This window comes from Chryseobacterium sp. KLBC 52 (genome assembly GCF_003347605.1).
Lineage (GTDB): Bacteria > Bacteroidota > Bacteroidia > Flavobacteriales > Weeksellaceae > Chryseobacterium.
The window spans coordinates 1-57,671 of sequence record NZ_QDFZ01000024.1; the positions used below are offsets into that span (position 1 = coordinate 1).

The 57,671-nt window shown below is 35.1% G+C and carries 57 protein-coding genes and 1 pseudogene; 26 read left to right on the top strand and 32 right to left on the bottom strand.

Annotated elements, in window-relative coordinates:
• Positions 1-164: 164 nt before the first annotated feature.
• From DDF69_RS20330 to DDF69_RS20360, 7 genes are all read left to right on the top strand, one after another.
• Positions 165-776 carry an L-threonylcarbamoyladenylate synthase gene (locus tag DDF69_RS20330; protein ID WP_114822386.1) on the top strand — a complete coding sequence of 204 codons (612 nt, stop codon included), beginning with the start codon at positions 165-167 and terminating at the stop codon, positions 774-776.
• Positions 777-812: 36 nt separating this feature from the next.
• A complete protein-coding gene (locus DDF69_RS20335; protein WP_114822387.1) occupies positions 813-1,514 on the top strand; it encodes a CPBP family intramembrane glutamic endopeptidase in 702 nt (233 codons plus the stop codon).
• Between the two features lie 4 nt (positions 1,515-1,518).
• The gene (yaaA, locus tag DDF69_RS20340; protein WP_114822388.1) at positions 1,519-2,277 is read left to right on the top strand and encodes a peroxide stress protein YaaA; all 759 of its coding nucleotides are present in this window, start codon (positions 1,519-1,521) and stop codon (positions 2,275-2,277) included.
• Positions 2,278-3,126, top strand: coding sequence for a peptide chain release factor N(5)-glutamine methyltransferase (prmC, locus tag DDF69_RS20345; protein WP_114822389.1), 849 nt, complete (start codon positions 2,278-2,280; stop codon positions 3,124-3,126). It begins immediately after the preceding gene.
• Between the two features lie 15 nt (positions 3,127-3,141).
• Positions 3,142-3,501, top strand: coding sequence for a DUF4180 domain-containing protein (locus DDF69_RS20350; protein WP_114822390.1), 360 nt, complete (start codon positions 3,142-3,144; stop codon positions 3,499-3,501).
• A 532-nt stretch (positions 3,502-4,033) separates the two neighbouring features.
• Complete coding sequence (locus tag DDF69_RS20355) at positions 4,034-4,606, top strand: hypothetical protein (protein WP_114822391.1); 573 nt, start codon at positions 4,034-4,036, stop codon at positions 4,604-4,606.
• A 7-nt stretch (positions 4,607-4,613) separates the two neighbouring features.
• Positions 4,614-6,155: a lectin-like domain-containing protein gene (locus DDF69_RS20360; protein ID WP_114822392.1), complete on the top strand. Its 1,542-nt coding sequence runs from the start codon at positions 4,614-4,616 to the stop codon at positions 6,153-6,155.
• A gap of 17 nt (positions 6,156-6,172) precedes the next feature.
• Here the strand turns inward: DDF69_RS20360 and DDF69_RS20365 are convergent, their stop codons facing one another.
• From DDF69_RS20365 to DDF69_RS20400, 8 genes are all read right to left on the bottom strand, one after another.
• Positions 6,173-7,162, bottom strand: coding sequence for an NAD-dependent epimerase/dehydratase family protein (locus DDF69_RS20365; protein ID WP_114822393.1), 990 nt, complete (start codon positions 7,160-7,162; stop codon positions 6,173-6,175).
• Complete coding sequence (locus tag DDF69_RS20370) at positions 7,159-7,944, bottom strand: SDR family NAD(P)-dependent oxidoreductase (protein ID WP_114822394.1); 786 nt, start codon at positions 7,942-7,944, stop codon at positions 7,159-7,161. The genes DDF69_RS20365 and DDF69_RS20370 overlap by 4 nt, the downstream gene beginning before the upstream one ends.
• A 159-nt stretch (positions 7,945-8,103) precedes the next feature.
• Entirely contained in the window at positions 8,104-9,192 is a 1,089-nt protein-coding gene (locus tag DDF69_RS20375) for a helix-turn-helix domain-containing protein (RefSeq protein ID WP_114822395.1), read from the bottom strand.
• Positions 9,193-9,224: 32 nt separating this feature from the next.
• Positions 9,225-9,866: a rhomboid family intramembrane serine protease gene (locus DDF69_RS20380; protein ID WP_034696498.1), complete on the bottom strand. Its 642-nt coding sequence runs from the start codon at positions 9,864-9,866 to the stop codon at positions 9,225-9,227.
• A gap of 45 nt (positions 9,867-9,911) precedes the next feature.
• The gene (locus DDF69_RS20385) at positions 9,912-12,503 is read right to left on the bottom strand and encodes a DNA gyrase/topoisomerase IV subunit A (RefSeq protein WP_114822396.1); all 2,592 of its coding nucleotides are present in this window, start codon (positions 12,501-12,503) and stop codon (positions 9,912-9,914) included.
• Positions 12,478-12,984 (bottom strand): hypothetical protein, encoded by a 507-nt coding sequence (locus DDF69_RS20390; RefSeq protein ID WP_114822397.1) that lies wholly within the window; start codon positions 12,982-12,984, stop codon positions 12,478-12,480. Before DDF69_RS20390 ends, DDF69_RS20385 begins: the two co-directional genes overlap by 26 nt.
• A 110-nt stretch (positions 12,985-13,094) precedes the next feature.
• Complete coding sequence (locus DDF69_RS20395; RefSeq protein WP_062675146.1) at positions 13,095-14,981, bottom strand: DNA topoisomerase IV subunit B; 1,887 nt, start codon at positions 14,979-14,981, stop codon at positions 13,095-13,097.
• A 317-nt stretch (positions 14,982-15,298) separates the two neighbouring features.
• Complete coding sequence (locus tag DDF69_RS20400) at positions 15,299-15,850, bottom strand: DUF2867 domain-containing protein (RefSeq protein WP_114822442.1); 552 nt, start codon at positions 15,848-15,850, stop codon at positions 15,299-15,301.
• A 471-nt stretch (positions 15,851-16,321) separates the two neighbouring features.
• Between DDF69_RS20400 and DDF69_RS22545 the strand changes: the two genes are divergently transcribed.
• The 5 genes and pseudogenes from DDF69_RS22545 (at position 16,322) to DDF69_RS20430 (ending at position 20,873) form a co-directional block, all read left to right on the top strand.
• Entirely contained in the window at positions 16,322-17,494 is a 1,173-nt protein-coding gene (locus DDF69_RS22545; RefSeq protein WP_114822398.1) for an RHS repeat-associated core domain-containing protein, read from the top strand.
• 9 nt (positions 17,495-17,503) lie between these two features.
• On the top strand, positions 17,504-17,929 hold the full coding sequence (locus DDF69_RS20410; RefSeq protein ID WP_114822399.1) for a hypothetical protein: 426 nt from the start codon (positions 17,504-17,506) through the stop codon (positions 17,927-17,929).
• 562 nt (positions 17,930-18,491) lie between these two features.
• Positions 18,492-18,701, top strand: a pseudogene (locus tag DDF69_RS20420) (RHS repeat-associated core domain-containing protein); the annotation flags it as partial.
• Between the two features lie 128 nt (positions 18,702-18,829).
• Positions 18,830-19,540, top strand: a complete 711-nt coding sequence (locus DDF69_RS20425) for an IS1 family transposase (RefSeq protein ID WP_228412063.1) — start codon at positions 18,830-18,832, stop codon at positions 19,538-19,540.
• 184 nt (positions 19,541-19,724) lie between these two features.
• Positions 19,725-20,873: a methionine aminotransferase gene (locus DDF69_RS20430; RefSeq protein WP_114822402.1), complete on the top strand. Its 1,149-nt coding sequence runs from the start codon at positions 19,725-19,727 to the stop codon at positions 20,871-20,873.
• A gap of 92 nt (positions 20,874-20,965) precedes the next feature.
• On the opposite strand, the gene cls is transcribed toward DDF69_RS20430, so the two are convergent.
• The 3 genes from cls to DDF69_RS20445 form a co-directional block, all read right to left on the bottom strand.
• Positions 20,966-22,432: a cardiolipin synthase gene (cls, locus tag DDF69_RS20435; RefSeq protein ID WP_162800974.1), complete on the bottom strand. Its 1,467-nt coding sequence runs from the start codon at positions 22,430-22,432 to the stop codon at positions 20,966-20,968.
• Positions 22,433-22,511: 79 nt separating this feature from the next.
• Positions 22,512-23,276 (bottom strand): SDR family NAD(P)-dependent oxidoreductase, encoded by a 765-nt coding sequence (locus tag DDF69_RS20440; protein ID WP_114822404.1) that lies wholly within the window; start codon positions 23,274-23,276, stop codon positions 22,512-22,514.
• Between the two features lie 89 nt (positions 23,277-23,365).
• Positions 23,366-24,304, bottom strand: a complete 939-nt coding sequence (locus DDF69_RS20445) for a helix-turn-helix domain-containing protein (protein WP_114822405.1) — start codon at positions 24,302-24,304, stop codon at positions 23,366-23,368.
• Between the two features lie 275 nt (positions 24,305-24,579).
• Here DDF69_RS20445 and DDF69_RS22230 point away from each other — a divergent pair, with 275 nt between their 5' ends.
• Both DDF69_RS22230 and DDF69_RS20450 read left to right on the top strand, forming a co-directional pair.
• Positions 24,580-24,738 (top strand): hypothetical protein, encoded by a 159-nt coding sequence (locus DDF69_RS22230; protein WP_185144379.1) that lies wholly within the window; start codon positions 24,580-24,582, stop codon positions 24,736-24,738.
• 34 nt (positions 24,739-24,772) lie between these two features.
• Entirely contained in the window at positions 24,773-25,018 is a 246-nt protein-coding gene (locus DDF69_RS20450; RefSeq protein ID WP_114822406.1) for a bacteriocin, read from the top strand.
• Between the two features lie 159 nt (positions 25,019-25,177).
• Here the strand turns inward: DDF69_RS20450 and ychF are convergent, their stop codons facing one another.
• From ychF to DDF69_RS20480, 6 genes are all read right to left on the bottom strand, one after another.
• Positions 25,178-26,269, bottom strand: coding sequence for a redox-regulated ATPase YchF (gene ychF / locus DDF69_RS20455; RefSeq protein WP_062675159.1), 1,092 nt, complete (start codon positions 26,267-26,269; stop codon positions 25,178-25,180).
• Between the two features lie 179 nt (positions 26,270-26,448).
• Positions 26,449-27,000 carry a ferritin gene (locus DDF69_RS20460; protein ID WP_114822407.1) on the bottom strand — a complete coding sequence of 184 codons (552 nt, stop codon included), beginning with the start codon at positions 26,998-27,000 and terminating at the stop codon, positions 26,449-26,451.
• Between the two features lie 241 nt (positions 27,001-27,241).
• Positions 27,242-28,858, bottom strand: coding sequence for a glycoside hydrolase family 10 protein (locus DDF69_RS20465; protein WP_114822408.1), 1,617 nt, complete (start codon positions 28,856-28,858; stop codon positions 27,242-27,244).
• Positions 28,859-28,988: 130 nt separating this feature from the next.
• Positions 28,989-30,794 carry a translational GTPase TypA gene (gene typA / locus DDF69_RS20470; protein WP_114822409.1) on the bottom strand — a complete coding sequence of 602 codons (1,806 nt, stop codon included), beginning with the start codon at positions 30,792-30,794 and terminating at the stop codon, positions 28,989-28,991.
• 136 nt (positions 30,795-30,930) lie between these two features.
• Positions 30,931-31,137 (bottom strand): bacteriocin-like protein, encoded by a 207-nt coding sequence (locus tag DDF69_RS20475; protein WP_114822410.1) that lies wholly within the window; start codon positions 31,135-31,137, stop codon positions 30,931-30,933.
• An 88-nt stretch (positions 31,138-31,225) separates the two neighbouring features.
• Positions 31,226-31,480: a DUF1294 domain-containing protein gene (locus DDF69_RS20480; RefSeq protein WP_114822411.1), complete on the bottom strand. Its 255-nt coding sequence runs from the start codon at positions 31,478-31,480 to the stop codon at positions 31,226-31,228.
• Positions 31,481-31,613: 133 nt separating this feature from the next.
• Here DDF69_RS20480 and DDF69_RS20485 point away from each other — a divergent pair, with 133 nt between their 5' ends.
• Positions 31,614-31,970 (top strand): hypothetical protein, encoded by a 357-nt coding sequence (locus DDF69_RS20485; protein ID WP_114822412.1) that lies wholly within the window; start codon positions 31,614-31,616, stop codon positions 31,968-31,970.
• 90 nt (positions 31,971-32,060) lie between these two features.
• Here DDF69_RS20485 and DDF69_RS20490 read toward each other — a convergent pair whose 3' ends face one another.
• On the bottom strand, positions 32,061-32,738 hold the full coding sequence (locus DDF69_RS20490; protein ID WP_114822413.1) for a YceI family protein: 678 nt from the start codon (positions 32,736-32,738) through the stop codon (positions 32,061-32,063).
• A 112-nt stretch (positions 32,739-32,850) separates the two neighbouring features.
• Positions 32,851-33,162, bottom strand: a complete 312-nt coding sequence (locus tag DDF69_RS20495; RefSeq protein ID WP_162800975.1) for a hypothetical protein — start codon at positions 33,160-33,162, stop codon at positions 32,851-32,853.
• 241 nt (positions 33,163-33,403) lie between these two features.
• Here DDF69_RS20495 and DDF69_RS20500 point away from each other — a divergent pair, with 241 nt between their 5' ends.
• Positions 33,404-35,527, top strand: a complete 2,124-nt coding sequence (locus DDF69_RS20500; protein ID WP_114822415.1) for a Tex family protein — start codon at positions 33,404-33,406, stop codon at positions 35,525-35,527.
• Positions 35,528-35,569: 42 nt separating this feature from the next.
• Complete coding sequence (locus DDF69_RS20505) at positions 35,570-36,205, top strand: HAD family hydrolase (protein ID WP_162800976.1); 636 nt, start codon at positions 35,570-35,572, stop codon at positions 36,203-36,205.
• Between the two features lie 87 nt (positions 36,206-36,292).
• Here DDF69_RS20505 and DDF69_RS20510 read toward each other — a convergent pair whose 3' ends face one another.
• Complete coding sequence (locus tag DDF69_RS20510) at positions 36,293-37,747, bottom strand: LuxR C-terminal-related transcriptional regulator (RefSeq protein ID WP_162800977.1); 1,455 nt, start codon at positions 37,745-37,747, stop codon at positions 36,293-36,295.
• A gap of 867 nt (positions 37,748-38,614) precedes the next feature.
• Between DDF69_RS20510 and DDF69_RS20515 the strand changes: the two genes are divergently transcribed.
• Complete coding sequence (locus DDF69_RS20515) at positions 38,615-39,052, top strand: transposase (RefSeq protein ID WP_114822418.1); 438 nt, start codon at positions 38,615-38,617, stop codon at positions 39,050-39,052.
• 181 nt (positions 39,053-39,233) lie between these two features.
• On the opposite strand, the gene DDF69_RS20520 is transcribed toward DDF69_RS20515, so the two are convergent.
• The 4 genes from DDF69_RS20520 to DDF69_RS20535 all read right to left on the bottom strand — a co-directional run bounded on the left by DDF69_RS20520 (position 39,234) and on the right by DDF69_RS20535 (position 42,613).
• Entirely contained in the window at positions 39,234-40,010 is a 777-nt protein-coding gene (locus tag DDF69_RS20520; protein ID WP_114822419.1) for a hypothetical protein, read from the bottom strand.
• Between the two features lie 175 nt (positions 40,011-40,185).
• Positions 40,186-41,628 carry a LuxR C-terminal-related transcriptional regulator gene (locus DDF69_RS20525; RefSeq protein WP_114822420.1) on the bottom strand — a complete coding sequence of 481 codons (1,443 nt, stop codon included), beginning with the start codon at positions 41,626-41,628 and terminating at the stop codon, positions 40,186-40,188.
• 67 nt (positions 41,629-41,695) lie between these two features.
• A complete protein-coding gene (locus DDF69_RS20530) occupies positions 41,696-42,136 on the bottom strand; it encodes a hypothetical protein (RefSeq protein ID WP_114822421.1) in 441 nt (146 codons plus the stop codon).
• A 216-nt stretch (positions 42,137-42,352) separates the two neighbouring features.
• The gene (locus tag DDF69_RS20535; RefSeq protein WP_114822422.1) at positions 42,353-42,613 is read right to left on the bottom strand and encodes a hypothetical protein; all 261 of its coding nucleotides are present in this window, start codon (positions 42,611-42,613) and stop codon (positions 42,353-42,355) included.
• A gap of 505 nt (positions 42,614-43,118) precedes the next feature.
• Between DDF69_RS20535 and DDF69_RS20540 the strand changes: the two genes are divergently transcribed.
• Positions 43,119-43,457 (top strand): helix-turn-helix domain-containing protein, encoded by a 339-nt coding sequence (locus DDF69_RS20540; RefSeq protein WP_114822423.1) that lies wholly within the window; start codon positions 43,119-43,121, stop codon positions 43,455-43,457.
• Between the two features lie 290 nt (positions 43,458-43,747).
• Here DDF69_RS20540 and DDF69_RS20545 read toward each other — a convergent pair whose 3' ends face one another.
• From DDF69_RS20545 to DDF69_RS20560, 4 genes are all read right to left on the bottom strand, one after another.
• Entirely contained in the window at positions 43,748-45,319 is a 1,572-nt protein-coding gene (locus tag DDF69_RS20545) for a M28 family peptidase (protein ID WP_114822424.1), read from the bottom strand.
• Positions 45,320-45,508: 189 nt separating this feature from the next.
• Complete coding sequence (locus tag DDF69_RS20550; protein WP_114822425.1) at positions 45,509-46,657, bottom strand: carboxypeptidase-like regulatory domain-containing protein; 1,149 nt, start codon at positions 46,655-46,657, stop codon at positions 45,509-45,511.
• Between the two features lie 206 nt (positions 46,658-46,863).
• A complete protein-coding gene (locus DDF69_RS20555) occupies positions 46,864-47,040 on the bottom strand; it encodes a histone H1 (RefSeq protein ID WP_002978882.1) in 177 nt (58 codons plus the stop codon).
• 306 nt (positions 47,041-47,346) lie between these two features.
• The gene (locus tag DDF69_RS20560; RefSeq protein WP_114822426.1) at positions 47,347-48,762 is read right to left on the bottom strand and encodes a PLP-dependent aminotransferase family protein; all 1,416 of its coding nucleotides are present in this window, start codon (positions 48,760-48,762) and stop codon (positions 47,347-47,349) included.
• Between the two features lie 115 nt (positions 48,763-48,877).
• On the opposite strand from DDF69_RS20560, the gene DDF69_RS20565 reads away from it, so the two are divergent.
• The 3 genes from DDF69_RS20565 (at position 48,878) to DDF69_RS20575 (ending at position 51,780) form a co-directional block, all read left to right on the top strand.
• The gene (locus tag DDF69_RS20565) at positions 48,878-49,393 is read left to right on the top strand and encodes a hypothetical protein (RefSeq protein WP_114822427.1); all 516 of its coding nucleotides are present in this window, start codon (positions 48,878-48,880) and stop codon (positions 49,391-49,393) included.
• A gap of 178 nt (positions 49,394-49,571) precedes the next feature.
• Complete coding sequence (locus tag DDF69_RS20570; protein ID WP_114822428.1) at positions 49,572-50,486, top strand: helix-turn-helix domain-containing protein; 915 nt, start codon at positions 49,572-49,574, stop codon at positions 50,484-50,486.
• 88 nt (positions 50,487-50,574) lie between these two features.
• Positions 50,575-51,780, top strand: coding sequence for an MFS transporter (locus DDF69_RS20575; RefSeq protein ID WP_114822429.1), 1,206 nt, complete (start codon positions 50,575-50,577; stop codon positions 51,778-51,780).
• Positions 51,781-51,792: 12 nt separating this feature from the next.
• On the opposite strand, the gene DDF69_RS22550 is transcribed toward DDF69_RS20575, so the two are convergent.
• Positions 51,793-51,984 (bottom strand): DUF488 family protein, encoded by a 192-nt coding sequence (locus DDF69_RS22550; protein WP_114822430.1) that lies wholly within the window; start codon positions 51,982-51,984, stop codon positions 51,793-51,795.
• A gap of 226 nt (positions 51,985-52,210) precedes the next feature.
• Between DDF69_RS22550 and DDF69_RS20585 the strand changes: the two genes are divergently transcribed.
• Together DDF69_RS20585 and DDF69_RS20590 are read left to right on the top strand one after the other, a co-directional pair.
• Positions 52,211-52,687, top strand: coding sequence for a MarR family winged helix-turn-helix transcriptional regulator (locus DDF69_RS20585; RefSeq protein WP_114822431.1), 477 nt, complete (start codon positions 52,211-52,213; stop codon positions 52,685-52,687).
• Complete coding sequence (locus DDF69_RS20590; protein ID WP_114822432.1) at positions 52,684-53,526, top strand: universal stress protein; 843 nt, start codon at positions 52,684-52,686, stop codon at positions 53,524-53,526. The genes DDF69_RS20585 and DDF69_RS20590 overlap by 4 nt, the downstream gene beginning before the upstream one ends.
• A 210-nt stretch (positions 53,527-53,736) precedes the next feature.
• Here DDF69_RS20590 and DDF69_RS20595 read toward each other — a convergent pair whose 3' ends face one another.
• Both DDF69_RS20595 and DDF69_RS20600 read right to left on the bottom strand, forming a co-directional pair.
• Positions 53,737-54,333 carry a Crp/Fnr family transcriptional regulator gene (locus DDF69_RS20595; protein ID WP_114822433.1) on the bottom strand — a complete coding sequence of 199 codons (597 nt, stop codon included), beginning with the start codon at positions 54,331-54,333 and terminating at the stop codon, positions 53,737-53,739.
• Between the two features lie 113 nt (positions 54,334-54,446).
• Positions 54,447-54,803 carry a winged helix-turn-helix transcriptional regulator gene (locus DDF69_RS20600; RefSeq protein ID WP_114822434.1) on the bottom strand — a complete coding sequence of 119 codons (357 nt, stop codon included), beginning with the start codon at positions 54,801-54,803 and terminating at the stop codon, positions 54,447-54,449.
• Positions 54,804-54,920: 117 nt separating this feature from the next.
• On the opposite strand from DDF69_RS20600, the gene DDF69_RS20605 reads away from it, so the two are divergent.
• Both DDF69_RS20605 and DDF69_RS20610 read left to right on the top strand, forming a co-directional pair.
• On the top strand, positions 54,921-55,523 hold the full coding sequence (locus DDF69_RS20605) for an FMN-dependent NADH-azoreductase (RefSeq protein WP_114822435.1): 603 nt from the start codon (positions 54,921-54,923) through the stop codon (positions 55,521-55,523).
• Positions 55,524-55,683: 160 nt separating this feature from the next.
• Entirely contained in the window at positions 55,684-56,100 is a 417-nt protein-coding gene (locus DDF69_RS20610; RefSeq protein WP_114822436.1) for a RidA family protein, read from the top strand.
• On the opposite strand, the gene DDF69_RS20615 is transcribed toward DDF69_RS20610, so the two are convergent.
• The gene (locus DDF69_RS20615; protein ID WP_114822437.1) at positions 56,097-57,413 is read right to left on the bottom strand and encodes a M20 family metallopeptidase; all 1,317 of its coding nucleotides are present in this window, start codon (positions 57,411-57,413) and stop codon (positions 56,097-56,099) included. The genes DDF69_RS20610 and DDF69_RS20615 overlap by 4 nt on opposite strands.
• Between the last annotated feature and the right edge of the window lie 258 nt (positions 57,414-57,671).

Sequence of the window (57,671 nt, forward strand, 5' to 3'; positions counted from 1 at the left end):
CGGACTCGAACCGATGACCTTCGGGTTATGAGCCCGACGAGCTACCTACTGCTCCATCCCGCGATATTGGATTGCAAAGGTACGAATATTTTTTACAAATCCTAATTTTTCTTTTAAATAAAGGACTTTTATGAAAACTATTTTATTATTTGTATCTTTGTTTTATGGCAAAAATATTAAAAATTTATCCGGACAACCCACAGGAAAATCTTGTGAATGAGGTTATTAAAACTTTAAACAACGGCGGGCTGATTATCTATCCTTCTGATACGATTTATGCTTTAGGCTGTAATATTTTTGATATAAAAGCCATGGAAAAGCTGGCTCAGCTCAAAAAAATGAAGCTTGAGAAGTCAAAATTCTCAATTATCTGTAATGATCTCAGCCATCTTTCAGACTTTACAAGACCTATCGATACCTCCGTTTTCAGATTTCTGAAAAGTCATCTTCCCGGACCGTTTACTTTCATTCTCGAAGCCAATAAAAGTTTACCTTTAGCTTATAAAGGGCATAAAACTATTGGTATCCGTGTTCCTGACCATCCAATTCCACAACTTATTGTTGAAAAACTGGGTCACCCGATTGCATCTACTTCTATTAAAGATGATGATGAAATTATCGAATATTCTACCGATCCTGAACTTATTGCAGAAAAATATGATCACCTGGTAGATATTGTGATTGATTCAGGATATGGGGATAATGTGGCTTCCACCATTGTAGACCTTACTTCAGGAGAACCGGAGATTATCCGCCAGGGAAAAGGAATCGTTTAATTCAAAGTTTAAAGTTCAAGGTTTAGGTATTGGATTATGAGTCTTACCGGGAAATATGCTGTAGGAATTTTACTCACTTTTGTTATTTTAGCTGCAGCGATGCTGTACTCTTTTCCTGCTGTTACCGCATTAACAGGAGTAAAAGGAATCACAGTAACCAATTTTTTCCTCAGTAGAATTATACTATGGATCATTCTTATCATTGTATTTCTATACAGTTTCTGTATTGAGAAAAGCGTTTTTTTCTTAAAAGAAGAGAAAAAATATTCAGCTGCATTTTATATCAAAGCTGTACTGAGCTTATATTTTATCTGTTTGATTGGCGGAGGGATTCTGAATGCTGTCATCCTGTTTTTTATAGAGGAAAAAATAAGCACTAAACTTCTCAACCTTGTCCCCATTTTTAGAAATAACTATTTTTTAGTTATTTTTACATGCCTTACAGCTGCTATTGTAGAGGAATTCCTGATGCGGGGCTATGTACAGTCCAGGCTTGAAAAAATCTACAACAACCCCACCGTTGCAATTGTTATTTCATCGGTCTTATTTGGAATTTTGCATAGTACTTACGGTACCATAAGCCAGGTTCTCGGACCTTTCTTTATCGGAATCGTATTTGCTGTATTTTATAAACGTTATTCAAATATTAAAGTTCTGATCATCTGTCATTTTATGATTGATTTTATTGCCATGATGATGATGAATTTTATTGATATTAAACACTTATCTGTATTTTAACATTATGAAAATTATAACATCTCCTGCCAAATTAATGAACGTGGAAAATTCAACAGATCTGTTGAAATCTTCTACTCCAAGATTCATTGAAGAAGCAGCATTGATACAATCTTATTTAAAAGAAAAATCGCCAAAATATCTTTCCGAGCTGATGGAAATATCCCCTAAGCTTGCTGATGAAAACTGGGAAAGAAATCAAAAATGGAAATCCAAACCTACAGCGAAAGAATCTGCTCCCGCAATGTTTGCCTTTACAGGAGAGGTTTACAGAGGACTGGATGCCAAAACACTGGATAAAAATGCTGTAGATTACCTGCAGAAAAACTACAGAATGCTTTCAGGACTTTACGGTTTACTGAAACCCTCTGATAAAGTGATGCTTTACAGGCTGGAAATGGGTCGTCCTTTTGAATTTGAGCAATACAAAAACCTGTATGAATTCTGGAGAGAAAAGATTACGGAGCAATTGAATTCTGAGATGAAAAAAGGAGAAATCCTGCTTCACCTTGCCAGCAATGAGTATGGGAAAGTAATTGACAGAAAGAAACTGAACCATACCGTAATTGATTTTGATTTCTATGAATTAAAAGACGGAAAACTGAAGACTATTGTTGTGTATACCAAACATGCCAGAGGCCTTGTGGTGAGATTCTGTGCAGAAACCAACGCTAAAACCCTGGAGGATGTAAAAGCATTCAACTATGAAGGATACAGAATTGATGAAGAGAAGTCTACGGATACAAAACTGGTTTTTACAAGATAAATGACAATTTCAGCATTTAAAAAATATTTCAGGACAGAGCTTTCCGACCTTTATACAGAGTCGGAAAGTATGTTTTTATCGTCTTTATTCATTCAGCAGATCGTAGGTTTTGATCCGTTTCAGCAGAGAAGGTTCTCTGAGCAGGAACTTCTGATTGATGATGAAGAAAAACTTGATCATCTTGTTTCGGAACTTAAAACCGGACGGCCTTATCAGCAGATATTGGGTGAAACAGAATTTTACGGAATGAAATTCTTTGTGGATGAAAATGTTCTGATTCCCCGCCCAGAAACGGAAGAACTGCTGGAGATGGCCATCAGGGAGATTAAAGATTCAAAGTTTAATGTTCAAGGTTTAAAGATTTTGGATATAGGAACCGGAAGCGGGATTATTCCTCTGGTTTTAAAGAAACATTTCCCGGAAGCGGAAGTTTCATCCATTGATTTTTCCGAAAAAGCTTTGAAAACAGCCAAAAAAAATGCAGAATATCATCAATTGAAGATCCAATTCATCCATGCTGATTATCTCAATATTGAACTGGCTGAAAACTATGATATCATCATTTCAAATCCGCCTTACATAGGAATTGAAGAAGAGATTGAAATTGCAGATTCCGTGAAAGAATTTGAACCTAAAATGGCTCTCTTCTCTCCTACTTCAGATGCCTTAATCTTTTACAGAAAAATTGCGGAAGATGCCAAAAAGAATCTGAAAGAAGGAGGACTGCTGTTTTTAGAAATCAATCAGAAACTGGGTCCTGAAACGCTGGAATTATATCTGGATTTTTCTAACGCTCAATTATTAAAGGATTTATCTGAAAACGATAGATTCATTTATGGAAAGAAATAAATAATTACCCATACCATGTTCATCAAATCACACGAAATCAACACTATAAAAATTGCAGAAATTATTTCTGAAGACATCATTATCCGGTCTGCACAGGACGGACTGGATCTTATGGGGAATATCTATTATGAAGGGTTTGATAAAGTTATTCTTCATGAAAAAAACATCACCTCTGAATTCTTTGATTTAAAAACAAAAATGGCCGGAGAGATTCTTCAAAAGTTCTCAAACTATCGTATAGGATTAGCTATTGTAGGTGATTTCAGTAAATATGAAAGTAAGAGCATGAAGGATTTTATTTTTGAAAGCAATAAAACAAAACATGTCAATTTTGTAGGCACTCTGAATGATGCATTGAATAATTTTTCAAAATAGTCTCTTTTTCAACCCTTTATATTAAAAAGAATAATATTTTCTTTTATTTTAAAATTTCTACACGTCAACAGCATCTTTTTTTTAAGATTTCTTAATAGAATGGAAAGATTTGCATAATAAAAACAATCTTACTGATTTATAAATTATGTAAAAATTTAAACCAAAATATGTTAATTATTAACAAAAGTTTAGAATTAATTCTATAAACACAAACACCTGAATATTTCTTTGTATATTTGCAAAAAACACGAGGGAATATGAATCTTACTTATTTAAGAGCTTATACGGCTACATAATCAATTTATTTTTTCGACCGACTGCCCAGGTAGGCATAAGATATTTCTTTATAAATATCCTGGCTGTATCTGTTGATGAGCTTTTGAACAAAAGGTCTCATTGGGCTATTATTTGAACACAACAATTCATTGTTTTAATGAATTTGTCAGTGGTAACTATTGCCTTTGTAGAATTAAGCCTGCAACCATTCTTTTCTAAAAAAACATACACACAGATAAAAAATTATTAAGACATCATGATTAAAAAATTATTTCTACCAATCGTTTTAGCTAGCTCGTTTACTTTCGCTCAAGTTGGGATTAACATATCCACACCTGATCAAAGTGCGATTCTGGATGTTTACAGCCCCAATAAAGGAATGCTTATACCCAGGTTGACCACAGCCAAAAGAGATGCAATTGCGAATCCGGCCAACTCACTTCTGATCTATGATACCGACAAAAAATGTCTGAGTCAGAATATCGGAACTCCTACCAAACCTGATTGGCTTTGTATTAGCAATAATGCAGTAAAAATGTTTTATATGCCTAGTGTTTCTTTTGACACTTCCACCACAGCCACTGGACGAACCAAAGATTTATATACTTTGTATAAAACCCAATTTGGCTCTCCAAAAGCAAAGAGTACCAGTGCTCCCGCTTCAATTCCTTTTTTCCCGTCCAGTAAAGATCTTTACTATTATGTAACGGATGCTGATCCTAATGTATTCAGTAATATTTCTATTTCTGATGACGGGGTAATGACTTATGATGTAAAAGCTGCAGCAACGGACTGTTCTTTTATCAATATTGTTTTCGTTGTTAAATAATTGAGTGATGATAAAAAGCAGCTCAATTTTACGATATAAAAGATTACTGTTTGCATTTCCCTTGTTTATTTTTTCTCAAAGCATTCATGCACAGAACGAACAGGGAACCGGATATCCGTATTTTGTAAACTTTACTCAGGGATTGCAGCCCCAGGAAGCTTATAAGGTAGCTACCAGCGGTGTTCAGAACGATGCAACCTTTACCACAGATGGACTAAGGCTGACCCGAAGTGTCAATAATATTTCAGGAGGAGTAATACTTGCCGATAAAATTTTCAAAAGTGACCAGGGAATCAAGTTCGAGTTTGAATTCGCGATTTATGGTGGAAATACTAACGGAGGAGACGGAATTTCTATATTCCTGGTTGATGGATCTATCCCTAAAAACCAGCTTAATCTCGGATATTTTGGTGGAGGATTAGGATATAGCTTTGTACGCGGAGGAGAATCTACGGAAGGACTGAGAGGAGCCTATCTGGGAATAGGTCTGGATGAATTCGGAAATTTTAAAACAAGTTTTAACCAGGGTGAAAGGGTTAGAAATGGGATATTTGGAGTAGGCCTAGCCGATGGGCGAAGCAATGTTTCTTTAAGAGGAAAGCGTGGAAACCAATATCTGTCTTCAGCTGAGCCTGCAGGATATAATGGCTATCCATTGCTTTACAGCATAGCGACCAATGCATCACCTTCCAGCAGTAACAGATCTGCTTATCTGGATGCGGCAACAGGAAAGTATATTGGCATTAAAAATACGACTCTTCAGCAATTCAGCATTGAAAGTGGCGGAACAACAATTCCTCAAAATGAAAATGATGCAAGGTTCCGTAAAGCATACATTACATTAGTTCCCAATCCTGCCGGCGGTTACAATATAACCCTGGAAATACAGCACGGAACGGTAAAAGAAAAAGTGATTGATAATTATTACTATCCTACTTCTCTGAAATATACAGAGACTACCATCTCCAACAGTACGGTAAGAACTCTGGATACATCAGCACCTTCTACTTTCAGAATTGGATTTGCCGCTTCTACCGGAGCTGCCAAAAATATCCATTTATTGAAAAACTTAGGGGTTACAAGACCTTATGCTGCTGAAGTAACGGATGATTTGTTTGCAGGCTGCCCGGGGATAAAGTCAATCTACTACCCTTTGCTTAATGATGCGGCTTATTCGTCAGCAAGTGGACAAAACCCGCCAACACTTTCGTATAACAACCTTGATTTTAATTCGTTCCGTTTTCTGGATAACAACGGAGCTGTGATTCCGAATATCACAGGAGGTGTTTATACCAACAGCCAGGGAACATGGACCTATTTTCCCGCTACCGGGGCGCTTTCTTTCAAACCTGCAATGGGATTCACAGGAGTAGCCCAGGTTCAGTATGATATTAAAGGAGGCGGAAGCAATGGTACTGAAGCGCCTTACAACAAGGAAGAATACAGATCATTGCCGGCATTGGTACAGGTTAATATTTCAAGTACTAATAACTGTAGCAAAACCTGCGTTATTTCCAATAAAAATGTAACTCAGAAAATCACAAGATAATTTGATAAAACCAGCTTTTAGGAGCTGGTTTTTTTATTCCCAACAGGATTTTCAATAAAATACTGAACAGCCTCTTCGATCGCTTTATCAATCGGCTGGTATTGAGCTCCCAACTCCTCTATTGATTTCTGATGAGAATAATAATTATTAATCTGAAGGGCTTTCATATTGGCAGAACTCAGATCCGTTTTAATTTTTAATTTTCTTAAACCATCACCTATTAATCCAAGGAAACTCAAAAGTTTGTTGGGAATAGGGATCATAATTGGGTTTTGCCTGGTAATCCGGTTTACTTTCTTAAAAAACTCTATGTAGCTTAAGTTTTCATTCGCTAGAAGATATTTTTCTCCATTCTTTCCTTTTTCAACAACCTTTGCTATTCCTTTGGCTGCATCTTCCACATGTACAAAATTCTTCCCTCCTTTCGGATAGAAAACCAGTTTCTTTTTCCAGGCCCAGAAGATGATTTTTCCGGAACTTGGCTTGCTGTCATATGCTCCGATCATAAAGGTGGGATTAACAATGATAACGTCCGTATTCTTACCGTTTTTTAAAAGATAGTCTTCAGCGGCCAGCTTACTTTGCGCATAGAATGAATGGGTGAAAGGATAAAGCTGTGGTGCTTTTTCACTTCCCCAAAAGGCTGTAGTTCCAAATCCTAAGGTATTGGCTGTACTTACAAATAAAAACTTCTTTACACCCATCAATTCTGCCTGGGTAAACAGATTCACAACTACTTCGTAATTCACTTTTCTGTATTCATCATAACGGATGAGATTCTGGCGTGTTTCCGCAGCAATATGAATGATACAGTCAATATTGATAAGATGTACTGAGATATCGGATGAAAGGTCTGCTTCCACAAGCTTCAGATTTTTGTTTTCTTCGCCCAGCCAGCTGCTTTTCTGGCGCACCAGAGCAATAACAGAATAATCATTTTGTAATAATTTAAGGATAACATTAGTTCCCAGAAGCCCTGTTGCTCCGGTTACACACACTTTTTTCATGCTTCGATTTCTCTTTTTATAGCCTGGGTCATTAAGGGCAGTTTAATCCATATGGGTACAATTTTCATCACCAGCCAGCTGATTGGGTTCACCATAATAACGGAATCTTTTTTAAACAATTGCCGGATGCAGTAGGAAGCCACTTTGTCAGGATTTAAAAGGGTTAATCTTCCCATAAAACCTTGTTTTTCTATTCTTTCACAAACATCCTTATTGGTTTTCATGGCTCCCGGATTCACAACACTTACAAAAACATTGGTATCTTTCAGTTCTTCATACAGTCCTCTTGAAAATGAATGAATAAAGCTTTTAGAAGCTGGATATACCGTTTTAAAACCGATGGGTGAAAAGGCTGCCATACTTGAAACATTCAGGATATAGGCTTTGGGTTGTTTCAAAAGGTTGGGAAGCAACTGATGGGTAATCAGTGAAGTGGCTGCGACATTCACCTGTAAAATGGTGTTGATATAATCCGAAGAAGCTTCCGTAAATTTCTTTGTTCCGCCAAGTCCTGCATTATTAATCAGAATATGAATATTAAAAGAACTGTTGAGCCATTCTGTAAGTTTCATTACATTTTCATGCACTGAAAGATCTGTTTCGTAGTAATGAACTTTTACTTCATACACCCTTTTGAGATATTCAGAAAATTCTTTGAGATTCTGGTCAGGAAGGCTTATAAGGATGACATTGATTTTTTGTTTCGCCAGATGTTCAGCGAATGATTTTCCGAGTCCCTGACTGGCTCCCGTGACAACAGCATATGATTCTTGGGTATCCATAAGTTTACATTTTAGGGTACAAAACTATGGTGAAAGGTAAGCTTAAATGTTCCGGATTATCTGACCGAACCGATTTTAACTCACAAAATCAAAAACAATCAAGCAACTACAAATCAATCGATTAGAAACATAAAAAAGTAAAAGTTTATAAACCGGAACTTATTTTTTGAACTCAGAAGGAGTTTGTCCGGTCACTTTTTTAAAGGTTGTATTAAAAGAAGTTTTAGAATTGAACCCTGATTCGTAAGCAATCCCCAAAATTGATAATTTGCTGTTGGGTTCTTTCAGAAGTCTTTTGGCGTAGTTTACTCTGTATTCATTCACATATTGGAAGAAATTTTTTCCAAAGCCTGTATTAATGACGTAAGACAAATGATGGGTAGAAACGGACAGCATTTCGGCAAGTTTGATAAGGTTAAGTTCGCTGTCAAGATAAGGCTTTTGAAGTTCCATAATCCCTTCCAGTGATGTTTTAATCTTTGCTAATTCTTCATCAGAGATCAGTTTTCTTTTAACTTCTTCCGGATCGGAATCTTCATCCATAGAGATCAGTTCCTGTCTCTGCTTTTCTTCTAAAGGATAAATCTCCTTCTGTTTCATAGAATAATATCCTACCCAGTAAATAACGGATAAAAAGACGGCATTGATAAAGAAATTCAGTGATTTCGGATCATAGAACAGATTATAAATCACGTAGATGATATTCACAATAAGGAGCACCAGAATAATATATTCCAGCCAGTTCAGATTGATTCCTTCGGTATTGGAAGAAAATTGCTGAATCTTTTTCTGATGTTTCCTGATGGTAATATAGGAAAGTGCCGTATAGAAGAGAGCCTGAATCAGGATCAGAATAATACTGATATATTCAAATGGTTTTGCATATCCTAATTTGGTCAATACAAGACAAACCAGAAAAGCTACAGGAAGGATTAAAAACTTAACATCTGTAGGTTTAAAAGTAAAGGAAGGATTGGTGTAAAAAAGTACACTAAAGTAAAAAACGATAGGGGTAAAAAACTGAATAAATCTTACCCAAAACAGGGAATGAAATTCCACTATTGAACCGGTGATGAGAAACAGCACTTCATCCAGCCAAAAGGTAGACCACAGAAAGAGAAATATTCCGAACCAGAAATTGGCTTTATGATTTACCCGTAAAGGATTGGCCAGCTTCAGCAGAGAAAGTAAAACCAATGAACCATAGATAAGTATCACGATGAAACTGTTTAACTCTGATGTGTTCATTGGTTTTGATATTTTGATTAAAAAATAGTCTTTTATCCTATTCGCTTCCTTACAAAAATTTCATATCCTAAATAAATTAACGGAAGTGACATGATTCCTAAGAAAAGAATATTGCTCATGGCAAGCTGCGGATGCATTACAATAGAGTAAACCAATCCGAAAAATGCTCCTCCAAGGTGAGCAGCATGCCCCAGATTATCCCATTGCTTAGGATTCAGCATCATATATACTGAGTACCCAAAATACAGTGTTCCAAATAACCATCCTGGTAAGAAGTTGACACTGATTTCATTCGGAGCCATGGCTATGGAAGCAAAAATGATTCCCGAAACCGCACCTGACGCACCAATTGCCGAATACCAAGGTTGGTTTTTATAAATCTGTAAACTGAATAAATTCCCCAGAATCATTGATCCAAAATATAGAATCAGAAATCCTATTTCTCCAAAGAAACTAATAACTACTCCCTGGAAAAAATACAGGGAAAGCATATTAAAAAATAAGTGCATAAAGTCTGCATGCAAAAACGCAGAACTAATGAGTCTTACATATTCTTTACGATTCGCGATCGCTCCGACATTGAATTTATATTTTTCAAATAATGCTGTATTGTTAAACCCCATGTAACTAAAAATACATGTGGCTGCAATGATAATGATAACAACTATATCCATTGTGTTCTTTTTATGTTATATCTGAACAGACATGTTTAGTTTAGTCTATTCATTTTCATTATTTACGTCATCCCGGAACAAATCCCCAATCATTCCTCCGTCTTCATCCGTTTCGCCTGTTGGTTCCGGATCTTCGTATACTTCAGGTTCTTCTTCTACAGGCTCAGGAATGGTAATATTGATAGCTTTTACTTTGAATTTCGTAAACTGGTTTCCAATAGCTTTTATACCTTTTACTGCTATGAATTCATCAATATTAATAGTTTCCGGATCGCGTTCTTTTCCTTTATCTTTTGCAAAAATAATTTCTGCAGTAACATCGTTGGCAACAATTACATTTTCGATGAATGATTTCGGGTGTTCAGAAGGCATGAAAGTCTGTACATTCACTGTGTTTTCCAGTAAGAATCTCTTAATGAAATAAATATCTTTTTCTCCGTCGTAATAAATACAGGTAATCGGCTGCGCAGGTCTCCATTTCTCCAACACCAGGTATTCATCATCAAAACGGTTACCCAAGTCAAAAGACACCAGTTTTACTTCACCGTTTGTATTGATGGTCAGGATTTTATCATCTCCCTTGAAACTTCCCAGTAATGTACCTCTTACATCAGCATTCAGTCTTCTTACCGTATCATCAAACCAGATTTTTCTAGGAGCGAGCGTAGAAACGCCTTCTTCCTTCATATCTACTTTCTTTACAGCATACTTGGTCACCAGATTTCCTTTGGAATCACGCCCTTTAATGGCAAGATCGGAGAAATTGATCTCCATTTTGTTCTTTCTGATTCTTGGATTTGGCTTTAACAATACAGTAACTGTTTCTGCCTCACCATTAGGATTGGCTGAGAAATATAATGTTTCAGATCCTTTTTTATCTGAAGCTAACGGATAATCTGTATTTCGGGTTACTCCGGTTACAGAGAAACGTTTCATATAGTATGGTCCTTCCCTTCCTTCGCGATAGATCATATTATACACGGTTCTCTTGTCGTTTTTCTTCCAAACGGCAACATGAAGAATATCTTTACCAATGAAAGTTTTTGCTTCCACTTTTACCACCTTCATACTTCCGTCTTTTCTGAATGTGATGATATCATCAATGTCAGAACAGTCGAACAAATACTGGTCTTTCTTCAGAGATGTTCCGATGAAACCTTCTTCGAAATTCGCATAGAATTTTTCATTGGCTACGGCTACTTTTGTTGCATCAATCGTATCAAAGATTCTAAGCTCAGTTTTTCTTTGTTTGTCTTTACCGTATTTTTTCTGAATATTTAAATAGTAATCGATAGCATAAGCAATCAGGTTAGACAGATTGTATTTTACCTGTTCTATTTTACCTTCCAGCGAAGCAATATTTTCTTTAAATTTATCTAAGTCGAATCTTGAAATCCTCTTGATTCTGATCTCTGTCAGTTTTAAGATATCTTCTTCTGTAACGGCTCTTAAAAGATGTTTGGTATGCGGTTTTAATCCTGCATCAATGGTTTTCAATACATCTTCCCAGGTTTTTACTTCTTCAATATCGTGGTAAATTCTGTTCTCTATGAAAATTCTTTCCAGTGAAGAGAAATGCCAGCTTTCCTGAAGCTCATGGAGTTCAATTTCCAATTCTTTCTTCAGTAATGAAACGGTATGATCTGTATTCGTTTTTAAAATATCGGATACCGTAAGAAACATTGGCTTATCACCTACAATCACACAGGCATTCGGAGAAATGGTCACCTGACAGTCTGTAAATGCATACAGCGCGTCAATGGTCTTATCCGGTGAAACATCATTATGAATATGAATCAGGATTTCTACTTTATCTGAAGTATTGTCCTCAATTTTTTTGATTTTGATCTTTCCTTTCTCATTGGCTTTTAGAATAGAGTCAATAAGATCCGTTGTTGTTTTGGAGTAAGGAAGTTCAGAAATTACTAATGTATGCTTATCCGTTTGGGTAATTTTGGCTCTTGCTCTTACTTTTCCTCCTCTGTGCCCGTCGTTGTATTCGGAAACGTCAAGATAACCGGCTGTTAAAAAGTCCGGATACAGTTCAAATTTCTTACCTTTTAAGTAGGCTACAGATGCGTTAATAAGTTCATTAAAGTTATGAGGAAGGATTTTTGTGGAAAGTCCTACTCCAATACCTTCTACTCCCTGTGCAAGAAGCAAGGGAAATTTTACCGGCAAATCAATAGGTTCATTGTTTCTTCCGTCATAAGACTTTGTCCAGTCTGTAGTTTTAGGATTAAAGACTACTTCAAGGGCAAAAGGGGTCAGTCTTGCTTCAATATATCTCGCAGCAGCTGCAGAGTCACCTGTATAAATATTTCCCCAGTTTCCCTGAGTATCTATTAGCAGCTCTTTCTGCCCGATTTGTACCATGGCATCTGTAATGGAAGCATCACCGTGTGGGTGGTATTTCATGGTATTCCCCACGATATTGGCCACCTTATTATAACGGCCGTCTTCCAGCTCCCTCATGGAATGCATAATTCTTCGTTGAACGGGTTTTAAACCATCATATATTGAAGGGATCGCTCTATCCAGAATTACATAGGAAGCATAATCAAGAAACCAGTCTTTATACAGCCCGGAAACTTTTTTTAAGCTTTCACCCTCATGCGAATATTCTTCTGTCGTCATCTATTTTATCTTTTTTCTCTTTATTAGTTTTCACAACTTTATTCAGAGAGAGTTTTAAATCGTTTATTTCTTTGTTACCCAAATAAGATATCTGGTATTTGAGTATGGTAGATCCATTATTTTTACTGGAAACGGTAATGTATAACCTTTTGAAAAAGAGAATACTGACCACATCATATTTTATCAGTTTATATTTTGGAAATTCGTCGTGAAGAGGTTTGTTTAAAAAGGGAATAATATTCCTGTTTTTAAAATTCAAAGCTTCCCCGTCACTGTCGTATTCAAAAATCTGTCTTCCACTGATATAAAAGATAATCAGCAGCAAAACAGGAACAATAATTAATAAATAACTTTCTTTCCCCATTGCATGAAACCTGTATTCATTAGCAGCGAATACAGTTATACCAAACACTGCTGTCATCAAAAGCAGTGTACTCAGAGAGTTATAAATTGATGTTTTATTACGGTTACTTAGTCTCATTTTATTTTTTTGGCTGTGTAAGTATTATAATTTCCTACTTCATCCAAAATTGTGCTTTTTTTCAGTCTGCAATGGCCCTTACAACCAGTCTTTTAAGTTATACGTTTTTTTTAATTTTCTACTTCATTCAGTATTTCTTTTTTATCAATATCAGTATCATCTTCTACTACCAGGTTTTCTAAGATAAAGGTTTGTCTGTCCGGTGTATTTTTCCCCATGTAGAATTCCAGAAGTTGATCAATCGTCTGGTCTTTTCCCACTACTACAGGTTCTAAACGGATATCTTTACCAATGAAATGCTTAAATTCGTCCGGAGAAATTTCTCCCAATCCTTTAAATCGTGTGATTTCAGGATTTTTCCCCAGTTCGTTTAATGCTTTTATTCTTTCTGTTTCTGTATAGCAATATCTTGTTTCTTTTTTATTCCTTACTCTGAATAACGGAGTCTGAAGGATATACAGATGTCCGTTTTTAATCAGATCCGGGAAGAACTGCAGGAAGAAAGTAATCATCAGCAAGCGGATGTGCATTCCATCCACATCGGCATCAGTAGCAATAATTACCTGATTGTATCTCAGGTCTTCCAGACTTTCTTCAATATTTAAAGCGGCCTGAAGAAGGTTAAATTCTTCGTTTTCATATACCACTTTTTTGGTAAGACCATAACAGTTCAGCGGTTTTCCTTTCAGTGAAAATACAGCCTGAGTTTCTACATCTCTGGATTTTGTGATAGATCCGGATGCAGAATCTCCTTCGGTAATGAAGATCTGCGTATCTCCTTTCCTTTCGGCTTTCTGATCGTTATAATGCTGCCTGCAGTCACGAAGTTTTTTATTGTGAAGAGATACTTTTTTTGCTCTTTCCCTGGCCAGTTTCTGAATTCCTGAAAGCTCTTTTCTTTCTCTTTCGGAAATTAATATTTTTCTTTGAATTGCTTCTGCTATTTCCGGATTTTTGTGCAGGAAATTATCCAGTTTACTCTTCAGGAAATCAATAATGAATGTTCTTACGGTAGGTCCGTTCGGTCCCATGTCATTAGATCCTAATTTTGTTTTGGTCTGAGATTCGAAAACCGGTTCTTCTACATTGATCGAAATGGCTGCAATGATAGACTTTCTGATATCGGAAGCATCAAAACTTTTATTGAAAAATTCACGAATTGTTTTCACATACGCTTCACGGAATGCATTAAGGTGTGTTCCTCCCTGCGTGGTATTCTGTCCGTTCACGAATGAGAAATAGGTTTCTGTCTGTGATTTGTCAGAATGGGTAATGGCTACCTCAATATCATCATCCTTTAAATGGACGATCGGATAAAGGATATCGCTTTCCAGCTCTTCTTCCAACAAATCTTTAAGACCGTTTTCAGAATAATAGGTTTCTCCGTTGAAAAGAATTTTAAGTCCCGGATTCAGGTAAGCATAGTTTCGGAGCATTCTTTCGATATACTCTTTTCTGTACTTGAAGTGCAGGAAGATTTCTCCGTCAGGAATAAAAGAAATTTCAGTACCGTTTCTGTCTGAAGTTTCTTTCTCATCAAAGTTTTCTGTGATCATCCCACGGGAGAATTCAGCAACTTTCATTTTTCCGTCGCGGAAAGAACGAACTCTGAAGTAATCTGAAAGGGCATTTACCGCTTTGGTACCGACCCCGTTCAAACCTACCGATTTTTTAAACGCTTTACTGTCGTACTTACCTCCGGTATTCATTTTTGAGACGGCATCTACAACTTTCCCCAGCGGAATACCACGTCCAAAGTCACGAATGGTAACTTTGCCATCGTCCAGTTTTATTTCAATTCTTTTCCCTGATCTCATCCTGAACTCATCAATAGAGTTATCAAGGATTTCTTTTAACAGGATATAAATACCGTCATCGGCGGAAGAACCGTCACCGAGCTTCCCGATGTACATACCGGGGCGCAAACGGATGTGTTCCTGCCAATCGAGGGTTCTGATATTATCTTCGGAGTAGGTTGGATTTATTTCTTGTGACATATATGATTTCAGCAAACATACAAAAGTACAAAATTGTCCAAAATTATCCGAATTTTTTCATCTTGTTTTTTTTCAATATTGTACTATAAATATTGTATTATTCTTAATCAAATTATATATTTACGAAATTATCATTATCATGTGAAAAATTTATTTAGTTTCCTCACATTATCTATAATTTTATTCTTTTCAACCTGTTTTTATCACAGATCTCAGGGATCATAAATTAAACAACCGGGATATTGAGTTATTATTAAATTTTATCCCTTAAAAACAATGACCATCCTGTGATGAGGATGGTCATTTTATATCAATATTTACACGGTACGCAATTTCTTCTTTTGCAGCTGCCGGATCATATTTTTCAGCATAGCCGGAACAATCAGCTTATGGAAAGGTCGTACAGGTAGAAAATAAAGCACACCCAGCCAGTTATGATACTTTACGGTAGTAGAAATGGTAAGTGAATTTTCATCAGAATGCACCTTACTCTTTTCAACTAAAAGAGATACTCTGAAATCCAGGTGCTTATCATCTTCTCCCAGAACAATTTCGTTGCTGGTTTTATCAAACACCTTAAAAAGCCCCACACGTTCTCCTACTTCACATTTAAAATCCTTTTCCTTTTGCCTTGTTTCAGCTTCAGATCCGGTCTTCAGCCCGAATATTCCCACTGCTTTATTCCTGAAAGCAAACATTTTCTTTCCCCATTTTGGCCCGCTTGTAAAGAATGCTCTTCCTACTTCTGAGATATCAATATTCCGGCCACCATCCGCAAATTCTCCTTCAAAACTATCGATATAATTGAAATCTTTTTTTTCCGGAGATAAAATAGATTTTTCAGGAAATTCTGTCTTCTTAATCTTCATTGTCATTGTTTTTATGGTTGTTGTCTAACAAATGTAAGTATCTTTCCATTAACTTAAAAGAAAAATTTAAACAAATGTTTAAATTTATTTTATACTATGAAACTGACTATTGAGGATTAATTAAAGGGATAAGTCAATAATTATATTCCTGAAGCTATTACATCAGCTTCATAAAATCAACTTGTTGATTCTTTCTTTGCTTCCTGTAATCAAAAGAACAGCAATAATATCTTTGCGTCAAAAAACAGAATACATTTTAAACCGGTAATGTTCCAAACGTGTTGGTAATAAATTAGAGTATTGGTTTTCAATACTCTAATTTTAAAAACATTAGTAAAAATATAAAGTTGAGATAATATTGTGAATAGCCAGAACGGAAGAAAAGAGAAAATAGGCTATCTAAAATATTGAAGATCATACTTGGTGTTTCAGATATGTTGGTAAAAAACAGATCACTTAGGAAATGTACGGATAAGCTACTCCAGATCCTCAGCTGGCAGCGCAGAAGTTCTTGAAGAAAACAATTATTATCCTTTTGGTTTAAAGCATCGGGGCTATAACTTTTTAACTGGAAATCCTGCCTACAATTATCAGTATAACGGGAAAGAACTGCAAAAGGAAACCGGCTGGAGTGACTACGGTGCCAGGATGTATATGTCAGATATTGGAAGATGGGGTGTTATAGACCCATTGGCAGAGACATCAAGAAGATTCTCACCATATACATATGCTTTGAATAACCCAATAAGCTTTATAGACCCGGATGGAAGAAGAGCCATGTCGCCGGCAGAAAAAGATCCCGGCTCTATGGGTTTTGGAAATGGGATGTTATCCTATTATGCCAGTGGCGGAAAAGGAACCCGGGCAAACATCATGGCATTTTCAGGACAGCAAGATTATTCCTTTGGAGGAGTATATAATGATACACATTGGACAGGAGGAGGTGGCTCAATGGATTATTCCTTATTAGATGGAATTCGAAATGAATGGGCTAAAAGAGGAATCTATACAACTATTTCCAAAAACGGCTATATGAGCTGGTGGACAGGAGGTGCTGAAGGGGATGCCAATACAGCTCAGGAAATGGTGGGACATATGATGAAACTAGGAGAGAGTGCATCAAATAATTGGTATAGCCTTGCAGGAAAAGGAAACTGGTTTTTTGGAACTGCAGGAGTTTTGAGTGGAACTGCAGGAGTTATTGACTCTCATAACATGTATTCACAAGGTATAAGGAGAGGAATTGCTGGAAATTATCAGTTAACAGGCAGAAACTTAAGCCAATTTGGTAAGATGCCGATGACTGATGCAACAATACCTGTTTCTAAAATAGCAAGGGTCGCTAAAACAGTAGGTCATGCTTCTTTTGCTTTAGGTTTTACTGTTGATCTTATTGGGGTCACAACTGGGGAAATTTCTCCAGGAAAATTTTTATTAAATACAGGATTTGGTGCCGCAGGTAACTGGGGCGGATCAATTGGAGCTTCTCTTAGTACAGTGTATTTCGGCGTAGATGGTTTTTACCCGGGAGGCTGGCCTGGTATTTTTAATGATGGTAATATTATGCAAACAAAATTAGATGAAGGGTTTAATCAGGCAGGACCTTATAGAATAAATGTTTTTGGAGCTCATGAACCAAAATAAACAAAAATTATGAAGAAAATAAAAAAAGCGTATTATTATATTTTTTATAAAATATATAAATCAATAATATATACTTCTGAAATGGTTGGTGGTGAGTTTTGGACTGATTTTAAAGCCGGGATAGCACTACTGGCTCTTGAGCTTTTGTTTTTAGGATCATTTTTGAATTATTACTCTATCATAATTAATGAAAAACTTGATATATCTATTACAAGCCCTATAATACTAATTCCGCTAATCATATTGTTTGTAATCAATTATTTTAGTTTCATCCATACAGATATGTGGAAAGAATATAACAAACAATTTGATAAGTTACCTGAGGAAAAAAATAGAAAAGGTACTATAGTAGTTTGGATAATAGCTATTTTTATACTAATTAATTTTTTTGGATCAGCTTATTATTTACAAAAATATATTCTTAAAATGTATTAATAAATATAATAGAGTATTGAATTTCAATACTCTATATAATTACGGAAAAAATAAAAAAAGCATATTATTATATCTTTTATAAGATTTATAAATCAATAATATATACTTCTGACAAAGTTGGGGGTGAGTTTTGGAGTGATTTTAAAGCAGGAATAGCATTACTAGCCCTTGAACTTTGGTTTTTTGGAACAATTTTAAACTATTATGCTATTATAACTCATACAAAATTTAGTACTAATACTATATTTATAATTTTATTGATTCCTTTAGTATTTCTTTCTATACTACATTATTTTGCATTTATTCATACAGATATTTGGAAAGAATATAGTAAACAATTTGATAAATTATCTGAAGAAAAGAATAAAAAAGGTACTATAATAGTTTGCATAATAGCTGTTTTTATAGCTAGTAATTTTTTGGGATCTATCTTTCTATTACAAAAGTTTATATTTTGATATATAAAATCACGAATAAAATAGAAAAAATAGGTAATGTTCCAAACATGTTGGTAATAAATTAGAGTATTGGTTTTCAATACTCTAATTTTTGAATACTACTTGAAAATGCCAGTGGCAGCGCAGAAGCTCTTGAAGAAAATAACTACTACCCTTTTGGATTAAAGCATTTAGAATATAATAATGTAGGCGGCAACCCACCTTACAATTACCAGTACAACGGTAAAGAACTACAAAAGGAAACCGGCTGGAATGATTATGGTGCCAGGATGTATATGTCAGATATTGGAAGATGGGGTGTTGTAGATCCGTTGGTAATGTTCCAAATATGTTGGTTTCCAATATTAATGGACTCTGACCAAGATAATTATAAATAAAATAATTTAAAAGCAGGTAATCTATAGGATTGCCTGTTTTATTTTTGCCAATAAAAAGCACTTCAATGATGATTAAAACTTATGAATGTTCCAAATGTGTTGGTGAGAACTCCGGATTTATAAAATATGGGAAAACAAGTCGGGGGAAACAACGATATCAGTGTAAATCCTGTAAAACAATTAACATTCTGAATTATACGTATAACGCTTATGAAAAAAATACCAATCAAAAAATTATTCTCCTGACAAAAGAAGGTTTAGGAATTCGCAGTACTGCAAGAATACTGAAAATTTCTGCAACCACACTACTAAAAAGAATTCTGACCATTGCAAACAAAATTATTCGGCCAACAATAAAATTTTACCAAACCTATGAATTGGATGAGATGAGAATTTTTGTCAGAAAGAAAGCTAATACGATCTGGCTGGTGTATGCCATTAATAAACAAAGTAAAGAGGTCGCCGGATTTTATATTGGAAAAAGAAATAACAAAACATTGAATTCAGTTGTCAAAACTTTAATCAGCGCTAAACCTGAAAAAATCTTCACGGATAAACTAAGAAATTATAAATACCTTATTCCAAAAGAAATCCATAGCATCCAAAAGTATGGAACGAATGGCATAGAGAGAAAAAACCTGAATCTCAGAACTCATTTAAAAAGATTGAATAGAAAAACGATTTGTTTTAGTAAAAATATTTTAGTTTTAACCTCTGTTCTGAAAATATACTTTTGGAGTAAAGCAGAATCTGAATATGATGAAGCTATTTTGTAAAAGCAGCATAATTTTCAAAATACAATTTAAACAAATGTTTAGGTTTATTTTATATTCTGAAACTGGCTGTTTTATTTTACAATTTTCCATCATTCTCAATAAACCTGCAATTTTCTAATTTTTATCTCCCTAAGTTCAGACTGTTTTAATTATTTCCTTAAATTCGATCCACAAAACTGTTTTTATGATACAACTTCCTTTATCAAAACTTTCCAATGTAGGAACTACTATTTTCAGCCAGATGACTCAGCTTGCCAATGAAAATGAAGCCATCAATCTGTCTCAGGGTTTTCCTGATTTTATGCCAGATTCAGAATTATTAAATCATGTAGATCATTTTATTAAAAAAGGCTTTAACCAGTATGCACCTCTTGGCGGAATGATTGGCTTAAAGGAAGAAATTGCACGAAAAATTGAAAACAGCCATCAGGCAGTTTACCATCCGGATTCTGAAATAACAGTTACTGCAGGTGGCACTCAGGCAATTTTCACGGCTATTGCATCATTTATTAAAAAAGATGATGAAGTGATTATTTTTGAACCTGCGTATGATTGCTATGAACCTACTGTAGAGCTTTTCGGAGGTATTGTAAAACGATTTGAAATGAAAGCTCCGGATTATGAAATCAAATGGGCGGAAGTAAAGAATCTTGTCAGTGAAAAAACCAGGATGATCATTCTTAATAATCCTAACAATCCTTCAGGAAAAATCCTGAAAGAAAATGACTTACAAGAACTTATTAACCTGGTAAAAGGTACTTCCATTCTTATTTTGAGTGATGAAGTGTATGAAAATATTGTTTTTGATGGAAAACAGCATTTAAGCATCTGTAAATACCCGGAATTGAAAGAAAGAAGCCTTCTTGTAGCCTCTTTTGGGAAACTTTTCCATGTTACCGGATGGAAAGTAGGCTATTGCGCAGCACCTAAAATCTTAACGGATGAATTCAGAAAGGTTCATCAATTCAATGTATTCTGTGTAAATACTCCTATTCAGCTGGCTCTGGCAGAATATATGAAAAATGAGGAGCATTATACTTATCTGAATCAGTTTTTCCAGGAAAAAAGAGACTTTCTGAGAAAAGGTCTTGCAGGTACTTCGTTTGAGCTTCTGGATTGTGAAGGAACTTATTTTCAGGCAGTGAAATACGATAAGATTTCAGATAAAAATGATTTTGATTTTGCTTCAGAACTTACCATCAATCATAAGGTGGCCAGCGTTCCTTTCTCTTCATTTTATAAAAACAAGCTGAATGAAAATGTGATCAGGTTGTGCTTTGCCAAGAAGCAGGAAACCCTGGAAAAGGCTCTTGAGAATTTATCAAAGATTTAATACTTCCTGATTAAAAACAAAGAGGTAAAGAAATGATATATAAAACTCCGGAAATGTTTCCGGAGTTTTTATTTTCTATTCACAGATGAATTTTAAATTAATGGAGAAAGCAGTCTGGCCAGATGTTCAAAAAAAACTTTGAATTTTGACCTTTTTTTCCATGTATCAAGGAAGATTTCTTCACAATCATTCATATCCTCAATAAAAAGGTTTTTAAGCTTCTGGTTAATTTCAGGATCAAAGATTAATGTATTCACCTCAAAATTAAGTTCCTGACTTCTGACATCCATATTCGCAGTGCCTACAGACGAAAAATGGTCATCAACAATCATTGTTTTGGCATGAATAAATCCTTTTTTGTAAAAGAATACTCTCACTTTGTTTTCCAGAAGTTCTTCATAATAGGAATAGGCCGCGGCATTTACTATCACAGAATCTCCTGATTTTGGTACCATAAGCCTAACATCAAGTCCTGAAAGACCAGCTTGTTTTATGGCATTCAATACCGTTTCAACAGGGATAAAATAAGGCGTCACAATATAGATTCTTTTTTGGGCAGAAAGAATTGCTGAGCTCGTACTCAACATAATGGAAGGTCTGGTATCAGGTCCGCTTGCAGCAACCTGCACGAGAGAACGTCCTGGTTCTGTTTTTTTATAATCGAAATACGATGTTGAGATTTCGGGGAGCTTTTCAGTGGCAAAAACCCAGTTGCTAAAAAACAGAAACTGAAAATAAACTGCAGCTTCTCCTTTAATATAAAGATGAACATCCCTCCAGTACTGTTCTGGATTAGGATTGATGTATTTATCTGAAACATTGATGCCCCCTGTAAAAACCTCAGTACCATCTACAATGATGATCTTCCTGTGATCTCTGTAATTCACTCTGTTGGCAAGAAGTCTGAAAGTAATTTTGTTGACCGGAGATACTTCCACTCCCGCTTCCTGTAACTTTCTCAAAAACTTCCGGCCTAATTTTCCACTTCCCAGATCGTCATAGAGAAAACGTATTTTAACACCTTGCTTTGCTTTTCTCATCAACAGATCAGCAAGCCTGTTCCCGACCTCGTCATTATCATAAATATAATATTCCAGATGGATATGATGAACTGCTTTTTCAAGCACTTCAAAGACTTTTTCAAATTTGGCCTCACCATTGATCAGGACTTCCGTATGATTTCCCTGAGAAATGGGTGCATTTCCGGCACTGTAAAGAAAATTAACAGTGAGCAAAAAATTCTGTAATTCTTCCTGATGAGCATTCAGTGTTTTATGATGCGTTTCTTCAATATATTGATGTACTTTTTGATATATCTGCTCATTCCGTTCTACTTTGAAGGTATAAAATTGATTCTTGCTGAAGTTGACTCCAAAAACAAAATAAATAATGATTCCAACTATCGGAAGAAAAATAATAAGCAGCAGATAAGCCAGTGTTTTGCTTGTATTTCTGGTATCTATAATGATCTTACCCGCAAGGAAGGTAACCCCGAGAAGATAAAGGGCCTCAAGTCCCAACAAAATGTACGGATACTGATCAAAAAATTCTTTAACCATATTGACTGATCTCAGGTTAAAGATAGTGAAAAAGGCCAAAAAGGAAATTAAAAATTTCGCTTTTTGACCCTTTAAAGTTCTATAGGAACATTCCTCCTGAAACTTCAATTCTTTGTCCAGTGATCCATCTTGCATCTTCCGTACACAGGAACGCCACTACTCCACCAATATCATCCGGAAGACCTACTCTTCCGAGTGCTGTAGCACCTGCTACCATGGCATTGATCTCTTCATTATCCCTTACTCTTCCGCCGCCAAAATCTGTTTCAATAGCTCCCGGCGCTACGACATTGGCTTTGATTTTTCTTGAACCTAATTCTTTAGCCATGTATTTCGTCAGCATTTCTACTCCTGCTTTAATCGACCCATAAATAGAAGATCCCGGTGTCGCAAATCTCGCCAACCCTGAAGAGACATTAATAATCCCTCCTCCATCATTGATGAATGGCAGCAATTTTTGAGTCAGGAAAAATACTCCTTTAAAATGAATGTCTACCACATCGTCCAATTGTTCTTCCGTTACTTCTGTAATCGGCGAATATAGGGCTGTTCCTGCATTATTAATCAGGTAGTCAATATGAGTGCTTCCCGTATTTTGCTGCAAGTGATCTGTTACGTTTTTCACAAAAGCATCAAAGCTCTTAATATCTTTTGTGTCAAGCTGAAATGCAACAGCATTCCTTCCCATTGATTTGATCTCATTGACAACAGCTTCTGCTTCTTCTTTATTGCTTCTGTAGGTAATAATAACATCTAATCCCTTTTGAGCAATTTTAAGTGCTGAGTTTTTCCCTAATCCACGGCTTCCTCCGGTTACCAGTGCAATATTTGTTTTTGTGTTCATTGTATTTTGATTATTTTGATGGTACAAAGTTGGGATATTTTCAGACCGAAGGGTTTGCCTGAATCAATCTGAAATTTGCAAAATTCAAATCAGGAACGAAATTCCAATGGGGTAAACGTAGTTTTCCTTTTAAAGAAATTGGAAAAGTGGGCAATCTCCTCAAATCCCAGAGCGTAAGATATTTCTGAAACATTCCATTTCGTCTGTTTTAAAAGTATTTTAGCTTCCTGAATAACCCGGTCGGAAATAAATTCTGTGGTTGTCTTTCCGGTGCTTTCCTTTAATCTTTTGTTTAAGTAATTGACATGAACAGCCAACCTGTCTGCATAATCTTTTGCGGTTTTCAGTTGAAGTCTCTGTTCCCATGATTCAATAGGAAACTGTCTCTCCAGCAGCTCTATAAATAAAGAAACCACTCTCATAGAAGCATCATTGGATGCTGATATTTTGGATACCGGCTGTAATTTCTGCCCATAGTGAATCAGCTCCAACACATAGTTTCTGATCAGATCATATTTAAATACATAATCTGAATCTATTTCTTTTTTGATCTTCTTAAAGAGGCTTTCGATCTCTTCTGCAAGCTCGTCATCAATTTCAAAAACAGGAACTCCACCTGGCTGAAAAATAGGAAGATCTTCCAGATGGTAATAAGATTTATCCTTAATGAAGAAGTCTTCCGTAAATACACAGAAACTTCCGGACTGATCCGGGTCTTCAGGAACCCAGTGATAGGGAACTTTAGGGGTTGCAAACAATAACGCCTTATGTTGTATTGAAATAATTTTGTCTGCGTATTCTGCTCTATTTCTTCCCTTTATAAAGCTTATTTTATAGTATTTCCTTCTGTTATAAGGCATTTCAGAAGTAGTTCTTGCTCTTTCTATCGTTTGGGCAATATCAAAAACATTAAAATGACCAATGTCTTTGTGAAGTCCTTTTGGGAAAATACTTTCAAGATCTTTGCCCAGTTTGGCAGCCATCTCTTTATAAAAATCTTCCAGTGAGGTATGGGCTACTTTTTCCATCGCAGATGATTTGTAAAATTCAAATATACGAACTTATCAATCAACCTTTTTTGAAATGATTACAGATTGCTCACCAGAATTTAAAACTCTTTTAATTTCAAAAAGCACCTATACTAAATTGTTTAAAATTTCAATGTAATAGCTTATTTTATTTAAAATTTATCACAAATATTAAAGATAATGCAGTATAATTTTTCCATTTTTTCTATACATAGTGATATAACTCATTTATTTTTATTATTTTCGTTAAAACTAACCCATTAAAAATCAAACCAATGGAAAACAAAAATTTAAATCACGGAAAAAAACTGAACAAAAAACAATTGAGAGTAATCACTGGAGGAAAAGAAATGTGTCTTCTTCCAGACCTGACTTGTAAGAAATATTCTTTCGCATGTGCAGAATTACAATGCCAGCCTGGTATTGAATTGTAGCCAATAAAAAACTAGACCATAAAAACTTTAACGAATGAGAAATCAACATGTAAATAATGGTAAAAAACTCAATAAAAAAGAGTTGAAAACCATTAAAGGAGGTGTGATGATATGCAGCCATCAAGGTATTTGCGCACAGATTCATCCTTCATGCTATGAACCGGAGTGCCGAACTGGACAGGCACAGTTAAAATGTACAGATATCGTCAATAACTGTGTAGTTTTCTCTCCATCCTGTATCGAGCCAAAATGCCGGTTTGATATTGGTATTCCACTTTAAAAATAAAAATACTGCTCTCTACTTCAGGGAGCAGTAATTTTTAGTACCTGTTCCAACCATCAAAATATAAACAGGCAGCCTACATTATTAATTTTAAGCAAAAAACGCTCCCAAATACATGGAAGCGCTTTTTTAATATAACTAACTTTAATACTTTTCTTATACGTTGAATCTGAAGTGCATGATGTCACCATCCTGTACAATATATTCTTTACCTTCTACAGAAAGTTTTCCTGCTTCTTTTACCTTTACTTCAGAACCGTAATTTACATAATCATTATACTTGATTACTTCAGCACGGATAAATCCTTTTTCAAAGTCTGTGTGGATTACTCCCGCAGCTTGTGGAGCCGTCCATCCCTGTCCGATAGTCCAGGCTCTTACTTCTTTTACTCCGGCTGTGAAATACGTCTGAAGTTTTAAAAGATCATAAGCTTTTCTGATCAAACGGTTTACACCTGGTTCGGTAAGTCCTAGCTCATCAAGGAAAATTTCTCTTTCTTCGAATGTTTCAAGCTCATTGATATCAGCTTCGATCTGTGCTGCCAGTACTACTACTTCAGCACCTTCGCCTTTAGCCATTTCTTCAATCTTGGCAATCCACTCATTCCCGTTTTTGATAGAATTCTCATCTACGTTACAAACGTAAAGAACCGGTTTATTTGTCAACAACTGAACTTCTCCAATAATTGATTTCGTGAAATCATCAGTAGCAAATTCTCTTGCATTTTTACCATCCTCAAGAAATTTCTGCAAATTCTGAAGGGTTTCGTAAGTAAGAATATCTTCTTTCTTCCCAGATTTGATGAATTTTTTAGCTTTTTCAACTGCTTTTCCTACGGTTTCAAGGTCTTTCAGCTGAAGCTCTATATCAATAATTTCTTTATCTCTTAATGGGTCTACTGAACCTTCTACGTGAACGATATTTCCATTATCAAAACATCTTAAAACATGAATAATCGCTTCACACTCACGGATATTAGCCAAGAACTGGTTCCCCAATCCTTCTCCTTTACTAGCACCTTTTACAAGACCTGCAATATCAACAATTTCAACTACAGCGGGTAAAACTCTTTCAGGTTTTACGATTTTCTCCAGTTCAAACAATCTCTGATCCGGTACAGAAACCGTTCCAAGGTTCGGTTCAATAGTACAGAAAGGATAGTTTGCTGATTGAGCTTTTGCATTGCTCAGACAGTTAAAAAGAGTTGATTTACCTACATTCGGTAAGCCTACGATTCCACATTTCATATTGTAAAATTCAAAGTTTAAGGTTTAGGAGCAACTCAAGGAATCTTCAACTTTAAACATTGAACTCAGAACCTTGAATTACGAGTGTGCAAAGATAGTGATTTTTGAGGGAGTTTCATAATAAAAAAATCTGCCAGTATTCTGACAGATTTTCAAATGGTTTGGTTTCACCGGGTGTTTTATGGATTATCTCCAGTAGCACTCTGAGCCAGCGGAACATCATTCGGTGCTTCCTGTAAAGTTTTATCTAAAGTAAATAAAGATTCATCTGTAGCTCTGTCACCACCGGCAATTTTTAATTTATCAATTAAATTCTGAGCCAATGTTTCTTCTTCAATCTGTTCCTGAACAAACCACTGCATGAAATTCCATGTTGCCCAGTCTTTCTCTTCCATAGAAAGGTCTGCAATTCTGTAGATAGCGGTGGTATTATCAACTTCATGCTTAAAAACACCGTCAAAACAAGCAGTAAGGTTTTCCGGATCTGCCGGAGGAGCAGGAATAGCTTCTACCTTTGGCTTTCCGCCTCTGTTCAGAATATATTCCATAAATTTGATTGAGTGATTTCTTTCTTCCTGAGCATGGCGGTAAAGGAAATTGGCAATACCCTGATAGCCTTTATCATCAGCCCAAATTCCGTACGATAAAAAAACGTGTGATGCGTGAATTTCTTTGTTCATCTGGTCACTGAGTGCCTTTTCCATGTTGTCGGAAAGTCTTTTAGTATTCATAATGTTATATTTTGGTGATTATGGGATGAATCATGCAAAAACAGTTCCGATAAGGTTATTATTCTGTATAAAAATTTCAAACCGCCTTTAAAACCCAACTGACATTCAGTGACTTAAATTAATAATTTATAGTTATTCTAAAATAAAACCGGCTCTGTCTGGGAACCGGTTTCTTACATTTATTACTGAAATTGCTTCACATAAAAGTTCACAATGACCTCTTTAGCAGGTTTTACCTTAACTATTTAATTCTTCTTGCTGTATAATCACTCTCATTTCCTAATCTGTCGATGGCTTTGATAGCCACAGCATTCAGTTTTTTGCCGTCCTTAAGTTTAGGAATGTCTTTAGAAAGGGTATCCAGCGTTAAGATTTCTGTTTGCCATACTCCGTTATATTGAGTAAAAAGCACCCATAGAAATACATCTGCAGCATTTTTTGTACTCCAGCTTGTCTGAGCAAAGCTTCCGTTATCAGCAATAAACAAAGTAGGAGTCTGCAAGGGAACAGCTTTAATCCATGGAGATTTCGGCACTAATGCTTTTTCACTGTAAGGTCCGTTTTTCAGAGCGGGAAGCATATTGGCATTTTTGGTCAAGCCGGCAATGCTCCAGTGAATTTCTCCAGCATCATTTTTAAGGATATTTCTGGAAATTGCAATCTGGTTTTTGATTTCAGCCGGACGGTCTGATACTTTTATTTCAACAGTATTCAATCCAGGCCATAAGTGACGGTTCATGGTATTTTCAGACTGCCACCAGCTTAACAGCCCTTCAAAACTCTGCCCTTTGGAATCTATAGGCCAGTACAGCTGTGGTGAGAAATAATCTACCCAGCCTTTATTTAACCACAATTTAGCATCTGCATACAGTTCATCATATTGAGAAGATCCTACAATTCCTGCAGGATATCCGGGTTTCCATATACCGAACGGGCTGATCCCGAATCTTACATTATTTTTTTCTGCGTGAATTTCTTTATAAATACGCTCTACAAATTTATTTACGTTATCTCTTCTCCAATCTGCTCTTGATAAGGTTCCGCCACTGCTTACATAGGCATTCCAGCTTGCATTATCCGGAAAATCCGCACCTTTGTTGTAAGTAGCATAAGGATAGAAATAATCGTCGAAATGTACAGCATCAATATCGTATCTTTTTACAATATCTTTCACCACATTGGACACATGACCTTGTGTTTTCGGATTAGCAGGATCAAACCAGTACATTCCATTCTTTAGCCTTACAACAATATCAGATAATTTATTGACCATTGACAGCTTATTTACCGCACCTCCGTTGGTATGATGAGCACGGTAAGGGTTTAACCAGACATGGAGCTCCAGACCTCTTTTATGAGCTTCTTCAATCCAAAATTGAAGCGGATCATAGTTTGGATATGGTGCAGTTCCTGTTTCTCCGGTCAGAAAGTAAGACCATGGCTCAATATTACTTGTATAAAGAGCATCTGCTGAAGGTCTGATCTGAAAAATAGCAGCATTGAAATTGTTGTCTTTCAGCATATCAAGCATGCTGATTGCTTCTGCTTTCTGCTGATCTACTGTAAGATCATTTCTTGATGGCCAGTTGATATTGGCAACACTGGCAATCCATGCTCCACGGAATTCTCTTTTGATTTCCGGAAGATTGGTTCTGAAATTTTCTTCCGTTGAAGCCGCTGTTCCTGTTGCAGGTTTCGTCGCTACCGGATTTACTTTTGGAGGATTTGTATTGTTGGTTGGTTTTGTCGGATTCTTTGTGGAAGGTGTTTTTACAACATTGTTCTGAACGGAACATGAGGTGGTGTAAGATGCAAAAACGCCCAATAAAACGATAAGTTTTAATTTATTCATTCTCATAGTCACAAAACTACTTTAAATTTATTTTTTATTTCTCAGAGATTATTATGCCAAAATAAGCATTTTAATGGGTTGGCATAGAAAAAAAGCCCCGAAAATCGAGGCTTTATTATATTTTAAGAATTTTAGATTATGCTTTCGCTCCTCTTTCAACTCTTTTTCTCTCTTCTTCAGAAAGGATTTTCTTTCTCATTCTGATGAAGTTTGGAGTTACCTCAATCGCTTCATCACCCTGGATGTATTCCATACATTCTTCCAGAGAGAATAAGATTTTTGGTGCAACACCAGTATCTTTATCTTTTCCTGAAGCTCTCATGTTGTTCAATTGTTTTGCTTCAACAATGTTTACTACTAGGTCACCAGGTTTGTTTTGTTCACCGATGATCATTCCTGTGTAGATTTCCTCACCCGGATCAACGAAGAACTTACCTCTATCCTGTAGTTTAGCAATAGAATATTCTGTAGCAGGACCTGTAGTTTTGCTGATCAAAACACCATTGTTTCTTCCTGGAATTGCACCTTTGAAAGGCTTGTATTCTGTGAAACGGTGTGCCATGATAGCTTCACCAGCAGTAGCTGTCAACATCTGAGAACGTAATCCGATCAAACCTCTTGAAGGAATTTCGAATTCCATATGCTGCATTTCACCTTTAGTTTCCATAATGTGAAGGTCCCCTTTTCTCTGAGTTGCCAAGTCGATAACTCTTGAAGCAAATTCTTCAGGAACGTCAACAACCAAAGATTCATAAGGCTCGCATTTCTCACCGTCAATTTCTCTGAAGATAACCTGAGGCTGACCAATAGTCATTTCGTATCCTTCTCTTCTCATTGTTTCGATCAAAACTGATAAGTGAAGAATACCTCTACCGAATACTAAGAAAGTGTTTGCATCATCAGTTTGCTGAACTCTTAAGGCAAGGTTTTTCTCTAATTCTTTTGTTAATCTTTCTTTCAGGTGGTTAGAAGTAACATATTTACCATCTTTACCAAAGAAAGGTGAGTTGTTGATAGAGAACGTCATGTTCAGCGTAGGCTCATCAATTGCCGTTCTTTCCAATGGCTCAGGGTTTTCAAGATCAACGAAAGAATCACCGATCTGGAAAGCATCAAAACCTACTACAGCACAGATATCTCCAGCTTGTACTTCAGTTACTTTTTTCTTTCCTAATCCTTCGAAAACGTAAAGTTCTTTTACTTTTCCTTTTACAATTTTTCCATCTGCCTGAGCAAGACCGATCCATTGAGATTCTTTGATCTCACCTCTTGTTACTTTCCCTATTGCAATTCTTCCTAAGAAAGAAGAGAAGTCAAGAGAAGTAATCTGCATCTGAAGATTTCCTTCTGTTACTTTCGGTTCAGGAACATATTGTAAAATACCATCTAATAGTGGCAAGATATCTTCAGTTTGCTCTAATGAAGTGTTGAACCATCCTTGTTTTGAAGATCCATAGAATGTAGGGAAATCCAATTGTTCTTCAGTAGCATCAAGGTTGAAGAACAAATCAAATACTTTATCATGAACTTCATCCGGACGGCAGTTTGGTTTATCTACTTTATTGATAACCACTAATGGTCTCAATCCTAATTCCAATGCTTTCTGAAGTACGAATCTTGTTTGTGGCATTGGTCCTTCGAACGCATCCACCAACAAAATAACCCCATCAGCCATTTTTAATACTCTTTCAACTTCTCCACCAAAATCGGCGTGACCAGGAGTATCAATTACGTTAATTTTTGTGTCTTTATAAGTAACAGAAATATTCTTGGATAAGATGGTGATCCCTCTTTCTCTTTCAAGATCGTTGTTATCCATAATTAACTCCCCACTCTCCTGATTTTCTCTGAAAATGTTGGTAGCGTGAATGATCTTGTCAACCAAAGTCGTCTTTCCGTGGTCAACGTGTGCGATAATCGCAATATTTCTAATGTTTTGCATAAAAGATTTTTACGGGTGCAAAAGTAGTGATTTTTAATGAAAAAATATTTAGTTATCCAAATATTTAATAATTTGTTTAAAATACTTATTTACAAGACAATAAAAAAGAGTGTCCGAAAAACACTCTTTAAGTTATTTATACACAAGCTTGTATTTCGCATGGATCTATCACAGGTGGTTCACCGCATATGATGTCAAATTCTGCACAATTGCTGGAGAATCCGGTCGCCCATCCCCATCTTACGGCACATGTATCTGCATCTTTGCATTTTACCATTCCTTTAACAATTCCTCCCTGAACTGATTTCATTTCAATTCTGGAAATTTTTCTAAGATTTCTCATGTTGTTTGTTTATTTGTTATTAGTATCGTAAAAATATAAAAAAAACACAACAACCGACATAATATTAAAACTTTTAACAGTTTTAATATCAATGCCTTATCAATCGATAAAACGCAACCAGGTCTATCAATACAACCAATATAAATTTCATGAGAAAAGATTTTTTGGAAACTTTATGATTGAATAGAACCATTCCGGAAGCCGCTCCTAAAATTCCACCTAAAAGAGAGAATAATAAAAGAGTGTTCTCAGAAATTCTCCATTGATGTTTTTGCGCCTGCCATTTATCAAAACCAAAGACACCAAATGTAATCAGATTGGCTATAAGGAGAAAAGAAATCATTCTAAAATTAATTTGCAGCAAAAGTAAAGCTTAATTTGTACATGGAACAACTTTTAAATTTAGATCCATTTACGATGTTGTTAGTCTTATCAGAATAAGATTTTTTACATTTGTCCTTCTTAAAAATAAATCAATGACGGTACAGGATCTTGCAGGAAGCTATTCAATCGAGGGGAGTAATCAGGAAGAATCTTCCCAACCCTCTTATCATGGAATATTGACCTTAACTATTGATGAAAACAACCGCATTATTGCCCAATGGATAATTGGTGACCATCAGCAAAACGGGACAGGATTTTATAAAGACCATATTTTAGTCATCAACTTCCACTACGAAGGGGAAGATCATAAAATTTATAAAGGAGTGGCTGTATACCGCTGCCTGAGTAAAGACGTACTGGATGGATTCTGGTCTGAGAAGCACGGAAATCCTTTATATCTGGGAAGTGAATATTGTGTAAGAATTCAGAACTCCAAGATTGTCAATTAATTTTCTTTTCCATTTGAGCAAAAAAGATTTTTAAATAAAAAGAGCTGTCTTCGTGAAGACAGCTCTTGTAAGTTTGAAAGTTTAAATAACTTATTTTTTAGCTTTTACATCGATTGCAATCTCGATATCTTTACTGATCATCCATTCTGCCGGATCTGCTTCAGAAGTACCGAATTTAAGTCCCCAATCAGCTCTGTTTACAGTAAATTTAGCCTGAATCGCTGCTGAATTTTCAGCCACCTCTACTTTTGCAGGGAACGTAACATTCATTGTTTTTCCTGATAAAGTAAGGTTTCCGCTTACCGTTTTATTAGCTCCTGCTACAGCATCTTTTGGTGCTTCTTTCAAATCTGTAACACTTGTAATTTTGAAATCTGAAGTAGGGTTTTTCGCTACATCAAAGAAATCAGGATTTTTTAAGTGCGCCTCAAGATCAGCTGGTTTTTTATCTTTTTCTGTTACTGAAGCCGGATCTACTTTGATAGAGTTCATATCAATCACAAAGTTTCCTGCTGCAACTTGTCCTCCATCAACACTGATATCTCCAGACTTCACTGTAAGTGTTCCCCAACGAGGTGCCATTCCTCCTTTGTGGAAAGCTTTCCAGTTTACTACTGAACCTACTGTATCTACTGCCAGTGTTTCTCCTTTGCTCTCTGCTACAGTTTGTTCCTGAGCCGTAGCTGCAGTTTCTGCTGTTTTTCCTTTATCACATGATGCCAAAAGCAATCCTACTCCTACTAATGCAATTACGCTAATTTTTTTCATATTGAACTGTTTTAAAAAAGTTTATTGAAATTTTGTTGTTTTCGGGTACAAAAATAGAAAAACCTGCGTAGCATTATCTTAACATATATCAAGAAATATAAAAATCTCCAAATTATTTACAATCATACATCCATTTGCGATATACATCCCATCTGTATTGAGAATCATAACTGCTTGAGAATTCATTATTCCTTTGCGTCCCGTTTCTGGAACAGTCAACGGAATTATCTTTCTGTGAATCTCCTTTAGCTACCCATCCTGTATCTGCAAAATCTGTATAAGTTCCATCATGATCATTTTTAAAGGTTATAGTTCGCTCATATTCCTGTATCACACAGTTACATTTTTCAGGTTCTTCATAATCAGTATACATACAAGATACTACAGATAAACAGGAGATGAATAGGATAGATATTTTTTTCATATTTAATATCAATAAGTTATTAGGTTTTTAATTCAGCATAGATAGCAAAATAGTACAAAAGAGAAATGAGAACAACTGTATATTTAAATATTAATTCTTATTCAATTAAAATAGAGTTAATTCAAAAACAAAAAGTGAATGGAGAAGAATAATATAATAGTAAAAAATTAAGAGATTAATCCATTCGTCATTTGTTATTTCTCATTCCAAAACCCTATTTTAGCTATCCGAAAACAGAACAATGACGACCGTAGAATTTATACAGAAACATCTCAATATTTCTGAAAAGAGCATCAACAATACTTTACAATTATTATCTGAAGACTGCACCATTCCTTTTATTTCCCGTTACCGAAAAGACAGAACGGGGAACCTTGATGAAACGCAAATCGAGCAGATCTCAAAAATCAGTAAGCAATTTGATGAAATTGTTAAAAGAAAAGAATCTATCTTAAAATCGATAGCAGAACAAAGTGCATTAACTCCCGAACTTCAACAGAGAATAGAAGAGAGCTTTGACATCCAGGAGCTGGAAGACCTTTATCTGCCTTTTAAAAAACGTAAGAAAACCAAAGCTGATACTGCCAAGGAAAAAGGACTGGAACCTTTAGCCAAAATCATTATGAGCCAGAAAAGTAATGACATCCTTTCTCTGGCTTCAAAATACATTAATAATGAAGTTAGTTCAGAAGAAGAAGCCCTGCAGGGAGCGAGGGATATCATGGCAGAATGGATCAATGAAAATATGTATGTCCGTAAGAACCTTCGCAGACTATTTCAACGCAAAGCAGTAGTTAACTCCAAGGTTGTAAAAGCTAAAAAAGACGAAGAAGAAGCCCAGAAATTCTCCCAATATTTTGAATGGGAAGAAAGCCTTAGCAGAACACCTTCTCACAGACTTCTGGCAATGCTGAGAGCGGAAGCAGAAGGTTTTGTAAAAACAAATGTAGGAATAGACAAGGAAGAAGCCATTGATTTTATTGAAAAGGCTATTATCAAATCCAATAATGAGTGTTCTGAACAAATTGCACTGGCCATAAAAGATAGTTATAAAAGACTTCTGGAACCTGCTATTTCCAATGAAGCCTTACAGGAAGCTAAAGAAAAAGCAGACAAAAAAGCCATTGAAATTTTCTCTGAAAACTTAAGCCAGCTCCTTCTTGCCCCACCTTTAGGAGAGAAAAGAATTCTGGCAATAGATCCGGGATACCGAAACGGATGTAAAGTAGTATGCCTGGATGAAAAAGGAGATTTGTTACACAATGAAACCCTCTATCCTCACGCTCCACAGAATGAAAGCGGAATGGCTATGAAAAAAATACGTTCTATGGTAAATGCTTATAATATCGAAGCAATTTCTATTGGTAATGGAACAGCAAGCCGTGAAACAGAATTCTTCATTAAAAAAATTGCTTTTGATAAACCTTTGCAGGTTTTTGTAGTTTCAGAAGCAGGAGCATCCGTTTATTCTGCAAGTAAAATTGCAAGAGATGAATTCCCGTCGTACGATGTAACGGTGCGTGGAGCGGTTTCTATCGGAAGAAGGCTTTCTGATCCATTGGCGGAATTGGTGAAAATTGATGCGAAATCCATTGGGGTTGGACAGTATCAACATGACGTAGACCAAACTCAGCTGAAAAATGAGCTGGATTCCACTGTGATGAGATGTGTAAACTCCGTAGGAATTAATTTAAATACTGCCAGCAAATCACTATTAAGTTATGTTTCCGGAATCGGAGAAAAAATGGCAGAAAACATTGTAAACTACCGTACTGAAAACGGAGCATTTGAAGACAGAAAACAGCTTAAAAAAGTTCCCCGACTTGGAGAAAAAGCTTATCAGCAGGCTGCCGCTTTTGTAAGAATTACCAATGCTAAAAACCCACTGGATAATTCTGCTGTTCATCCGGAAGCGTACGGAATCGTAGAGAAAATGGCAAAAGATCTGGGTATTAAAACCACTGAACTGATTGCCAATAAAGAAAAAATAGCCCTCATAAAACCAGATAACTATAGTACAGGTGAAGTCGGAATCTTAGGAATTAAGGATATTTTAAAAGAACTTGAAAAGCCAGGACTAGATCCAAGAAAAGCAGCAAAAGTATTTGAATTCGATCCAAATGTTAAAAGCATCAAAGATTTAAAGGCAGGTATGATTCTTCCGGGAATCGTAAATAATATTACCGCTTTTGGGTGTTTCGTAGATCTTGGAATCAAAGAAAGCGGATTGGTTCATATTTCCCAGCTGAAAGAAGGATTTGTATCGGACGTCAATGAGGTCGTAAAACTTCATCAGCACGTTCGAGTAAAAGTAACGGAAGTAGATGAGGCAAGAAAAAGAGTACAGCTGAGCATGATTTTGTAATTTTCAATTGTAACTTTATTTAAAAACCACAAATCAGTCATTTTGAATACAAAAAATTTAATTTTCGATCTGGACGGAACATTATGGGATTCCAGAGCAACAATCATCAATATATGGAATGAGGTGTTAGGCAGCCATAAGTTGCTCCAAAAAGAATTAAAACCTGAAGATATGAATCAATACATGGGACTTTTAGCTCATGATATTATAAAAGATATTACTCCCGGCATTTCAGATCTGCAGGCCAGGGAAATCCTTTCTGAAATTGTAGCAGAAGAAAATAAAAGACTTCACTTAAAAGGTGGGGTTTTATATGATGGTGTAGCAGATACTTTAAAAAACCTGTCCCACACTTATTCACTTTTCATAGTCAGCAACTGTCAGGATGGTTATATTGAATCATTTTTAGATTATTATCAATTCAATACTCTGTTTACTGATTTTGAGTCCCATGGTCGGACCCAAAAAAACAAATCTGAAAACATACAACTTCTCATGGAAAGAAATCAGCTATCCACCAAAGACACCGTATACATTGGTGATACACAAACCGATTATGATTCAGCAAGATCCAATGAATTATCATTTATTTTCTGCAAATATGGGTTTGGAAAACTGGCTGAACCTCTGTATGAACCGGCAATTTCTACCTTTTCACAACTGAAAGTTCATATTTAAATTATAACACAAAGGCTTCTTTTCATGGAAGCCTTTTTATTTTCATATAAGCTGCTGTAAGGATACCCGTAGGTACAGTTAAAAGTATTATTTTGAATTTAAATTTTGTAAGAAAAAATATATATCCACGTCGGATGGAATCTGTAATTTTTTTCGTAATCTGTTTTTCTTTGTCTGTACGGATCTGTGCTGCATGAATCCATATTGAGCAATTTCTTTGGAAGAAAAGCCCAGCTGTATCATTGCACAAAAAGAAAGTTCATTGGTGGACAGGTTGGGATTAATCTTCAAAAGCCTTTCAATCAATTCAGGATAAGCACTTTGGTATTCATTAAAAAATAACGGTTCATTTTTCTTGGCTAAAGACATAAGTGTATCATCACTAACAGATATCTTTTTCATTAAAAATTCTGTTTCCACTTCTTTTTCCTCAATAATTTTACGTTTTTTAGCAATTCTTTTATTGTATACATAATACACAACAATAATAATTCCCAGCAAGGCAAAAACGATAGCGTTATACAATAGGGTTGAATTCTTTTTTTCTCTGTCATCTTTCTCTTTCTGCCTGGCCATTTTATCGACAGAACTATTTATGGATTCATCCCATACCTTTTCCAGACTATCATTTAATTGAGCATATCTCTCCAGATAATCTTTTTCTTTTGAGGCATTATGCAAATTTTTATAGGTCTTAGCAATCGTTTGATATAATACAGGGACCTGATAAATTCTCTGGGTTTTTTTGAGTATTTCTACTGATTCGATATAGTAGTATAGTGCCGAGGTATAATCCTTCTTTTCAGATAAAAAATTCCCGTAATAAAAATAAGTAAGAGCCCTTTGAGGATCCAGATAATCTCTTTTCTTTAAAAGTGAAAATGCTCTGTTGAAATACACCTGAGCCGAATCCTCATTTTTATCAAAAAGCATATAATGGTTAGCAATCGTGGAATTGATAACCGGTGTAGGTTTTACATCTAAGGCTTTATGTAGATAAATTAAAGATGAATCAGCCGAATTGGTTTCTCTTAAAAAGTCAGCTCTGTTCGCATATACTACCGATAAAATTTCCCGCTCGTGCTTATTCTTTATTTGCTCTCCATAATAAATTGACCGTGAATTATACTGAATTGCCTTTTTATATAGACCTATTACATAATTAGCCTGACCATACTCCTGATATAATTTTGCATGCAGATAATCATCATCAATTCCTTCAACATTTTCTTCAGCATACTGCAGGTACTGGAACGCTTTGTCATACATTCCGACGGTGGCATAAATATTACCCAGATTAATGTACGAAAGTACCACACCTCTTTTATAATCCTGCTTTTTACTAATATTGCAGAATTTGTTATTAAGATCAATCACTTCTTTCTTTCTACCACTTACTCTTAGATCTTCATTAACTTTCAACAGCATACTATCTATATATTGAGTGGTGTATGTCTGAGAGTAAAATAAACCGGACAATGAAAGATACATCAGGATGCTTAGCAATATTTTTGAAAACTGAGTAAGCTTAAGTGTTTGCATAATAAATTTAATAAGAATGGTTATAAGTTTTTGAAGTGACAAAAACGCCATCAATCATAATTCATTAAAACGGTTTGGCGGGATAAGGTTACTTTTTTACCCCATTACACATTACAATTTCGTTTCCATAAAACTAAACAAAAAAAATATATAATTACAAAATCTTTGCTAATTTTCGTTAAAACAAAAAACATATCATTGTTATAACCATCATATATTGATTAATTAGAATGCTATGAATAATAAAATAAATTAGTTAAAGCCTGATAAAACTTCTTTTTCTCTATCAAAAAAAGTTTTTTATACCCCAAAAAACCTATCAATATGTTAAAAAAGGCCAAATGATGTACCATTGATGTACTATTGATGTATGTAAAATTTTGCTTAAATGAAATATCAAATCTAACTTTATCACAAGAATATTGATTGATACAGTTTGTTTTATAAACCAGAGCAAAAAAAGTTTCTTGCCGCTTAAAACTTTTTATACATGCTACAAAAAATAATTTTTAAAAAAAATTTTAATAAAAAAATCAGTTTTCATTTTTGATTTTAAAGAGATCTATATTACTGATCAAAGTTGCTACTCCCGTTCTTCGGGAGTTTTTTTTGATCATAAGAAAATGATGTATTTATGCTGTATGACCAATTGATTACAGGAAAATAATCATTGCTAAATTTGAACCAGACAAAAATGATGAAGAGATTTTAGTCTTATTTTTCTCTTCTCAGGTAGGAATTAATATTGTATGTCTGTACTATGATAATATCAGCGTCATTCAGGTCTTTTTTGAGATCAACCCAACGAAGGCCTAAGGCTTTATAATTTGTGCGAAAATAAAATTTAATCATATAATACCATTTATCTTGAACTTTAAACAAATACATATTGGCAGTACTATTAAAGCTAAGTTTCAGGAGGAAGCACTGGACATGCAAAGAGCATGCAGCTTTATGAAATGTACCGAATCTGAAATTGAACAAATGTTTCTTGAAAAAGATCTGACAACTGACAAGTTATTAAGATGGAGTAAACTGTTAGAATATGACTTTTTCCGCGCCTACTCACAGCATCTTATACTCTTTTCTCCTCCTAAAAAGGAAATCTCCACCAATGCCTCCCGGAAAAAAGAATCTTCTTTACCCGAATTCAGAAAAAATATCTACACTAAGGAAATTATAGAATTTATCCTGGAACAAATTGAAACAGGAAAAAAAACAAAGCTGGAAATAATAAATGATTATAAGATCCCAAAAACCACGCTGTATAAGTGGATCGCAAAGTATACGGATAAAAATAACTAAGAGAGATCAACTTAATATTTGCATCCTAATTATATCATTTTAATACCCATATACTCTATCATTCATTTAAGTTCATGTAAAAAATTAATACATGAAAAATAGAAACACTAAAAAACAGACTAAAAAATTAGTCTGTTTTTTAGGTAGGAATTGAAATAAATCATTAAACACTACCATCTTTCTACTTTAATCTTCTTAAAGACATTTGGGTAACAGGACCAGATCCTGTAGCACCTGAGCTTAAATATCTGATGGTTACATCCACTGTATTATACATTCTGAAAGAATAGGTATGAGAAGCTAACATAGGAATCGAGGTAATAAGAGTATAGGTTTGCTTTGGTCCACCTCCGGCTGCAGTTGATGATCCTGCCCAATAAACATCATTAACACGCGCCACCCAGCTACCAATTGTATCGTCCCATATGCCTAGCACAGGAATTGAGGGTTGAGCACCATCATTAGTTGTTGACAACTGTGCATTCATCATTATCTGATATACTCCATCAGCAGAAACTCTAAATGAATTAGTGGATGGTGAACCTGTATACAGATTTTCATTATCTACAATTTCATTATTTAAACTACCTATAGCAACCGGAATACCACCATTGGAACCAGCTGTAACCGTAAAATCATTAGTCATTTGTACTATGATTTCCTGGGCGACCAAAAACTTACCGTCTACAGCAATAACAGTTCCTGTAGAACCGGGAACACCGGCAATAGACTCCCATGAAGGAGCAGTACCTGGTCCATTAGACTTAAGTACCTGCCCGGCAATTCCAGCTGAACCAGCAGTAGAAGCCGTTCCTCCCACATTGAGTTCATTTACAACCTGTAAAGAACCGTTAACATGCATGTCTTTCATAGGAGTAGCCGTATTAATTCCCACTTGAGAATGATAGTACAGGGAACAAAAAATGCTTGTGATCAGGAAAACTTTCTTTTTCATCATGAATATTGTATTTTATAAAATTTTATGCAAAACTATAGTATCGTACCATTTTTACAACAAACAACCATCTACATCAAAAATACTTCATTTAAAAAAACAGACTCTAAAAGGCTTTAAACCGTAATATTTTAAATTTTAAAAAGCATGTATGCTTATCTCATTTTGATTTCTCAGTCTATTCATCAGATAAATTTTTAAAGAACAGATACAGATCAACATCTGAAGAAATATTTATTTTTTTTCTCAGTCTGTGCTTTTTATTCTGAACAGAACGGTGTTCCACAAAAGTATATTGTGCAATCTCTTTTGATGAAAACCCCAACCATATCATTGCACAAAAAGTTAAATCAGATTTTGACAAATTAGAGTTGATGGTAAGCAATTCCCTAACAAAGTCCGGATAGACTTCCTGAAATTTATTGAGAAAATTAGGATCATTTTTTTTAGCAAGATCGATTATAAAATCACAAGAGTGATTGAGCTTTTCCTTTAACACATCTGTTTCCAATTCCTTCTGCTTTATAATATTTTTATTCTTTTGATAATGGCTATAAACAAAGAATAAAACTACAATAAGACAAAATACTACAATATTATAGACTAAAAATATAGTCTTCTTTGAAATATTTTCTGATTCTTTTTCTTTTATAATTTCATCAATTGATGTGTTTACACTTTCGTTGGAGACCCGGTTCAAACTATCTTTTAGTTTAGTATACTTTTCAAGATATTCTTTTTCTTCCGCTTCATCATTTAACACCCCGTAAGTACTTGAAATTTTTTTATAAAGCTGAGGAATATTATACACTCTCCCGGTTTTTTCCAGAATGGCAACAGATTTTTTATAATACAGTAACGCTTTTTCATGTTCTTTGTTTTTATTAAGAAAATTACCATAATAGTAATAGGTCTGCCCTCTTTGAATATTCCAGTAATTCATTTTATGCAATAACGTTAAGGCATTATTCAAATAACAGGAAGAAGAATCCGTATTTTTTTCATAGACCATATAATAATCTGCTATTAATGAATTGATTACAGGACTTGATTTTATTTTCAATGCTTTATGCAAATAAATAAGTGACGAGTCATCCTGTTTAATATTATGCAGAAAATCTGCCCTGTTTGCATAAATGCCAGATAATATTTCCTTTTCTTTCTGGCCGGAAATCATCTTAGCATAATAAATAGCCTGAGCATTATATTTCAGCGCTTTTATGTATAAACCAATAACATAATTCACTTGTCCATATTCCTGGTAAAGTTTTGCAGATAAATAAGCATTCTTAATTTTTTTGATTTTTTTCTCAGCTTTCTGTAAATAATAAAAAGAATTTTTATAGTCACCTATGGTTGCATACATATTGGCAATATTGATATAACCTAAAATCTCCCCTTTCAGATAATTCTGATTTTTTGAAATAGTAATATATTTTTGATTTAAAACAATTAACTCATTTTTTTGTCCTCTTATTCTGAGATTTTCTGATTTAGTGATTAATGCATTATCTATTTGTCCTGGAGTATAATTTTGTGAAAATAAGACAGTGAAAACAGACAGACAGGCAAATACCAGCATTAAAAATTGGAATATTCTTTTTATAGTCGCTCTGATCATATTGGATATTCAAATATGGTTTTGTCAATACTATATTGAATTGATACGGAGATATTTCCCCTTATTATTATTTTATTTTATGAAAAATTATTTTTTTTGAATTGGCTTTGGGAATAATAATAAGGGTGTTGGGAATAGTCATAAAACCGTGTGGAGCACCCTCAAGCACTTTATAAGAATACACAATATTCTGTTCATTTTCCTGAAGACTTACAGGGGTGATTTTCACTTCCAGATTGGTTCTGGGATAAATGAGAGCAAGAACATTTTCGTTTGAAAAATCAATAGGGGTTGGTTTTCCATTAGCACCCATTGTTGTTGCAGTTCCAAAAAGCTGATCAAACTCGTCCTGTGAAGTAATTATTTTTTCAGTAAAATCTTTATTATCAAATGTTTTTTTAACAAAATATTTCCTTGCCGGTATATATGGAATATCTTTTTGAGGGTTATTTACAGCACACGAAGAAATCAGTAGAGTACCTAGTAAAATTATAATTATATTTTTCATTGTTTATGTATGTTTAAAAGTCATACTAATGACTTATCAAAACTCCTTAACAATCAATCGGACTGTGCAGTACAAGCAGCAGAACCATCGAAATGAATTCAGAGTTCTAATTTTTCATTAGAAGAGATATTAATAAAGGTAAAACTGGTAGTTTCGAAATTTCCATCACTCAGGCTTGTCTATACTTTAACATCAAGAAAAAGCAACCTGAAGAAGCTACATTCTTGATCTGACCGGAGGAGCAATATCAGCGTTAGTAACAAGAACAAAAGATCCCTGTTCCGCAGAAGCATACTTTTCTGTTTTAAGCCGGGCCTCCGTAATTTCTGATACCATACAAATGTCCGTTATAGCTGGTTGTGTAGGATTTCCTGCTATATCCAGAGTAATTTTAGTGCTGATAGTATTAATCCCGACCTGGGAATAGATCCCGATAGAATATAACACTAACAAGGTTAATACAATTTTTTTTTCCATACTGCTTTTTGTTTCGCCGTAAAAGTATAAAATAAGGCTTGCGATGTATTAAATAATACATACATCACACATACATCAAAATGAAACACACATGGTTTCAAGTAAATACTCCCCACATTAGTTTAAAAAGCAATTACCCTGTATTAATGGTAGATTTTTTAAGTTTTTTACTATTGAAAAAAAAGCTGTATAAATGATGTATCTAAAATTTTGCAGCATATAGAACAGAAAGTATACTTTTACAGGAAAACACAAACATAATATACTTTTTATTAGCTTAAAAAAACAGTTGATATCAAGACCAGATACTAGAGCCATAAGCAGCATTAAAGAATAAAGCTATTGTAAAGTCCGAAAGCAGTTTACTTTATTATTTTCATAAATTGAAAGCATTCTTATGATTGGTTGAGACGCCTCTTTAGTTAGTTTATGAACTCTGGTATTTATTGGTCTTCAGATACAACTCCAAAATGACTATAAATTGATAAAATCAACATCATTACAAATGGATCATTATAAACAATCTCCCTCAATGACGCCTGATTACAAAAAAATTTACAGTGATCTTGTCGATCTGAAATATCCTGAGAAAAAACATGCGTGTGCAAAAATTTTAGCGAAGAAAAATCTGTCGTCGTTCGATGTGATAGAAATTAATAAAATAATATTTAGTTATAGCCAAAACCTTAAGGCTAATCAGTCACACCGCTCTTACAATAAAGAAACGATTTATAAAATTCTTGAATATCAAAAAAAGAATTATCTTAATAATACGCAGCTTGCGCTGCATTTTAAGTTGAGTCGCAATACCGTTGCAAAATGGAAAAGTTTATTCAATATTTAATCAACTCACGTTCTCTATAGATTTATTATGAAATTCATTCCTGATTAAAATAATATACTTTTTATTATCCTATTTAAAATATATAATTCATATTAAGAATACTTAATCTATCCCTTGCTTACCTTGGTTTAGATTCCCGCAACATCTTATGTTGTAGAAAATTCATAATAAAAAATGCCATCATTGGCTAAAACATTAATTATTACATATATGTTATTAGCCAATAACGGCAAAGATGAATATGATATCAGAATATCATATCATTTTTTTATTGCTTCGAATAGAGAAAACTATTTATAATCTTTAGAGCTTCTTCTAGGCTCTTTTACTTCCGGCCATTTTACAGTCTCTCCTTTTTCATCCTGAGGCATTACTCTTTTTTCACGGTTGCTGAATTCAGGATCTTCGGATGCCATATAAGCTAATGCGGCAGTTAAAATCACATTATTTTTAACCTCATCAAAAACGATCTTGTCATAAGTATCTTTCGTTGTATGCCAGGTATATCCAAAATAGCCCCAGTTCAGAGAACCTAAAGAAATTCCCGGTACTCCTGCTGCCACGAACGAAGCGTGATCAGAACCTCCTCCGCCAGGCATTCCCGGAAAGTCAGTTTTAATATGCCCTCGTACTGCTTTTGGAACGCCATCAAGCCATCTTCCTACGTAATCATAAGCCTTTACAAATCCCTGCCCGCTGATATTGACAACGCGCCCTGTTCCGTTATCCTGATTAAAGGCAGCCTGTACACCTTTAATAATCTGAGGATTATCGGCTACAAAACCTCTTGAGCCGTTTAATCCCTGCTCCTCACTTCCCCATAGTCCGATAACGATAGTTCTCTTGTTATTAGGATAATACTTTTTCAGAATTCTCATGGTTTCCAGCATGGTAATTGTTCCGGTCCCATTATCTGTAGCTCCCTGAGCTCCATCCCATGAGTCAAGATGAGCCGAAAGAATCACATATTCATCAGGCTTTTCCTTTCCTTTGATCATTCCGATTGTATTAAAACTTTTGGCTTCAGGAAGCACTTTTGACTGAGCATCAATTTTGATTTTAGGCTGAGTTCCTTTTTCTGCCATTCTGTAAAGCATTCCATAGTCTTCCACATCGATATCGATCATTGGAATTTTGGTTGTTTTCGCTCCAAATATTCTGTTAGCTCCCATAATACCGGTCCAGTTTGAAATGGCAATACCTGCCGCTCCGGCCTTTTCCAACGCTTCCGGAAGCGTGTTATTGTCATATCCGATGTTCTTTATATACGCTGCAAAATCTTTGGTCGCCTGATCTTTTTCAGCTTTCAGCTTCTCATACAATTCAGGAGTGGCAAATTCTTTAATCTGCTCATCAGAACGTCCTATCTTCTGATACTGTGCCATCAATACAATTTTCCCTTTCACAGAAGGAAGCCATTGATCAAATTCAGCTTTCGAAGACACTTTTGGAAGAATAATCACTTCTGCCTCAATTGCTTTTTTAGTAGCCGGACTCCATGCCAGTTGTGTTGCAGAAAGAGATTTTATGCGCGGGTACGTCATATCAACATGCGTGGTTCCTCTTTGCCATCCTTTCCATGTTCCGAATTGTTGAAGATTGGCATCTACTCCCCAGGAACGAAGTTTATTGGCACTCCATTCGTTTGCAGCCAGCATTTCGGGAGTTCCTACAAGGCGCGGCCCGATCCCATCCAACAGTTCGGAAGCCAGATTTTCCAGCTGGGAATTATTATTTACTTCATCTACAAAACTTTTTACGATAGGGTTAAGCCTTTCTTTTGGGTCAACCTTTACCTGAGCCCATGAAAACTGAGCAGCCAGCATTACTGCAGGCACTGCAAAAAATCTATTTATCCTCATACTATTTATTGATTGGTTTAAAGATAAAAGAAATTAGGGAGATACTGAAAAATTAAGCCTAAAAAAGAGGCTTTTCAATTATATAATCAATGTTTTCATCCAAAAGAAATAATAAAATTCCGAAAACAGCTATAATTAATAAAAAAAGACCATCAATATGATAGTCTTGTAGCCTTTAGAAATGACACTTTATTTTTCATTGAGAAACGCCTGTTCTTCTTTGGAGAGCAGTGTTGTCCCGGCTTTCTCTTCTTTTACAGGAACATTATTCCAGATACTGATATTAAAATCAACCTTCGGATAAAGTCCTTTCTTATCGGTTTTGGTAAAAGTAGTATAGATAATTTCACGGCTGAATTTCCTTACATGGGTCTCATCTTTATAAAAAACGGTAAAACCGTCTCCTTCCAACTTCGTTAATGCAGGTACATAGAGACCGTCTTTCTTATAAAAATCAAAAATCAGTGCGGCATCCCCAAGTTTGTACTGAAATTCTCTTCCATCTGTTGTCATTTTCTTCATGGCAGGAAAATCTGTCTGATAATAATGCGTTTCAAAATAAGTAATCACTTTGTCTGCTTTATTATATTTAAATTCTCCTTTCATCTGAATTCCCCTTCCCGACTCTATTTTAAAGGTAATCAACTGTTCATCACCTTCCTCAAAAATCAACCTTCCGTTATATTTACAATCCTTCATTCTTAAATGCTGGAGTGTTCTGTAAAGTTCATAATTCAGGAAGAGGTTTCCAAGATATTCATGAGAAAACTCGTTGGTTTTTCCCGTGAAAATACTGTCAGTATTTACTTTTTTCAGATATTTAACGTTATTCAGCTGCATCTGGAGGATTTCATCATAGTTTTTACGTAAACCATCTTTAAAATTATATTGGTTATTTTTACTCCAAAACTTAGCTTCTGCAATGACCAGAAAGTAGAGTTTATCGTTATCAAAACCTTTTTCCTTGTATACAACGTCATAAAGAGAAGGATCATCATAATATTTTTTATGATAATTTTTATTGATGTCTTCAAATATTTTTTTGATGTCTACATCGATGATTTTGATCTCACCAATATCTTTATAAACAGGTTTAAGTTTTACCTGAAAGTTGAATACGGATATTTTCTGTTTTTGAAAACCCGAAGCAGAGACTTCAAAATTGACAGCATCTGAGTTTACTGGAGCAAAACCATCTTCATTGGTGTAAATGATCTGATCCTGCAGGATAATTCGTGCATTGGGAATAGGGTTTCCATTTTGGGAATCCACTACTCTTAATTTCTGTGCGGAAAAAAAACCGAAAAAGAAAATGAACAGAAGATAAAAGGACTTCATGGCTGTGTGTTGTATTAGTTTTAATTAATAGCACAAATATAGACCTGGAAGCACTTAGAAGAACAGAAGTTTAATATACTTTAATAGTATTTAACATTAAATATTTAATTTTAGCAAAATCCATTTTAAAACTTGGAACATTTAATATTAAAATATCTTTTATTAAGGCATAAAAAAACCGGCTTCAAAAGCCGGCTAAAGGTGAATTATTTCTTAGCTTCTTCTACAGAAACTTTTCTGAATTCTTTGAACAATTTGCTTAGTTCTAAAGCTGCTTTACGAGCTCTTGTACCAGCTGCTTTGTTTCCTTTTTCCGCTTGTTGGTTTGCCTCAGTTGTGAACGCTTCAAATTCTGCGTTGATTTTTTCAATTAGTTCTTTCATTTATTTAAAAATTTAGGCTGCAAATATAGGTTTTATGGTGATTCCAGCCTAATTGTGTCGAAAAAAAATAGTTGATTTAATCATTTTTTCTGAGTCTTTCTTAAATTCAATTTAATTTTTAAAATAAAATCAAATTATTATAGAAAATCAGCCACGTATCTGGGGTTTATGTGCAGAAGTAATCAATTTTTAAATAAACCACTCAGAATCAATAAGAATCAAAAAAAACAGCAAACAAGCTTCTCTTAAAAAAGCTTATTGAAAAGCCATTTGATTTATTTATCCTACTTACTTATTTTTAATGGTTCAAAACTGCAGTTCTTTTGCTTTCCTGCCTGCATTTTTTAACAAAATAATGCTTTCAGAGGTAATTCTTTCGGCAAAAATAATCCTGAAATGAGACTGGTAGTTATCATTGAACGAAAAGGTATGTCCGGGAGTAAACAAAATCTGATGTTCTTCACAATACTGATAAAATCTTTTCATATCCGTATTCTCTGGAAGCTGCCCCCAAATACTGTAACCTCCTCGCGGTCTGTGAAAATAAGAACCTTCAGGAAAGGATTTTCTTACAATATCCACTATCTGAACAGCCTGCTGACTGAGTTTTTTCCGGAATACACGAAGGTGTCTTTCATAACTGCTTCCCTGCAGCAGTTTCAGAACCAGTTCCTGGTAAATGGGAGAAACTGTGCGCCCTAACGCAAATCGTACTCTCTCGGATTTTGCATAAAAATTTCCGGCATATAGCCAGCCTAAACGAATCCCTGGAGCCAATGTCTTTGAAAATGACGAATACATCATCACGATACCTTTTTTATCAAAGCTCTTTATACTCTTGGGTCTTTCGTCTTCAAAATAAAGATCGGAATACATATCATTCTCAATAATACAGAACTGATGAGTTTCTGCAATACTCAGAATTTCTTTTTTTGCTCCATCATTCATTACAACACCTGTGGGATTATGAAAATTGGGAGTCGTTACGAGAGCACTGATCTTATTTTCCTTGCAGATCTTTTGAAAATATTCAGTATCAAAGCCTGTTTTATAATGTACAGGAACCTCAATAACCTTGAGCTCCAGATGAGCAAGCACTTCCAATACTGAAAATACACATGGACTCTCAACTGCCACTACATCTCCTGCTTTTGTAACCGATTTCAAAGCAATTGTAAGGGCCTGCAGAGCACCATCAGTGATAATTATTTCGTCCGGATTTAAGATGCAGCCATAAGCTCCCATTTGTTTTGCAATATGTTTTCTTAATAGCTCCAGTCCGTTTGAAGGATAATACCTGAGCAGTGATGCTCCTTTCTCACGAATGACTTCCTGCATTGTTCTGAGAATTAGCTTTTGCGGAATGAGAAGATCTCCCGGCGCTGCACTATTGAAAGAACTGAATTCTGAAGTTCTTTTGGAAGTAAGCATGATATTTTTTGTAAATGCCTTATCCCTTACTACAGCCGGAAACTTGGTTTTTATTTCCGGAATATTCTCCTCCTGAATTCCTGTGACAAAATAGCCAGACCGCGGATAACTTCTGATCAACCCTTTGATTATAAGGTATTCAAATCCACTTTGTACGGAACTTGTACTCAGTTTGTATTTTTCTTTGATATCACGAACGGAAGGAAGTCTTTCATTTTCCTGTAAAACTCCACTGTAGATCTGCTTCTCTATTTCATCCGTAAAAATTTCGTACTTATAAGGTTTCATCATAACACAACACTGTACTGAACAAATTTACAAAAATACCTTTCTGTACCGATTATATTTTAGCGAACTGTATCCTTTTTGAATGGATTAATCTTATAATTTTGAATAAAAAAATTTCATGGATATCATTTCAAAATTTACAGTGGGTTCTGAAGAGGGAATTTCTGATCTTATAACCATTATCGATTCTTCCGTTTATACCTTGCATAAAGAGTTTGTAAGTGAGGAAGACATCAAAAAATATATTCAGCACGAAATAGATCCGAGAAAGATGATCAACGATCTGAATGATCTCTCCAACCAGCTGATTATGACCTATGCTGATCAAAAGCCAATCGGATACAGCATTATAAAAAGCGGTTCTTTACACCCGGGAATCCCTGAAGGGAAAAGAGCTACAGAAATCAGCTTTGTAATTCTTTCAGAGTTTGATTCTCCGGAAGCAAGACAGTCTCTTTGGAAAAAATGCAGATCAGCAGTAAGCTTTACGGATATTATATGGATCAATATATTGGATCATGATCTGCTTTCAGGCTTTTTAAAAGAATCTGGTTTTATAGCTGTAGAAAGCTCAAAGACTGGCCCTTTTCAACTGCCATCGCATATTTTGGAAATGGAAATTAATAAAAGTTAATTTAATTATTTTCGCCCGCAGATTTCACAGATGTGCACAGATAGTTTATAATAAATGGTTAGTTACCTTAGTATTGATAATATTGAGCAAAGCTATGATTACTATTTCTATTATCTCATTTAAAATTATTTTAAGCAAGCAATAGTTTCCCTATCTTTGATTTTTATAATTTTTACCTATGAGTGATCAGCTGGAAACGATAGAAGATTATTACAGACGCATCCGTAAAGATCAGATTAAAATATTTGATTCTGAGAATTTTGAAACCGGAAAATCCCATTTCAATATTTCCATGAGGAGATATTGTAGCTTCAAAAGTCCTTACAACCGTCGTGATTATTATAAAATAAGCTTTATCATTGGAAAAGGAACTATTCATTATGGTGCGCATCAACTGTATATAGATGGTCCTGCTTTATTTTTCCCTTCTCCCAGTATCCCGTATTCATGGGAGTGCGAAAGTGATGTACAGGAAGGATATTTCTGTTTGTTTAATCAGGAGTTTTTTAACGGAAATTCAGAATTTAACCTGTTTAAAAAAACTTCGATGTTCAAGGAATGGAGCAAGCCGGTTATTTTCCTGACGGAAGAACAAGCCCAGCTGGCTACTCTTTATTTCGACCAGATTTACCGTATGAATAACTCTTCATATCCTTTCCGTTGCAGCAGCATCAAAAGCAATCTTGCTTCTGTAATGCACCTGGCATTGGAAAACCGCGTGGAAGACATCAATCCCCATGAGCTTCCTGCAAATGTACGTTTATACAAATTATTCGATGAATTGCTCAACAAACAGTTTCCTTTGGACTCTCCTGCTTATCCGCTGGCCTTAAAAACACCTTCTGATTTTGCCGAGCATCTGAATGTTCATGTCAATCATTTGAATTCTTCTGTGAAATCTGTAACGAACCTTACTACAACACAGATTATTAAAGAAAAGATGTTTGAAGAATCCAAAAACCTGTTGAAGTATACCAATTGGGATATTGCCCAGATAGGATATACTTTAGGGTTTGACCAGCCTGCTCATTTTAATAATTTCTTTAAAAAGCATGCTCAGACTTCACCCTTAAAATTCAAGAACCTATCCTAATATTTGATTTTTGTAATTTTTACTTTGTCTTTTAAAATCCGGTTTTGTATTTCTTGACTTATTTTTGCAATGTAAAAAATGAATGAATATGTTGAGAGAAGCATCTGAGCAACGAATCAGATTAATTACCATTATGGCTTTCGTGTCTATCCCGCTTTCCGGGTTTGTCACGGATATTTATTTACCATCGTTCCCTTCTATGGCCAAAGAAATGATGGTTTCGGAAAAGGATATTCAGATTACCCTGACTTCATATCTGTTGAGCTACGGAATTTCCCAATTGTTTGTAGGAGGGATTCTGGATAGCATTGGTCGATACCGTCCCAAATTAATAGCATTATTCCTGCTGATTCTGACCAGCATTTTAATTACGATGACCAACAGTATTTTACTGATCTGTCTGCTTCGTATTCTTCAGGGAGCTGCGGTTTCAGTACTTGTTGTAGCAACGCGTGCTATTTTTGTGGATATTTACGATGCGGAAAGGGTAAAGCATTATTTGAGTTATTTTACCATTGTCTGGTCTTGTGGTCCTATTTTAGCGCCTTTCCTTGGAGGATATCTTGAGAAAATTTTCAACTGGCATGCAAATTTCTACTTCCTGGCAGCTTATGCGGGATTTCTGTTTCTTTTTGAATGGTTTTTTAGTGGAGAAAGTCTTCCCCAGAAAAAGAAGCTGGATCTTTCAGAAAATATAAGCCTTTACAAAATGATGCTTAAGAACAGGATTTTTATGCTGGGTATTTTCATTTTGGGGCTGAGCTACTCTATCGTAATGCTATTTAATATTACCGGACCGTTTATTATTGAAAACACTTTTCATTTTACGCCTGTAGTGATTGGATACTGTACGTTAATCTTAGGATTTTCGTGGATGATTGGAGGTTTTATAGGAAAACGCAGGCTGACTCTGGATTTTAAACCAAGAATATTGCAGCCTATCCTTCTTCAGCTGATTCTGATTGGAGGGTTGATCACTACCAGCTATTTTGCAGAAAGTCTTTTCATTATGATTCCATTTGCCTTTTTTATTCATATCTGTTCCGGAATTTTATTTACCTCTTTTTTTACAACAAGTATGCTTTACTTTCCGAAAAACGCAGGGACTGCCGGTGGGCTGATGGGAGGATTGGTATATGTGATCACTTCTGTAACAAGTTTTATCATCTCAGTAAGTGGAACTGTAACGGATCAAAAAGGTCTTTCCTGGCGCTATCTGATCATTGCTTGTTTCCTTTTGGGGATCATTCTTATTATGCATCAGGCCGTTAAAAAAGAAAAAGCAGAGAATTAATCTCTGCTTTTTTTATATCTGTTGTAGGCTTTCAAGGTATTTTTTCAAAATAATCGCATGACAATGCTCATCGTATTTAGCAGCATATAACAAGGTAATTCTTTCATGTTGTTTTAGGAAATCATTCCCAAGATTACTTTCATGAAGTTCCTTTCTATATTTTTCTGAGAATTCTTTCCAAAAAGCAAATCGCAATAAAGCCATCGTCTTAATCCTGTTGACGGAGCAAGATTTTTAAATTAATACCTTTTACTTCTACATTTAAGAGTGCAAAACCTGTTCCTGTAGATTTACTTTTCCTTTATTTCCAATGTAATATTTCACAATTAATTAGTTTCAATTAAAACTAATTTTTCGTATATTTGTTAGGGTAAGTCATGCTAAAAATCCTTTGACCATGCGCTTTAGCCTTCTATATCATTATAAAAGTATGCCCGTAAAACAGAATAACATATCGGAACTTGCTCTGGAGCTTGGCCTTGCAATGAGTGAAATGAAAAGCCGTCTTCGGCAGAAAATTCAGACTATTGTTAATGAATATGATCCGGATTTGTCTTTTGAGCTGATTGAAATCCTGGGATTGCTTTCACGAAATAGCGGCATCAACCAGCAGGAAATAGGAAATAAGGTAAGCAAAGACAAGTCTAGCATTACCTATCTCATCAACAGTCTTGTAAAACGAGATCTTGTTGAACGGATCGCGGATAAAAACGACCGGAGAAATAAGCAGATCTTTTTGACCCCGAAAGGTAAACAAATTGTAGAAACTGTTTATCCCTGGGCATTGGATCTTTATAAAAAAGCAGCTGATGACATTCATGAAGAAGAGATCATTAAAGCATTGCTTCTGGTAAAAAAAATGACAGCCAACCTGGAAGAATCAGGACCAAAACATATTGCACTATGAGAACCATCCTTGTACCTGTTGATTTTACATCAACTACAGAAAATGCAGTAAGAATTGCTGCAGATTGGGCAAAAGCCTACGAATATCAAAATATTATCCTACTCAAAACAGCAGGAGAATCTGAATTTGATTATCTGCATATCGCAGAAGGCCATTCGTTTGTGAACGAAGAAAGTGTCAATAATCTATTGCAAAGGACAGAATTGTTATTCGATCAGCTAAGCAGTATTATCACGGAAAAGTCACCTGAAGTTAAAGTTTCCAGAGTTTTAAGTGATTGGACTCTTACCAGAAGTATTAATGAACTTTTAAAAAACCAGCCGTCTGTAGAACTGATTATTCTGGGAAGCGATGATCAGACTTCTTCCACTGAGAGTTTTGTTTCTGAGAATATTATAAGCATTGCCAGAACAAGTCCTGTAAAAACCCTGATTGTACCTCACAGCTATCATTACACTCCTGTTAAGAATATATTTATTCCTTGTGATATCAAGGGTATTAAAAGATTGGAAAGACTGTTTCATCACAAATCTGTTATTCATAAACAAGATGTTCGTCTTTCATTTTTAAATATCAATACCCGCGAAAAAGAGGACGAGAACCAAAAAAAGGAACTGGAAGATTATATCCGCGAACACTTAACGGAAATTCCGAGCAGTATTCATTATTCTCATGATGAGAATATTATCAAGGGCATCCTGAACTTTGCTGTATCAGATCAGGCAGACCTTATTATAGCGCTACCCGGTAAGCACAGCTTTTTGTATTATCTGGCAAGCAGAAGTATTTCCGAAGGAATTTACCAGAACACCTCTCAGCCTGTTTTAATTTTAAAATAGAAATAGTTTTATATCGACAGTATTTAAAAAATAAACCATTAAGAATGAACTTAAGAAATAAAGTATAGTTAAGATAAATCATTCTGATTTTTAAGCTTTAAGCGCAGATTATCTTAATATTCTAAACCTCTTAATGCAATCTTACTATTTCAAAAAAATAAAAGTTTAAACAGCTTCCTAATAAGAAACCTTAAAATGAATTTCTGAAAGCTAATAATAAATTTTAGTGCTTTCAATTTTAACCATTTTCTGCTCTTCCATTTTCTTGACATATCGGATCACCGTCTCTACCCGAAGACCGGTTAAGGTTGCTATTTGCTGTCTGGTGTAAGGCACCAGGAATGAATAGGGCTCTTCAAATCCGAAATATTTTTTAATATGATCAAAAAGTTTCATGAGCTTTACAATAGGATCTGAAATAGCCAGAAAGCTGGAAATCATAAATCTGAAATGCATTCTGTCCGCCATGTATTTATTAATCTCAAGCATTAATTCAGGTTTTTCCAGCAGTATTTCGAGAATTTTGTTTTTGGAAATTTTAATAATTTCACAGTGGGTAACGGCAATAGCGTTAATGGCATAATGATGATCGGTAAATAAATAGCTTTCACCAATGCAATGTCCATCAAAGGGAAATCCATGAACAAACTCTTTTCCATCTTCCAGAAAAGTATTGAGTTTCACAGTGCCATGTCTGATCTGGAAATAGTATTTTGCTGCGGTACCTTCCAGAAAAACAACATCCCCTGCTTCATAATTTTCCAGAGTAGCTTCGTGAGAAAATAATAAATCTTCGCTTATGATCATCTTGTTATTATTAATTTGAGTAAAAATACTTAAAGTGCAGGCAATGCTACAACTTATCAAATACCACAAAAACGCAGTATTTTTAATTTCGACACCACTCTTCTATCCACTTATCAGGCTGTAATTTTCTTTTTATGTTTTGCGCCCCAATCTGCCAGTGCTGCAATCACATCTTTCAATGACTCGCTGTATTCTGTGGGAACATATTCTACCAACACCGGCTTCTGGTCTGTGACAACGGTTCTTTCAACCAAATGATTAACCTCCAGTTTTTTCAATTCACTGGATAATACTCTTGCTGAAATGCCACTGATGGTTCTTTGGAGTTCATTGAAGCGTGTATGACCCCCCAAAATGGCAATCATCACCCGGATGGTCCATCTGCCACCCAAGACATACAAGGCATCCTCTGTGGCAGATAGATGAGTACTGCATTGCGGTCTGGAATACACTATTTTTTCTTCTTCCATAGTCTCTGTTTTCTCTTGTTACTAACCAAAATGTTATTACTAACCTTTTGGTAACTACTATCTTTTTATTAGTAAATATAAATAATTTTGAAACATCAATTTTAAAAAAAATAAAAAATGAAACGAGTACTTCATATCACTTCAAGTCCAAGAAGAGAATCGTCAGTCAGCAAGAAACTGGGAAATGCTGTAGTAGAAAAAATTACGGACAAATATCCGGACCGTATTTTAAAAAAACGTGATTTAACCAATCCTCTTTTTCCGCATTTGGAAGAAGCGCACATCAATGCATTTTTTACTCCAGCTGAAAACCGTACTTCTGAACAGTTGGAAACAATAAAACTTTCAGATACCGTAATTAATGAATTGCAGGAGGCTGACATTATCATTATTGAAGCTCCTCTTTACAACTTCAGTATCACGTCCACATTGAAATCATGGCTTGATCATATCGCCAGAGCAGGAAAAACATTCAGCTATAGCGAAAATGGTCCCGAAGGATTGGTAAAAAATAAGAAAGTATATCTTGCCTTTTCCAGTGGCGGAGTGTATTCTGAAGGAGAAAGACAAGCTTATGACTTTGTAGTTCCTTACTTAAAACAAACTCTTGGTTTTATGGGAATGACAGATATTTCTGTTGTGCGAGCAGAAGGACTTTCTGTTCCGGTTATCCAGGATACGGCATTGCAAAAAGGCATTGAAAGTATTGTTGTAGAGTAAAAAATTAAAAAAATGCTGTTCCTGTGAACAGCATTTTTTATATCAGAATCTAATGATAAACGCAAGCCATATTTACAGAATTAAAAAAATATTTTTCTCAACATATGTAAAGACTTTTTATATTTTTTTCGCTCATTTTTACTCTATTAAATGACAGATTATGGACAATAATAAACAACCCGGACTGATTAATCCTATAGAACTATTCAACCCCAGCCCTTATGGTTTTTCTCACAGCATTTCTGTGGAATCTCCATCCAGGATGTGTTTTATCTCGGGACAGAGTGGCGGCGTAGGTGAACATCATGTACTGGCAAATGACTTCAAAACTCAGGTTCAGGATGCTTTGAAAAATTTACAAATCGTTTTACAGAACCATTCAATGACATTTGAAAATATCGTTAAAATCACCTTACTTATTGTTGACCACAACCAGGAAAAACTTGAAATATGGGCAGAAGAAGCGAAAAAAGTATGGAAAAGTTCATACTTGCCTACCAGTACCCTTATTCCGGTAAATCAGTTGGCTTTACCTGGAATGTTGTTCGAGATTGATGCCATTGCGGTGAAAAATTAATTTCTGTTAAGACGTTCAACGATTAAGGATGAAAAACTTTTAACTCCCGTTCTGATACTTTCTTCATCCACCTGAAAATTGGGAGAATGATTCATGGCGATCACATCTTTTTCAAAATTGGAACCACCCAGGAAGAAGTACACTCCAGGGATTTTTTCTTGAAAATAAGAAAAGTCATCATTAAAAAACGGAACCTGGCCATAATCCGGAGCAATTGCATTTTTACCATACAGATTCTGAAGTATTTCTGTTGCTGAACGGGTCAACCTTTCATCATTGATGATCGTTGGATTTTCCTGAACAAATGAAACGGAAAGAAACTGGTCTTTATACCCGTTGTCTTCAATCACTTTTTGAATTGTAGGAATTATTTTTTCCAAATGAGAAACATTTGTCTCATACAGATACGTTTCAAGAAAAGACTCGTTGTTTTTGGAATACATGTTGAATTTTCCGTCAGTGAACAGATAGTCTTTGAAAATAGTATCAGGATTTGTCAGTCCGATTTTAGGATCTACGATAGATTGTAATTCCCAGGGTTTGCCTCCGTGAGAAGTCCGGAATAATGAATTGCTGATCTTTTTTCCCAAGCTGTTAAGTTCATCTTCTGATAATCCGTTTTTTAGCTGAATTCTTATCTTTTTCTGATAAGCAAACATTTCATTGGACTTTACCATAATTTGCCCGACGGGTGTAGCTGTCACATGCAATCCGTAGATTTCATCGGGATTTATTCTGGAAAGTAATCCATTATGAAGCATTTCTTTTGCTCCTTTGAAGGTTTCCTCTTCAGGCTGGAATACAAAATAGACTGTCCCTTTTAATGATTGTTTATTTTTTGCAAGAACCTCTGCAATTCCTAATCCAATCGCCATATGAATATCATGGCCGCAACCATGTTGAACTCCTTTTATTTTTGATTTGAAAGTTTCGGGATCGGGATAATCATTCGGAAGGGCATCCATATCTGATCTCCAGGCAATCTTTTTCCCTTTTTTGCCACCCTTCAGAATCCCTACAACACTATGTCCGTAACTCTCTGTTTGAACTTCTATTCCAAGATCCAACAGATACTTCTTAATTTTTTCCTGTGTTCGCTTCTCCTTCCCTGACAGCTCCGGGTTTTCATGAAAATCCCGTCTGATATTCACCAATTTATTGAATATCTTATCTGTTTCCTTTTGAATAGACTGATGAATTGTTTGTTCATTCAAATTTTTGGAAGGAATAGCTTTTTCTTTTTTGTTATTAAATCCTTGTGCAGGCAAAATAGAGGAAGCAGAGCATAATAAAGTTAAGATAAGTCGTTTCATGGTCAGTGATAATTGGGTTTATTGTTGCAAGTTATTGGGCTAAAAGTCATTTATAAAGATTAGACATTTGCCGTTTCGCTTTCGTTACATTCTGATCATCAAATTATTATTATTTTTTAAAGTATTGACTTTTCCGACATTAAAATCTAATTCTCTATTCAATACCACATTATTTAAAATAATTCTAAACTATGTGAAAATAAAACCTCTTGAAACGCCCTAATATAAAGGATTTTTTACAAAAAATTAAAATTGCAT

Bases quoted from the DNA above. Each gene is read 5' to 3' on its own strand.
- DDF69_RS20330 (WP_114822386.1), top strand. From the start codon at position 165: ATGGCAAAAATATTAAAAATTTATCCGGACAACCCACAGGAAAATCTT.
- DDF69_RS20335 (WP_114822387.1), top strand. From the start codon at position 813: ATGAGTCTTACCGGGAAATATGCTGTAGGAATTTTACTCACTTTTGTT.
- yaaA (WP_114822388.1), top strand. From the start codon at position 1,519: ATGAAAATTATAACATCTCCTGCCAAATTAATGAACGTGGAAAATTCA.
- prmC (WP_114822389.1), top strand. From the start codon at position 2,278: ATGACAATTTCAGCATTTAAAAAATATTTCAGGACAGAGCTTTCCGAC.
- DDF69_RS20350 (WP_114822390.1), top strand. From the start codon at position 3,142: ATGTTCATCAAATCACACGAAATCAACACTATAAAAATTGCAGAAATT.
- DDF69_RS20355 (WP_114822391.1), top strand. From the start codon at position 4,034: ATGATTAAAAAATTATTTCTACCAATCGTTTTAGCTAGCTCGTTTACT.
- DDF69_RS20360 (WP_114822392.1), top strand. From the start codon at position 4,614: ATGATAAAAAGCAGCTCAATTTTACGATATAAAAGATTACTGTTTGCA.
- DDF69_RS20365 (WP_114822393.1), bottom strand. From the start codon at position 7,162: ATGAAAAAAGTGTGTGTAACCGGAGCAACAGGGCTTCTGGGAACTAAT.
- DDF69_RS20370 (WP_114822394.1), bottom strand. From the start codon at position 7,944: ATGGATACCCAAGAATCATATGCTGTTGTCACGGGAGCCAGTCAGGGA.
- DDF69_RS20375 (WP_114822395.1), bottom strand. From the start codon at position 9,192: ATGAACACATCAGAGTTAAACAGTTTCATCGTGATACTTATCTATGGT.
- DDF69_RS20380 (WP_034696498.1), bottom strand. From the start codon at position 9,866: ATGGATATAGTTGTTATCATTATCATTGCAGCCACATGTATTTTTAGT.
- DDF69_RS20385 (WP_114822396.1), bottom strand. From the start codon at position 12,503: ATGACGACAGAAGAATATTCGCATGAGGGTGAAAGCTTAAAAAAAGTT.
- DDF69_RS20390 (WP_114822397.1), bottom strand. From the start codon at position 12,984: ATGAGACTAAGTAACCGTAATAAAACATCAATTTATAACTCTCTGAGT.
- DDF69_RS20395 (WP_062675146.1), bottom strand. From the start codon at position 14,981: ATGTCACAAGAAATAAATCCAACCTACTCCGAAGATAATATCAGAACC.
- DDF69_RS20400 (WP_114822442.1), bottom strand. From the start codon at position 15,850: ATGAAGATTAAGAAGACAGAATTTCCTGAAAAATCTATTTTATCTCCG.
- DDF69_RS20410 (WP_114822399.1), top strand. From the start codon at position 17,504: ATGAAGAAAATAAAAAAAGCGTATTATTATATTTTTTATAAAATATAT.
- DDF69_RS20425 (WP_228412063.1), top strand. From the start codon at position 18,830: ATGATGATTAAAACTTATGAATGTTCCAAATGTGTTGGTGAGAACTCC.
- DDF69_RS20430 (WP_114822402.1), top strand. From the start codon at position 19,725: ATGATACAACTTCCTTTATCAAAACTTTCCAATGTAGGAACTACTATT.
- cls (WP_162800974.1), bottom strand. From the start codon at position 22,432: ATGGTTAAAGAATTTTTTGATCAGTATCCGTACATTTTGTTGGGACTT.
- DDF69_RS20440 (WP_114822404.1), bottom strand. From the start codon at position 23,276: ATGAACACAAAAACAAATATTGCACTGGTAACCGGAGGAAGCCGTGGA.
- DDF69_RS20445 (WP_114822405.1), bottom strand. From the start codon at position 24,304: ATGGAAAAAGTAGCCCATACCTCACTGGAAGATTTTTATAAAGAGATG.
- DDF69_RS22230 (WP_185144379.1), top strand. From the start codon at position 24,580: ATGGAAAACAAAAATTTAAATCACGGAAAAAAACTGAACAAAAAACAA.
- DDF69_RS20450 (WP_114822406.1), top strand. From the start codon at position 24,773: ATGAGAAATCAACATGTAAATAATGGTAAAAAACTCAATAAAAAAGAG.
- ychF (WP_062675159.1), bottom strand. From the start codon at position 26,269: ATGAAATGTGGAATCGTAGGCTTACCGAATGTAGGTAAATCAACTCTT.
- DDF69_RS20460 (WP_114822407.1), bottom strand. From the start codon at position 27,000: ATGAATACTAAAAGACTTTCCGACAACATGGAAAAGGCACTCAGTGAC.
- DDF69_RS20465 (WP_114822408.1), bottom strand. From the start codon at position 28,858: ATGAGAATGAATAAATTAAAACTTATCGTTTTATTGGGCGTTTTTGCA.
- typA (WP_114822409.1), bottom strand. From the start codon at position 30,794: ATGCAAAACATTAGAAATATTGCGATTATCGCACACGTTGACCACGGA.
- DDF69_RS20475 (WP_114822410.1), bottom strand. From the start codon at position 31,137: ATGAGAAATCTTAGAAAAATTTCCAGAATTGAAATGAAATCAGTTCAG.
- DDF69_RS20480 (WP_114822411.1), bottom strand. From the start codon at position 31,480: ATGATTTCTTTTCTCCTTATAGCCAATCTGATTACATTTGGTGTCTTT.
- DDF69_RS20485 (WP_114822412.1), top strand. From the start codon at position 31,614: ATGACGGTACAGGATCTTGCAGGAAGCTATTCAATCGAGGGGAGTAAT.
- DDF69_RS20490 (WP_114822413.1), bottom strand. From the start codon at position 32,738: ATGAAAAAAATTAGCGTAATTGCATTAGTAGGAGTAGGATTGCTTTTG.
- DDF69_RS20495 (WP_162800975.1), bottom strand. From the start codon at position 33,162: ATGAAAAAAATATCTATCCTATTCATCTCCTGTTTATCTGTAGTATCT.
- DDF69_RS20500 (WP_114822415.1), top strand. From the start codon at position 33,404: ATGACGACCGTAGAATTTATACAGAAACATCTCAATATTTCTGAAAAG.
- DDF69_RS20510 (WP_162800977.1), bottom strand. From the start codon at position 37,747: ATGCAAACACTTAAGCTTACTCAGTTTTCAAAAATATTGCTAAGCATC.
- DDF69_RS20520 (WP_114822419.1), bottom strand. From the start codon at position 40,010: ATGATGAAAAAGAAAGTTTTCCTGATCACAAGCATTTTTTGTTCCCTG.
- DDF69_RS20525 (WP_114822420.1), bottom strand. From the start codon at position 41,628: ATGATCAGAGCGACTATAAAAAGAATATTCCAATTTTTAATGCTGGTA.
- DDF69_RS20530 (WP_114822421.1), bottom strand. From the start codon at position 42,136: ATGAAAAATATAATTATAATTTTACTAGGTACTCTACTGATTTCTTCG.
- DDF69_RS20535 (WP_114822422.1), bottom strand. From the start codon at position 42,613: ATGGAAAAAAAAATTGTATTAACCTTGTTAGTGTTATATTCTATCGGG.
- DDF69_RS20540 (WP_114822423.1), top strand. From the start codon at position 43,119: ATGGATCATTATAAACAATCTCCCTCAATGACGCCTGATTACAAAAAA.
- DDF69_RS20545 (WP_114822424.1), bottom strand. From the start codon at position 45,319: ATGAGGATAAATAGATTTTTTGCAGTGCCTGCAGTAATGCTGGCTGCT.
- DDF69_RS20550 (WP_114822425.1), bottom strand. From the start codon at position 46,657: ATGAAGTCCTTTTATCTTCTGTTCATTTTCTTTTTCGGTTTTTTTTCC.
- DDF69_RS20555 (WP_002978882.1), bottom strand. From the start codon at position 47,040: ATGAAAGAACTAATTGAAAAAATCAACGCAGAATTTGAAGCGTTCACA.
- DDF69_RS20560 (WP_114822426.1), bottom strand. From the start codon at position 48,762: ATGATGAAACCTTATAAGTACGAAATTTTTACGGATGAAATAGAGAAG.
- DDF69_RS20565 (WP_114822427.1), top strand. From the start codon at position 48,878: ATGGATATCATTTCAAAATTTACAGTGGGTTCTGAAGAGGGAATTTCT.
- DDF69_RS20570 (WP_114822428.1), top strand. From the start codon at position 49,572: ATGAGTGATCAGCTGGAAACGATAGAAGATTATTACAGACGCATCCGT.
- DDF69_RS20575 (WP_114822429.1), top strand. From the start codon at position 50,575: ATGTTGAGAGAAGCATCTGAGCAACGAATCAGATTAATTACCATTATG.
- DDF69_RS22550 (WP_114822430.1), bottom strand. From the start codon at position 51,984: ATGGCTTTATTGCGATTTGCTTTTTGGAAAGAATTCTCAGAAAAATAT.
- DDF69_RS20585 (WP_114822431.1), top strand. From the start codon at position 52,211: ATGCCCGTAAAACAGAATAACATATCGGAACTTGCTCTGGAGCTTGGC.
- DDF69_RS20590 (WP_114822432.1), top strand. From the start codon at position 52,684: ATGAGAACCATCCTTGTACCTGTTGATTTTACATCAACTACAGAAAAT.
- DDF69_RS20595 (WP_114822433.1), bottom strand. From the start codon at position 54,333: ATGATCATAAGCGAAGATTTATTATTTTCTCACGAAGCTACTCTGGAA.
- DDF69_RS20600 (WP_114822434.1), bottom strand. From the start codon at position 54,803: ATGGAAGAAGAAAAAATAGTGTATTCCAGACCGCAATGCAGTACTCAT.
- DDF69_RS20605 (WP_114822435.1), top strand. From the start codon at position 54,921: ATGAAACGAGTACTTCATATCACTTCAAGTCCAAGAAGAGAATCGTCA.
- DDF69_RS20610 (WP_114822436.1), top strand. From the start codon at position 55,684: ATGGACAATAATAAACAACCCGGACTGATTAATCCTATAGAACTATTC.
- DDF69_RS20615 (WP_114822437.1), bottom strand. From the start codon at position 57,413: ATGAAACGACTTATCTTAACTTTATTATGCTCTGCTTCCTCTATTTTG.